This is a genomic window from Streptomyces sp. NBC_01275, from assembly GCF_026340655.1.
Classification (GTDB): domain Bacteria; phylum Actinomycetota; class Actinomycetes; order Streptomycetales; family Streptomycetaceae; genus Streptomyces.
This window is the reverse complement of the sequence record NZ_JAPEOZ010000001.1, coordinates 9,616,759-9,673,287: the sequence shown is the minus strand read 5'-3', so window position 1 is coordinate 9,673,287 and position 56,529 is coordinate 9,616,759. Positions and strand designations below refer to the sequence as shown.

Below are 56,529 nucleotides of genomic sequence, written 5' to 3'. Positions count from 1 at the left end.
ACGACGCAGGCGAAGCCGTAGACGTCGCAGCGGCCGTCGACGGGACGGCCGGAGATCTGCTCGGGGGCGACGTAGTCGAGCGTGCCGACGAACTGGCCGACGGTGGTGAAGCCGGTCAGCGACAGGGACTTCTTCGTCAGGCCGAAGTCGGTGAGATAGACGTGCTCGGGGTGTTCGCTGTCGGTGCCCCGGGCGACCAGGATGTTGCCGGGCTTCACGTCCCGGTGGACCAGCCCGGCCTCGTGGGCCGCGTCCAGCGCGGAGGCGATCTGGGCCCCGATGCGGACGGCCGTCAGCAGGGGCAGCGGGCCCTGTCGGTCCAGGAGGTGGCGCAGGTCGCTGCCCTCGACGTAGCGCATGGCGATGTACAGCACCCCGTCGGTCTCGCCGGCCTCGAAGACGGGCACGATGTGCGGATGGTCGATCGCGGCGGCCACCCGGGACTCATGGGTGAAGCGTCGGCGGAAGGTGTCGTTGCGGGCCAGCTCCGGGGCGAGCAGCTTGAGAGCGACCGTGCGGTCCAGACGCAGGTCACGGGCGCGGTAGACGACGGCCATGCCGCCGCGCCCGATCTCGCGCTCGATGCGGTACCCGGCGACCTCCCGGCCGATCAGCTCGGAGGGCCGGCCGGAGAACAGACTCGCCTCGCCCGCCATCAGGGCCCTCCGTCGGGGATCACGACCTGGGTCGGCGCATGCCCCGGGTCCTCGGTCGCCTCGGCTCCCCGGTCCGTCGCGTAGGTGCTCAGGCGCGTGCCGTCGCCGTACACCCAGCGCCCCTGCGCGGGGTCGTACAGCCACACGGACTCGCCGTCGACGACGACCCCGATCCGCAGTCCCTGGGTGCGGCGGCGGAAGGACTCGCCGTCGAGGTCGGCGCCGGCCAGCTCCTCCACGGCCGCCCGGTACTGCGTGAGCGCCTGCTCGACGCGGACGAGGAGGGGGCGCGGGTCGACGACGGTCGTCAGGGGGCCGTCGGAGGCGGGCGGGTCCTGGGGTACGGCGACGAGGTAGCGGCCGTCCACCCAGGCCGACCAGCCGTTGGCGCAGAGCACATGCCCCCAGTCGCCGCGCCGCTCCATGAGCTGGACGGGCAGCAGCGCGTCGAGGGGCACGGTGGGCCGGGCGGGGTCGGGGGCCTCCCAGGCGGGCATGCCGTCCCCGGGGACGACGTGCGTGGGCCGGAATCCGGGGGTCGTCATCGGCCGCCCCTACTTCCGCATCACGGCGGGCTCGTGCCGGCGCAGCAGCCAGGAGACTGCGTAGCCACAGGCCAGCGAGAGCACGACGAGCATGCCGATGTTCAGCAGCCACACCCCCGCCGAGTGCTCGAACAGCGGATCGCTCGTCTTGTCCCCGGGCACGATCCGGGCCAGGCCGAGGGTGCCGGCCATCGCGCCGAACGCCCACCGCGAGGGCACGAGCCAGGACAACTGGTCCAGTCCGGGCACGTCGTGCAGCTTCAGCAGCGCACCGCAGAACACCACTTGGACGATGGCGAGCAACACCAACAGCGGCATCGTCACCTCTTCCTTGCGCACGAGCGCGGAGACCAGCAGCCCGAGCATCATCGCCGTGAAGGCCAACAGGGCCACGGCGACGGTGATCTCGATCAGTGGCGGCATCAACACGCCCTTCCCGTCGGGTGCGTTGAGGTCGACGCCGAGCAGGGCGACCAGGGTCAGCACCACCGCCTGTACGACGGTGATCGCGCCCAGGACCACGACCTTGGACAACAGGTACGAGGACCGGGACAGGCCGACGGCCCGCTCCCGCTGGTAGATCACGCGTTCCTTGACGAGTTCGCGTACGGCGTTCGCCGCGCCGGTCAGAACGCCGCCCACACACAGGATCAGCAGCGCGTCCATCACATGCTCCTGGTCGAGCTTGCCCCCGGCCAGGGCGCGGGCCATGACGCCCATCACGAACGGCAGGGCGATCATGATCGCCAGGAAGGTGCGGTCGGCGCTCAGCGCGGCGGCGTACCGGCGGACCAGTGTGCCCAGCTGCGCGCCCCTGCTGCGCGGCCGGGCCGGGGGCAGCATGATCACCGGGCCCTCGCGGGGCAGCCGGGGCTGTGCGCTGGAGTTGACGACGTACTGCCGCCGGAACGGCGACTGGTGGTATTCGCCCGCCCAGTCGCGGTCCTGGTCGCGTTCGAAGGCCTCGAAGGCCTCGGGCCACTGTGCGAAGCCGAAGTAGGCGAGGGCGTCCTCGGGCGGCCCGTAGTAGGCGACCCGGCCGCCGGGCGCGAGCACGAGGAGCCGGTCGCACACGTCGAGGCTGAGGACGCTGTGGGTGACGACGATGACGGTACGGCCGTCGTCGGCGAGGCCGCGCAGCATGTGCATCACCGAGCGGTCCATGCCGGGGTCGAGGCCGGACGTCGGCTCGTCGAGGAAGAGCAGCGACGGTTTGGTCAGCAGTTCCAGGGCCACGCTGACCCGTTTGCGCTGGCCGCCGGAGAGGCGGTGCACGGGCAGGTCGGCGCGCTGTTCGAGGCCGAGCTCACGGATGACCTCCTCGACCCGCTCGCGCCGCTCGGTACGGGCGGTGTCCTGCGGGAAGCGCAGTTCGGCTGCGTAGGTGAGGGCGCTGCGCACGGTCAGCTGGGCGTGCAGGATGTCGTCCTGCGGGACCAGTCCGATGCGCTGGCGCAGTTCGGCGTAGTCGCGGTACAGGTCGCGGCCGTCGTAGACGACCGTGCCGTGGTCGGCGGGGCGCTGTCCGGTGAGGGCGTTCAGCAGGGTGGACTTCCCGGCGCCGCTGGGTCCGACGACCGCGAGCAGGCACTTCTCCCCCACCGGGAACGACACTCCGTCCAGGAGGAGCCTGCGGCCGTGGTCGACGGTGACGGTCAGGTCCTGGACGTCGAGGGAGACCTCGCCGGTGTCGACGTACTCCTGAAGTTCGTCGCCGACCAGGCAGAACGCGGAGTGGCCGATGCCGACGATGTCGCCGGGGCCGAGCGGGGCGCGGTCGACGGGCAGGCCGTTGAGGAAGGTGCCGTTGTGGCTGCCGAGGTCGGCGATCTCGTAGGAGCCGTCGGGCAGGGCGCGCAGTTCCGCGTGCCGGCGCGAGACGATCAGGTCGTCGATGACCAGGTCGTTGTCGGCGGCGCGGCCGATGCGGACGGTGCGGGAGGGCAGCGGCCGGACCGTGGTGGGTCGCCGGAAGGTGCCGGTCATCGCGGGCATGGAGACGGACGACGGGCGTTCCACGGGCGGCGGCGGGCGGCCGCTGAGGATGGCGCAGGGGCCGTCGGACGGGCTGCCGAAGTGGATCACGCTGCCGGGGCCGACGCTCCATTCCTGTACGCGGCGGCCGTCGGCGTAGGTGCCGTTGGTGCTGTCGCTGTCCTGGAGGGTCCAGTGGTCGCCGTCCGGGTGCAGCACCGCGTGGTGCCAGGAGACGCGGGCGTCCTCGATGACGATCTCGCTGAGCGGGTCCCGGCCGACGTGGTAGTCGTGGCCCGGGATCATGACCGTGACGCCCGTCTCGGTCTCCAGCACGAGTTCGGGTGCGCTCGAGGCGATCGGCCGCTCCGCCATGACCGGATTCTATCGATTCGCACCCCTGTGCGCCCGGCGGGCGACGGGGCGGCTGTCAGCCGACGGGGAGGACGAGCGCAGGAACGGTTCGCTGCATGCGCAGCGCGTCGATGGACTCGGCGAGCAGTTCGTACTCGGTGGTCTCGTCGCTGATCGCGATCCGCACCAGCCGTCCGCCCGCCAACTCGTCGGCGACCAGTTCCTGCCGGTCCATGTCGGCGCACCAGGCCCGCAGCAGCCCGGGCACGTCCGCGACGGTGTCGGCGACCGGCACGAGGGCGCCCGGCGGGATGTGCTCGCTCTCGGGCTGCGGGTCGAGCCGTTCGGCGATCCAGGAGGCCCGGTCCCGCAGCCACCACAGGGCGAGCGCCAGCGTCGGCGCACGGTAGGTGCCGAGCGGTACACCGATGCGCCGGCCGTCGCAGACGCCGTACGCGGTGACGTGGCACAGGAATTCGTCGTGCACGAGCCTCTCCCCCGAAGATCGCTTGCCGGCCGTTCCTCGCTTTCCGTGCGGCTCCTGTGTGGTGAACTGTCCCTGCGCTTTGAGTATGTTCACTACTGAAACACTGTCACCATGTCTTTCCGGCCACTCTCCCGGCATATTCAGGGTGGGTCATGGCCGAAATTGCATAGGGGCTTTGTCCTGTCGTCATGAACTGACGACATGGACCGCCGCATGAACTGTCTGCGCCGATGAATTCCGCCGCCCACGGCGGTCTGCCCCCTGGAAGGTCGGTCCATCCCCTGGCAGGCCCGAGAAGGCCCGAGAAGGCCCACAAGATCACCGCAAGCGGAGGACGTGAGGACGTCATGAGCGACATCGTGAACACGGGCGCTTTGAACGCGGGCGCGAAAGTGGAAGCGGAATTCACCGCGGTCCTGCGCAAGAGTCCGGCGAAAGGGGGCTGGACCTATGTCGTCTGGCCGGAGTCCGCCGCGTTCTTCGGTACCCGCGGACTGGTCAAGATCCGCGGGACGGTCGACGGACATCCGTTCCGGAGTTCGTTCATGGCGCTCGGCGACGGCACCCACAAGCTCCCCGTCAAGGCCGACGTGCGCGAGGCCATCGGGAAGCAGGAGGGCGACGAGGTCACCGTACGGCTGACGGAGCGCCTCAGCCGCTGAGGACGGCGGCTGAGGCGCTCCGTGAAGGTCAGCCGTTGACGATCGCGTCGATCCGGGTCAGCTCCTCCGCGTCGAAGTCGAGGTTCGCGAGGGCGCCCACGCTGTCCTCGATCTGCCGGGCGCTGCTCGCGCCGACCAGGGCGGAGGTCACCCGGCCGCCGCGCAGCACCCAGGCCAGGGCGAGCTGGGCCAGGGACTGGCCGCGGGACTTGGCGAGGTCGTCCAGGGCGCGCAGCTTGCCGACGAGCTCCTCGGTCAGCGCGTCGGAGTTCAGGAAGGGGCTGTCGCTCGCCGCGCGCGAGTCCTCCGGGATGCCGTCGAGGTAGCGGCCGGTGAGCACGCCCTGCTCCAGCGGGGAGAAGACGATCGAGCCGACCTGGAGCTCGTCGAGGGCGTCCAGCAGGCCCTCGCTCTCCGGGCGGCGGTCGAGCATCGAGTAGCGCGGCTGGTGGATGAGGAGCGGGGTGCCCAGCTCGCCGAGGATGCGGGCGGCCTCCCAGGTCTGCTCGGCCGAGTAGTTGGAGACGCCGACGTAGAGCGCCTTGCCCTGCTGGACCGCGGTGTGCAGGGCGCCCATCGTCTCCTCCAGGGGAGTCTCCGGGTCGGGGCGGTGCGAGTAGAAGACGTCGACGTAGTCCAGGCCCATGCGGGTCAGGCTCTGGTCCAGCGAGGACAGCAGGTACTTGCGCGAGCCCCACTCGCCGTACGGGCCGGGCCACATCAGGTAGCCGGCCTTGGTGGAGATGATCAGCTCGTCGCGGTAGGGCGCGAAGTCGGCCTTCAGCGCCTCGCCCAGCGCGGACTCGGCGGCGCCGGGCGGCGGGCCGTAGTTGTTGGCCAGGTCGAAGTGGGTGACGCCGAGGTCGAAGGCGCGGCGCAGGATGGCCCGCTGCGTCTCGACCGGGCGGTCCGGGCCGAAGTTGTGCCACAGTCCGAGCGACAGCGCGGGGAGCTTCAGGCCGCTGCGTCCGGTGCGCCGGTAGGGCATGTCGGCGTAACGGTCGGGGTGTGCGGTGTACAACGCGACTCCATCAGGGTTGGCACACGATCTTCCAGGTCCACTGTTCCTGAGCGCCGTACAGCGGTCCAACAGAAGAATCCGATGGAATTGTGCGGCTAGGCTTCTCAATCATGGAACTGCGCCACCTCCAGCACTTCGTCGCGGTCGCCGAGGACCAGCACTTCACCCGGGCCGCCGAACGCCTGATGGTCTCCCAGTCGGGCCTGTCGGCGTCGATCCGGGCGCTGGAGCGGGAGCTGCGGGCTCCGCTGTTCGTGCGCACGACCCGAAGGGTGACGCTGACCGAGGCGGGCCGGGCGCTGCTGTCCGAGGCGGAGCGGATCCTCGCGCAGGTGCGGGCGGCCCACGAGGCCGTGGCCGCCGTGCAGGGCGTGGTCCGCGGCACCCTCTCCGTGGGCACCGAGCAGTGCATCGCCGGGGTGCATGTGGCGGGACTGCTGGCGGCGTTCCGTCGGCGGCACCCGGACGTGGAGATCCGGCTGCGGCAGACCGGCTCGGGCGCGCTCGGCGAGGAGGTGGCGGCCGGCCGGCTCGACCTGGCCTTCGCCTACCGCACCCAGACGGACACCGACCAGTTGCGCTGCGCTCCGTTGGCCACCGAGCCGATGTACGTGCTGTGCCATCCCGACCACCGCCTCGCCGAGGCGGCGGCGCTGCTGCCCCAGGACGTCGCCGGCGAGGTGTTCGTCGACTTCCACCCGGACTGGGGTCCGCGGCGCGCCACCGACGCCGCGTTCGCCGAAGCGGGAGTGCGGCGCACGGTCGCCCTGGAGGTCAACGACGTGCACAGCCTCCTGGACCTGGTGGACGAGAACCTCGGCGTCGCCGTCGTGCCGCGCCACTTCCGGCACAAGCGCGAGGCGCTCACCGCGCTGCCCCTCAAGGGCACCGGCGAGGCGGTGTACGAGACGGTCGCCCTGCTGCCGCCCCCGCAGGCGACCAGTCCGGCGGCCCGGGCGCTCATGGCGCTGCTGGAAACCGGGGGCGCGTGAGCGCGGGCTGCGCGATGGTGGACGTATGCATGCCAAGGACATCCTCATCGACGGGTTCAGCCGCATCCAGGAAGAGGTCCATGCCGCCGTCGGGGGCCTGGACCCCGACGACCTGAACGCCCGGCCCGCCGCCGACGCCAACTCGATCGCCTGGCTGGTCTGGCACCTCACCCGTGTCCAGGACGACCATCTCGCCGATGCCTTCGGTCTCGACCAGGTGTGGCTGTCACAGGACTGGGAGAAACGGTTCGGCCTCGATCTGCCCGGCCGTGACATCGGGTACGGGCACAGCTCGGCGCAGGTCGCGAAGGTGCGGGTCGCCGAGGGCGGCCTGCTGACCGGGTACTACGACGCCGTGCGCGCGCAGAGCCTGACGGCGCTGCGCGCGCTGACCGCGGCGGACCTGGAGCGCGTCGTGGACGAGCGCTGGGATCCGCCGGTCACGCTGGGCGTACGGCTGGTCAGCGTCCTGTCCGACGATCTGCAGCACGTCGGACAGGCCGCCTATGTGCGCGGGCTGCTTCAGAGCGCGGCCGCGTAGCCCGGCAGGACGACGTCCTCGATGAGGGCCGTGCGCTCGTCGAACGGGATGAACGCGCTCTTGAGGGCGTTCACCGTGACCGTGCGCAGGTCCTCGACGCCCCAGCCGGCCTCCTCGACGAGCAGCGCCATCTCACGGGTCATCGTGGTGCCCGAGACCAGACGGTTGTCGGTGTTGAGGGTGACGCGGAAGCCGAGGTCCTTCAGGGCCGTGATGGGGTGCTCGGCGATCGAGGCGGCGGCGCCGGTCTGGAGGTTGGACGTCGGGCACATCTCCAGCGCGACACGACGGTCGCGCACCCAGCCGGCCAGCCGGCCGAGCTTGCCGTCGACGATGTCGTCGGTGATGCGCACGCCGTGGCCGATGCGCTGGGCGCCGCACACCTGGAGGGCCTGGTGGATGCTGGGCAGGCCGTGGGCCTCCCCGGCGTGGATGGTGAAGGGGACGTTCTCGCGGCGCAGGTGCTCGAAGGCGTCGAGGTGGTCGGCGGGCGGGAAGCCGTCCTCGGCGCCGGCGATGTCGAAGCCGACGACGCCCGCGTCCCGGAAGGCGACCGCGAGGTCGGCGGTCGCCCGGGTGCGGTCGAACATCCGCATGCCGCACAGCAGGGTGCCGACGCGGACCGGCGTCCCGGCGGCGGCCGCCTTCGCCATGCCGGCCGCGAGGCCCTCCTGGACGGTCTCGACGACCTCGGGGAGCGTCAGCTCGCCGTTCAGCATCAGCTCGGGGGCGTAGCGCACCTCGGCGTAGACGACGCCGTCGGCGGCGAGGTCGAGGACGTACTCCTCGGCGGTGCGCAGCAGGCCCTCGCGGCTCTGCATCACGGCGAGGGTGTGCTCGAAGGTGGCTATGTAGCGCACCAGGTCGCCCGAGTTGGCGGCCTCGAAGTACCAGGCGGCGAGCTCGTCGGGGTCGGTGGTGGGCAGGGTGTGGCCGACCGCGTCCGCGAGCTCGACGACGGTGGCGGGGCGCAGACCGCCGTCGAGGTGGTCGTGCAGGACGGCCTTGGGGAGCCGGCGGAGGGTGTCGGTGTCGATGCGGGGCGCGGTCATGAGCGGTCTTTCTGTGCCGGGGTGGGTCTGGTGGGTCGGGTACCTGATCACTGCGGTGCGGGCTGGAGCAGGTCCCAGCGGTTTCCGTACAGGTCCTGGAAGACGGCGACGGAGCCGTAGGCCTCGTGGCGCGGCTCCTCCAGGAAGGTCACGCCGGCGGCGAGCATCCGGGCGTGGTCGCGGGCGAAGTCGTCGGTGTGCAGGAAGAACCCGACGCGGCCGCCGGTCTGGTCGCCGATCCGGGCGCGCTGGGCGTCGCCCTTGGCGCGGGCGAGCAGCAGCCCGGTGCCGTCCTGGTGCTCCCCCGGCCGCACGACGACCCAGCGGGCGCCGTCGGGGCGGGGCTCGTCCTCGACGAGCTGGAATCCGAGCGCCTCGGTGTAGAAGCGGATCGCCTCGTCGTAGTCGTCGACGACGAGGGCAACCAGGGCGACGCGTCTCATCGGAGCCTTTCGGGAGCCGTGGGGAGGGCGATTGACGGGAGAGGTTATACGTAAAACTTGCGGTGCGCCAGTCGCCTCCGTGGCGGGTGCGACCTAGGTCCCGGGGCCGAGGCCCCGATGGGACCCCGGCCCGAGGCGGACGGGGTGCGCGCACCGCTAACGTCCGGGTCATGAAGATCACCGAGCCGCCTCGCGGCCCCGATCAGCGCAAGCGGGACGTCCTGGAGCGGCTGGAACGGGAACGGGACGTCTGGGTCGCCACGGCGGACCGGGAGGGGCTGCCGTGTCTCGTCGCCCTGTGGTTCGTCTGGGACGGCGACTGCCTGTGGCTGGCCACCCGCCTCACCAATCCGACCGGCCGCAATCTGCGCGACGGCCGGCGGGCCCGGCTGGCCTTCGGGGACACCCAGGACGTGGTCCTCGTCGACGGCGCGGTCGAGACGTACCCGCGCGAAACGGTGCCCGAGGCGGCCGCCTCGGCGTTCCTGGCGAAGACGGGCTGGGATCCGGGCCGCGACAGCGCGTCGTACGCGTACTTCCGGGTGCGGCCCACGGCGGTGCAGGCGTGGCGCGAGGAGCAGGAGCTGCCTGGTCGGCGGGTGATGCGCGACGGGGTGTGGGTCGTCTGAGGGGCTGTGCGCCGAGAAGGGTCAGCCGGCGTTCCGGTGGGCCGTGTTCAGGCGGTGGAGTTCCTCGGGCGTGAGGCGGAGCGCTCCGGCGGCGACGTTCTCGGCGAGGTGGTCGGGGTTGCCGGTGCCGGGGATGGCGAGGACGTGGGGGCCCTGGTTCAGGGTCCAGGCGAGCCGGACCTGGGCCGGGGTGGCCTCGTGGGCGCGGGCCACGGACAGGACCTCCTCGTCGTGGGCGGTCGTCGCTCCCTCGGCGCCGACGTCGCCGGCGATGGCGTAGAAGGGGACGAAGGCGATGCCCTGCTCGCGGCAGAGGGTGAGGAGTTCCTCGTTGGCGGGGTCGTGGTCGCCGTAGCCGTAGCGGTTCTGGACGCTGACGACCGGGGCGAGGGCCTGCGCCTCGGCGAGGTGGCGGGGCTCGACGGCGGAGAGGCCGAGATGGCGGATCAGGCCGGCCTCGCGCAACTCGGCGAGCACGCCGAAGTGTTCGGCGATCGACTCCTGTCGCATCCGGCGCAGGTACACGAGGTCGAGGTGGTCGCGGCCGAGCTGGCGCAGGTTCTCCTCGACGTGACCGCGCAGGTCCTCGGGTCGGGCCGAGGTGCCCCACTTCCCCGCGTAGTCGCGGAAGGGGCCGACCTTGGCGGCGATGAGCAGGTCGTCCGGGTACGGGGCGAGCGCGCTGTTGACGAGCTCGTTGGCGGAGCGCAGGGCGGAGAAGTAGAAGGCGGCCGTGTCGATGTGGTTCACGCCGAGCTCGAGCGCGCTGCGCAGGACCGCGATCGAGCGGTCGCGGTCCCTCGGTGTGCCGTGATGGAAGGCCGCACTGCCGGTCAACCGCATCGCGCCGAAGCCGATGCGGTTGACGGTCAGGTCGCCGATGGTCCAGGTGCCCGCGGCGTCCGCGGTGATCGTCTGTGTGGTCATCGGCGGAGTTTCGCACACCGCCCCGCACCCCGGTCGGGCCTTTGGTCCGGGCGCGGTTGAGCCGAGTCGTCCGGGCGCGGTTCAGCCGAGCGGCTTCTCCAGCACCGCCTTGCGGTGGCTGAAGGTCTCGATGGAGTAGCGGCCGTGGTAGTTGCCCATGCCGCTCTCGCCGACTCCGCCGAACGGCAGGTCGGAGACGGTGAGATGGGCCAGCGGCAGACCGTATCCGACGGCGCCGGAGGAGGTTTCGGCGGCGATGCGGGCGCGGGTGTCGTCGGAGGCGGTGAACACGTACAGCGCGAGGGGCTTGTCGCGGTCGGCGATGAAGGCGATCGCCTCGTCCAGGCCGTCGACGGTGACGATCGGCAGGATCGGGCCGAAGATCTCCTCCCGCATGACGGGCGAGTCGGGGTCGACGTCGGCCAGGACGGTCGGCGCGAGGTACTTGTCCGTGCGGTCGTTGCCGCCGCCGACCACGACGCGGCCGGAGTCGAGCAGGCCGGTGAGCCGGTCGAAGTGGCGTTCGTTGACGATGCGGCCGTATTCGGCGGAGGACTGCGGGTCGGCGCCGTAGACCGCCTCGACCGCCTTCGCCAGCAGGGGCTCCAGGGCGGCGGCGGTCGCCGGGTCGGTCAGGACGTAGTCGGGGGCGACGCAGGTCTGGCCGGCGTTGAGGAACTTGCCGCGGGCCAACCGGTCGGCGACGACGGCGAGGTCGGCGTCGCGGTCGACGAACGCCGGTGACTTGCCGCCGAGTTCGAGGGTGACCGGGGTGAGGTGCTCGGCGGCGGCGCGCAGGACGATCCGACCGACCGTGCCGTTGCCGGTGTAGAAGATGTGGTCGAAGCGCTCGGCCAGCAGGGCCGTGGTCTCCGGGACGCCGCCCTCCACGACGGCGACCGCGTCGGTGTCGAGGTACGCGGGCAGCAGCCGGGCCAGGGCCGCGGAGGTGGCGGGCGCGAGCTCGCTGGGCTTGACGACCACCGCGTTGCCGGCGGCCAGGGCGCCGACCAGCGGGGCGAGCAGCAGCTGGGCGGGGTAGTTCCAGGGGGCGATGACGAGGACGACGCCGAGCGGGTCGTACTGCGTCCAGGCGCTGGCGTCGGCGCCCAGGTGCGCCGGGACCGGGGCGGACTCGGGGCGCAGCCACGCCTCGAGGTGCTCCAGGGTGTGGTCGATCTCGCGGATCGTGAAGTCGATCTCGGTGCGGTAGGCCTCGGTGGCGCTCTTGCCGAGGTCGGCGTGGAGCGCGGCGGCCAGGTCGGCGCCCTGCTCCGTGAGCAGCTCGCGCAGGCGGCCCAGCTGGCCGGTGCGCCAGGCCAGGGGCTTGGTGCGCCCCGTGCGGAAGGTGGCGCGCAGGCGCGCGACGACGTCGGCGGGCTGCTCGGTGATGGCTGCGGTGGTCACGGTGCCTCGCTGGTGGTGCGCGGGCCTCGCGGCCCTGGTTCGGCGGGAGAGGGACGAGCGGTCAGCTCGATGTATATGCCAACCATTCTTGGCCAACATACATTCCCGAGCTCCTGGGGCTGCTTTCCGCACCCGTCGTGTCACCGGCCGCGACACGACGTCATACGCGCGTGGACTCGTCCAGCGTCTCCGCGAACCGTCCCAGCAGGGCGCCCAGCAGCTCCTCGTCGTCGCCCTCCGCGGGCCACGCGGCGCGTACGGCGCGGTCGACGCGCCGCCAGTGGTCCTGGCCGCGGGGGGTGAGGTGGGCGAGGATGCGGCGCCGGTCGAGGGGGTCGACGCGGCGGTGGACGAGGTTCTGGTCGACGAGGTGGTCGACCAGCTTGGTCAGGGTGGGCGGCGGCAGGAAGGCGGCCTCGGCGATCGCCGTCATATGGTGGCCCGCTCCGTCGGAGAGCAGCGCGAGCACCCGCCAGGCGTCCAGCGAGCAGCCCTCGTCCTCCAGGGCGGACTGCAGCCGGCGCGCGGCCAGCCGCTCGGCGCGGGTGAGGAGCTGCATGAGGTCGTGGGGCCGGCGCGGAGACGAAGGGGGCATCCGGACATCCACTCCTCTGGGTCGTGTCCTTGGGTCGTGCCCTCGGGTCGGGCCCTTGGATCGGGCCCTTGGACCATGTCCTCGGGTCGTGTCCTCGGGTCGTGTCCTGTCGATCGTATGAGACGGACTGGAGTTCGTCGGGCGGACCCGGAAGCATGACGTCATGTTCCGGCCCGACTCCCCCGCCTCCGACTGGTTCACCGCCGACGACTCCGTGCTCGGCGTGGCCCTGGTCCTTCCGTTGCAGGGGCCGGCGGGGATGTTCGGTCCCGCCTGCGAGCTGTGCGCACGGCTGGCGGTGGAGGAGGTCAACCGGGCGGGCGGGGTGCTCGGCCGGGAGCTGCGGCTGATGCCGGTCGACGGCGGCGCTCCCCCGCGCGAGGTGGCGGACCAGGTCGAGGCGCTGGTGGACCTGGGGGTCGTACAGGGCGTCACGGGCTGGCACATCTCCTCGGTGCGGCAGGCGCTGGCGCCGAGGATCGCCCACCGCGTGCCCTACGTCTACACCGCGCTCTACGAGGGCGGCGAGCACACCGCCGGGGTGTTCCTGACCAGCGAGACGCCCCGCGACCAACTGCGGCCCGCCATGACGCTGTTGGCGCACGAGCGGCGGGTGCGCCGATGGTTCGTGGTCGGCAACGACTATGTGTGGCCCCGACGCACCGCCCGGGCGGCGCACGGGTACGCCCGTGAGGCGGGCGGTCGGATCGGCGGCGAGGTGTATCTGCCGCTGGGCACGCACGACTTCGAGCCCGTGCTGCGGCGCATCGAGCGCTCGGACGCGGACGCGGTGCTCCTGCTGCTGGTCGGCAGCGACGCGGTGCGCTTCAACCGGGCGTTCGCGGCCTACGGGCTGGACGCGCGCTGTCTGCGGCTGAGCACGCTCATGGACGAGAACATGCTGATGGCGAGCGGCCCTTCGGCCGCCGTGGACCTCTACAGCACGGCCGGCTTCTTCGCCTCGCTGGCCAACGCGGACACGCTCGACTTCCACGGCCAGTACGCGGACCGCTTCGGGATCGAGGCGCCGGCGCCGGGCAGTCTCGGCGAATCCTGTTACGAGGGCGTCCTGCTGCTCGCCGCGCTGCTGCGGCAGGCGGGCACGCTGGATGTGGCGGCGATCGGCGCGGCGGCCGACACCGTCTCCTACGAGGGTCCACGCGGGCTGCTGCACCTGAGGGGCGGTCATGTCCGGCAGCGCATCTACCTGGCCCGCGCGGACGGGCTGGACTTCGACGTGCTCACGGAGCTGGACCTTCACAACTCCCGCCCCTGACCTCCCCCTTGACAGGCTCCGAGGCCGTCAAGATACTTCCCACAGAAAGTAATTAGAATGCCTCGGGCGAATTGTGAATTCAGGCCGTATACGTGGTTTGAATGCACGTCACAACGCCTCGGGGCGTTTTTTGTTGCGTCGGGGAAAGTCCTGTGAAACACCCAGGAAACAGGGCGACTTGAGGCTGTGGACCGCACTTCAGGAGGTTGTCTCCTCCACACCCGAGGGGGTTGTCTTGTCCAGCGGTTCACCCATTCTCCGTCGTCTTCCCGGTCGTCTTCCCGGTCGCCTTCCCAGGCGTCGCTTCCTGGCCGGCGGCGCGGCGCTCGTGGCCGTCGTCGCGCTGTCCGCGTGCGGCGCCAAGACCGACGCGGCCGGCACGTCGTCCGACAAGGCCGCGAAGATCGACGTCAGCGGCGACACGGTCAAGGTCGGTCTGCTCAACTCGCTGTCCGGCACCATGGCGATCAGCGAGGTGACCGTACGCAACTCGCTGCTGCTGGCCGTCGACGAGATCAACGCCTCCGGCGGGGTGCTCGGCAAGAAGATCAAGCCGATCAGCGAGGACGGCGCCTCCGACTGGCCGACGTTCGCCGAGAAGGCGACCAAGCTCATCAAGGAGGACCAGGTCGCGGCCACCTTCGGCTGCTGGACCTCCGCCAGCCGCAAGGCCGTCAAGCCGGTGTTCGAGAAGAACAAGTCGCTGCTGTTCTACCCCGTGCAGTACGAGGGCCTGGAGGAGTCCCCGTACATCTTCTACACGGGCGCCACCACCAACCAGCAGATCATCCCGGCGCTCGACTACCTCAAGAGCCAGGGCAAGAAGAAGCTGTACCTGGTGGGCAGCGACTACGTCTTCCCGCGGACCGCCAACAAGGAGATCAAGGCGTACGCGAAGGCCAACGGCATGACGATCCTCGGCGAGGACTACGCGCCGCTGGGCTCCACGGAGTTCAGCACGATCGCCAACAAGGTGAAGGCGTCCAAGGCGGACGCCGTGTTCAACACCCTCAACGGCGACTCCAACGTGGCCTTCTTCAAGGAGTACAAGTCCGCCGGTCTGACCGCGAAGACCATGCCGGTCGTGTCGGTGTCGATCGCCGAGGAGGAGGTCAAGTCGATCGGATCGCAGTACCTGGCGGGCCAGTTGACGGCCTGGAACTACTACCAGACCACCCCGGGCGCGGCGAACGCCGAGTTCGTGAAGGCGTACAAGGCGAAGTACGGCGCGGACAAGCCGACCAGTGACCCGATGGAGGCCGCGTACACCTCGGTCTACCTGTGGAAGGCGATGGTCGAGAAGGCGAAGTCCTTCGACCCGGAGAAGGTGAAGGCGGCCTCCGACGGCATCACGTTCGACGCGCCCGAGGGCAAGGTCACCGTGGACGGCGCCTCGCAGCACATCTACAAGACCGCGCGCATCGGGAAGATCGGCTCCGACGGTCTGATCACCGAGGTGTGGAACTCCGGCGAGCCCGTCAAGCCGGACCCGTTCCTCAAGGGCTACTCCTGGGCCTCCGGCCTCTCCTGACCGCCCGTCGTACGGGGACCCGGCCAGGGTCCCCCGTCTCCCCATCGGAGCCGCCGTATGACCGTGATCCTCGGTCAGACCTTCACCGGCATCTCGATCGGTGCCGTCCTGCTGCTCATCGCGCTCGGCCTGTCGCTCACCTTCGGCCAGATGAACGTCATCAACATGGCTCACGGCGAGTTCATCATGGCGGGCGCCTACACGACGTACGTCCTGCAGAAGTCCATTTCCAGCGCGGGAATTTCGCTCATCGTCGCGCTGCCCGTCGCTTTTCTCGTGTCGGGCGCTCTCGGCGCGCTGCTGGAATGGCTGCTCATTCGCCGTCTGTATCTCCGCCCCCTCGACACGCTTCTCGTCACGTGGGGCGTCTCCTTGATGCTCCAGCAACTCGCCCGGGACATCTTCGGCGCGCCCAATGTGCAGACCCGTGCGCCGGACGTCCTCACCGGGAACATCACCGTCATGGGCGGCGACGATCCGCTCACCTTCGCCAACAGCCGGCTGTTCATCCTCGGCCTGGCGGTCGCGGCCGTTCTCGCGCTGTCGCTGACGCTGCGGCTGACGCCGCTGGGCCGTCGGATCCGGGCCGTGGTGCAGAACCGGGACCTGGCCGAGGTGTCCGGGATCTCCACCTCCCGGGTCGACCGCACCGCCTTCTTCCTGGGCTCCGGGCTCGCGGGCGTCGCCGGGGTGGCGCTCACCCTGGTCGGTCCCATCGGGCCGACGATGGGCACCAACGTCATCATCGACGCCTTCCTGGTGATCGTCGTCGGCGGGATCGGCCAGCTCAAGGGCACGGTCATCGTCGCCTTCGTGCTGGGCGTGCTGCAGTCCGTGCTGGAGTACTCCACCACGGTCTCCGTCGCGAAGGTGCTGGTCCTGGTGGCCATCGTCGCGTTCCTCCAGTGGCGGCCCCAGGGGCTGTACACGCTGCGCACGAGGAGTCTCGTATGAACGTGCTGAAGGGCCGGTCCGCGCGGGTCTGGACGGGGTTCGCGGGGGCGGCCGTACTGCTGTTCGCCGTCGCGCCGGTCGCCCTGTCCGACTTCCGGCTGGGGCTGCTGGCCAAGTACCTGTGCATGGCCATGGTCGCCGTCGGCATCTGCCTGGCCTGGGGCCGCGGCGGCCTGCTGACACTCGGTCAGGGTGTGTTCTTCGGGCTCGGCGGCTACGCCATGGCGATGCACCTGAAGATCGCCGACGCGGGTCCCGGCAACCTGCCCGACTTCATGCAGCTCTACGGCACCGCCACCGAACTGCCCTGGTGGTGGCGGCCGTTCGCGAACCCCCTGTTCGCGATCGCGGCGACGGTACTGCTGCCGATGGTCGTCGCCGCGCTGCTCGGCCTGTTCGTCTTCCGGCGGCGGGTCAAGGGCGCGTACTTCGCGATCCTCAGCCAGGCGCTCGCCTCGGCCTTCGCCATCTGGCTGGTGGGCCAGCAGGCCACCACCGGCGGCACCAACGGACTCACCGACATCCAGGGCTTCTTCGGCTACGCCCTCGACGACCCCGTCAACCAGCGGATGGTCTACTTCGTCATCGCCGCCGCCCTGCTGCTCCTCATCGCCCTCGCCCGGCAGCTCGTCAACAGCCGGTACGGCGAACTCCTGGTCGCCGTGCGGGACTCGGAGGAGCGGGTGCGCTTCCTCGGGTACGACCCGGCGAACGTCAAGCTCGTCGCGTACGTCGTCGCGGCCGGCATGGCGGGCCTGGCGGGCGCGCTGTTCGTGCCGGCCGTCGGCATCATCTCGCCCGCGCTGATCGGGATCGTCCCGTCGATCGAGTTCGTGATCGGCGCGGCGGTCGGCGGACGGGCCAGTCTGGTCGGGGCCGTGCTCGGGGCGGTCGCGGTCGCCTGGGCGAAGACGGCGCTGTCGGAGGAGTTCCCGGCGGCCTGGACGTACTTCCAGGGTCTGCTGTTCATCGTGGCGCTGGCGTTCCTGCCGGGCGGACTCGCCTCGCTCACGAAGTTCGTGCGCCGGCGCAGGACCGCGCCGGCGAAGGCGTCCGTCGTTCCCGTGGGAGAGGCAGCATGAGCGGGCTGGAGATACGTCGGCTGCGGGTCTCCTTCGACGGTTTCACCGCCGTCGACGGGGTCGACCTCGAAGTCCGCCCCGGCGACCTGCGGTTCCTCATCGGACCCAACGGCGCGGGCAAGACGACCCTCGTCGACGCCGTCACCGGTCTGGTGAAGGCGCAGGGCTCGGTGCGCTTCGGCGACGAGGAGCTGCTGGGGCGCAGCGTGCACCGGATCGCCCGGTCGGGCATCGGGCGCACGTTCCAGACGGCCACCGTCTTCGAGGAGTTGACGGTTCTGCAGAACCTGGACATCGCGGCGGGCGCGGGCCGCGGCGCGTGGACCATGCTGCGCCGCCGCCGGGGCGTCCCCGAGCCGGTGGCCAGAGCGCTGGACACGGTCGGGCTCACCGAGCTGGCGGAGTCCCCCGCGGGGACGCTCGCACACGGCCAGAAGCAGTGGCTGGAGATCGGCATGCTGCTGGTGCAGGACGTACGGCTGCTGCTGCTCGACGAGCCGGTGGCCGGGATGAGCCACGACGAGCGGCAGGCCACGGGCGAGCTGCTCCAGCGCATCAGCGAGGAGCGGACGGTCGTCGTCATCGAGCACGACATGGACTTCATGCGGTCCTTCGCGCGCAGCGTCAGCGTGCTGCACGCCGGGCGGGTGCTCAGCGAGGGGACGGTGGCCCAGGTGCAGGCGGATCCGAAGGTGCAGGAGGTGTATCTCGGGCACACGGCCGCCGAGGACGCCGTCTCGTCCGACGCGGCTGTGCAGGAGGCGTGATGCTGCAGATCGAGGACGTCCGGGTCGGCTACCACCGCAGCTCCGTCCTGCACGGCGTCTCCGTGGAGGTGCCGGCGGACGGGGTCGCCGCGGTGCTGGGCCACAACGGCGCGGGCAAGAGCACGCTCCTGCGGGCCGCCGTCGGCCTGCTCACCCCCTCCGCCGGCACGATCCGGCTCGACGGCGAGGACATCACCCGCCGCAAGCCGCACGAGCGCGTGGCACGCGGCATGGCGTACGTCCCGCAGGGCCAGCAGGCGTTCCCGCACCTCACCACCGCGGAGAACCTCCAGCTCGTCGCGGACGGCCGTCGGCGGGGCAGGGAGGCGATCTCCGAGGCGCTGGACCTGTTCCCTGCGCTCAGGGCCCTCTCCGGGCGGCGCGCGGGTCTGCTGTCGGGCGGCCAGAGGCAGCAACTGGCCATCGCTCGGGCGTTGGTGACAGAGCCTCGGATCCTGTTGCTGGACGAGCCGACCGAGGGCATCCAGCCGTCGGTGGTCGCCGAGATCGAGGAGACGATCCTGGCCCTGGCCGCCCGCGGCGGGCTGTCGGTGCTGCTGGTGGAGCAGCATGTGGGCTTCGCGATGCGAGCGGCCCAGCGGTACTACGTCCTGGAGGCCGGCCGGGTCACGTCGTCCGGGGCGGGCGGGCAGGACGCGGAGCGGTCGGTGCGGGAGGCGCTGAGCGTGTAGAGCTTTCACTGTGCGAGTTCGCGCAGCCGACGGTCGAGGTGGGCCCGCTCGGCCGGATTCTCGGCGAGGGCGAGGGCGGCTTCGTAGGCTCGTACGGCCTCGGCGGTGCGGCTCAGGCGGCGCAGCAGGTCGGCGCGGACCGCGTGGAGGACGTGGTAGCCGTCGAGGTCGAGACCGTCCAGGAGTTCCAGCGCCGGCTCCGGGCCCTCGACCTCGGCGACCGCGACGGCCCGGTTCAGGGCGACGACGGGGCTCGGGGACACGGCCATGAGCTGGTCGTACAGGCGCAGGATCTGGTTCCAGTCGGTGGCCTCGGCGGTCGGGGCGTCGCTGTGGACGGCCTGGACGGCGGCCTGGATCTGGTACGGGCCCGGCCGGTCGCGGCGCAGACAGGACCGGACGAGCGCCTGCCCCTCGGCGATCAGGTCGCGGTCCCAGCGGGTGCGGTCCTGCTCGGGCAGCGGTACGAGGGCGCCGTCGGCGTCGGCTCGTGCGGGCCGACGGGACTCGACGAGCAGCATCAGCGCCAGCAGGCCGGCGGCCTCGGGCTCGTCCGGCATCAGCTCGGCGAGGAGCCGACCGAGACGCAGGGCCTCCGTGCACAGGCCGGCCTCACCCTCGTACCCCTGGTTGAAGATCAGGTAGACGACGGCGAGGACGCCCTTCAGGCGGTCGGGGAGGTCGGCGTCGCGGGGGACGCGGTAGGGGATGCGGGCGTCGCGGATCTTGGCCTTGGCGCGGACCAGGCGCTGGGCCATCGTCGGCTCGGGGACGAGGAAGGCGCGGGCGATCTGCGCGGTGGTGAGGCCGCCGAGGAGGCGCAGGGTGAGGGCGACCTGCGCCTGGAGGGCGAGCGCGGGATGGCAGCAGGTGAAGATCAGGCGGAGCCGGTCGTCGTGCACGGGGCCCTCCTGCGCGGGCGGGTCGGGGGCGTGCAGCCGGGCGGCCTCGGCGTGACGGTCGTCCCGGGAGGACTCGCGGCGCAGCCGGTCGATCGCCCGGTTGCGGGCGGTGGTGATGATCCACCCGGCCGGGCTCGGCGGCACGCCGGTCTCCGGCCAGCGCCGGACGGCCGTGGTGAAGGCGTCCTGGACCGCCTCCTCGGCGAGGTCGATGTCGCCGAGGAAGCGGACCAGGACGGCGACGGCCCGGCCGTACTCCGCGCGGAACACGGCCTCGACGTCGACGGCGTCCGTCATCAGTGCGTGCCCATGAAGGGGCGCACCTCGATGGGGAGGGTGGTGGCCAGGGCGGCCTTGCGGCCCCATTCCAGGGCCTCGTCGAGGTCGGCGGACCGGATCAGACACAGTCCGCCGAGGTACTCCTTGCCCTCGGCGTACGGCCCGTCGGTGATGAGCACGTCGCCGTCCTTCGGGCGCAGCACGGTGGCCGTCTCCGGGCCGTGCAGCCCGCCGGAGAAGACCCAGACGCCGGCCTCGCGCAGTTCGTCGTTGAAGGCCTGGACACGGTGCATGATCTCGGCCAGCTCGTCGGGGGCGGGCGGCTGTCCGCCGACCGGCTGGACCACGCTGAGCAGGTAGTGCTGCATGACGTCCTCCTGGGTGTCGTTCCGGATGTCGTTCCGGATGTCGATTCCTTCTCTCACCTCCTACACGAACGGCACTTCCCCGGATCGACACCCCGCCCCGGGAAACCGGGGGAATCCGGAAGAATCCTGTCCATGACCGCACCGCACCCCCTCGTCACCCGCGCCCGCCGACTCGCGGACGACCTGCTCGCCCCGCACGCCGAACAGGTCGAGCAGACCGAGGTGCCCGTCGGCCATCTCACCGAGATCAGACGCTCGGGCCTGCTCGGCCTGAACGCGCCCGAGGAGTACGGCGGTGCCGCGGCGCCCGGCGCGGTGGTGCGGGAGACGGCGGAGATCCTGGCCGGGGCGTGCTGCTCGACCTGGTTCGTGCAGACGCAGCACCACACGCCGGTGCTGACGCTGGCGAAGAGCGAGGGGCCGGTGCGGGAGCGTCTGCTGGGGAAGCTGGCGAGCGGGGAACTGCTGTCGGGGGTGGCGTACGCCCACCTTCGGGCGTATCCGCACGCGCCCGTCCGGGTCACCCGGGAGCGGGGCGGCCGGCGGTTCGACGGGAAGGTGCCCTGGTACACGGGGTGGGGCCTGAACGACGTGATGCTGCTCGCCGGGGTGACCGACGCGGGCGAGGCCCTGTTCGCGTTCACGCAGGCGCGGGAGCAGCCGGGCCTGCGGGCGTCGGCCCCGATGCGGCTGGCGGCTCTGACCGCGGCCCGCACGGTGTCGCTGGAGCTGGACGGCCTGTGGCTCCCGGAGGAGGCGGTGGCGCTGCGCACCCCGCACGAGCGGTGGACGGCGACGGACCGCACCAGGACGGTGAACGCCAACCCGGCGGTCTTCGGCATCGCGGAGGCGGCGCTGGCCCTGCTGGACGAGGAGACGGCGGCCCCGTTGCGTGCCCGTCTCACCTCGGTGCGCCGCGAGGCCTACGCCCTGGCCGACCACCCGGCCCCGCACGAGCACCACGCAAAACGACTGGCCCTCAGGACCCAGGCGTACGGGATCATGCAGGCGGCGACCACGGCGGCGGTGGTGGCGGGCGGCGGCCGCTCGATGCTGCTGACGAACAGGGCCCAACGCCTGGCGAGGGAGGCCCTGTTCCTGATGGTCCAGGGCCAGACGGCGGAGTCACGGACAGCACATCTCGACGCCCTGGCCCCTCAGCCGGCGAACGGCACCTGAGCCAACGGTGCCGTCTCCGTGCGGAACGGGTGCTTCCACAGGCCTTCTCCGGCCAGCCGCGGCAAGACCCCCTCCCCGAACCAGTACGCCTCCTCCAGATGCGGATACCCGGACAGCACGAACTCCTCGATGCCCAGTCCCGCATACTCCCTGATCCGCTCGGCGACCTCCGCGTGGCTGCCCACCAGCGCGGTGCCCGCGCCGCCGCGCACCAGGCCGATGCCGGCCCAGAGGTTGGGGTGGATCTCCAGCGAGTCCCGGCTGCCGCCGTGCAGGGCGAGCATCCGCTGCTGCCCTTCGGACTCGCTGCGCGCCAGCCCGGCCTGGACGGACCGCACCGTCTGCGGGTCGAACCCGTCGAGCAGCCGGTTCGCCTCCGCCCAGGCCTCTTCCGAGGTGTCCCTGGTGATGACGTGCAGCCGGATGCCGAACCGCAGCGTCCGTCCCTGCCGCGCCGCGAGCCCCCTGACCCAGGCGATCTTCTCGGCGACCTGGGCGGGCGGCTCGCCCCAGGTGAGGTAGACGTCGGCGTGCCGGGCGGCGACCTCGCCGGCGATCGGCGAGGACCCCCCGAAGTACACCTCGGGGACCGGATCCGGCACCCGGGCCAGCTTCGCGTCCTCGACCCGGAGGTGCTCGCCGTGCAGGTCGACGGTCTTGCCCTCCCACAACTCACGGACGATCTGCAGGAATTCACCGGTACGGCGGTAGCGGTCGTCCTTGTCGAGGAAGTCGCCGTAGGCCTTCTGTTCATGGCTCTCGCCGCCGGTGACCACGTTGAGGAGGAGCCGTCCGCCGGTCTGGCGCTGGAAGGTGGACGCCATCTGCGCGGCGAGCGTGGGCGAGACGAAGCCGGGCCGGAAGGCGACCAGGAACTTCAGGCGCTCGCTGTGCTGGGCGACCATCGCGGTGGTCAGCCATGCGTCCTCGCACCAGGCCCCGGTGGGGGTGAGCACGCCCACGAAGCCGAGGTCCTCCGCGGCGCGGGCGATCTGGCTCAGATAGGCGACCGTCGGCGGGCGGTCCCGTCCGGAGGCGGTGGCCGGGGTGCCGTGGCCGCCGCCGACGACATGGCGGCTGTCGCCGTTGGTGGGGAGGAACCAGTGGAAGGTGAGGGACACGGCGGCGTTCTCCGATCGTGGGGGGCCTGTGGGCGGGCAAGGGGGTACAGGTACGGAGGGCAGGACGGTTGCGGCAGGACGGTTGCGGCAGGAGGGCTACAGCAGGCCGTGGCGGGGCGGCTTGGCGCCGCTCAGCGCGTGGCGGCCGAGGTGCTGGATCTTCCAGCGGGCCGGGTCGTGCAGGGTGTGGGTGCGGGCGTCCCGCCAATGCCGGTCCAGGTTGAGGGAGTCGAGCGCCGAGCGGGTGCCGGACACCTCGAACAGGGCGCTCGCCACCTCGACCGCGGCCTGGGCCGCCTGCACCTTCGCGGCGGCGACCGCGAGAGACGCCTCGGCGGCGGTGTCGTCGGTGAGGTCGGTCTGCGCGACGTCCACCGCCCGGGACGCCTCCCGCAACAGCGCCTCCGACGCCCGCACCTGGAGGGAGAGTTCACCGAAACGCTGGATCAGCAGCGGGTCCTCGGCCGCCGTCTCGACCCCGCTCTCGAACCACGGCCTGCTCTTCGTCCGCACGAACTCCGCGGCCTGCGCCAGCGCGCCCGCGGCGAGGCCTGCGTCGATGGCGGCGTGCAGCAACTGGGCGACGGCTCCGTGGAGTTGCGGTCCCTCGAAGGTGAGGTGGTGGGGCAGGACGCGGCTCCCCGGCACCGGGACGGCGTCGAGGCGGACGGTGCCGCTGGCCGTCGTACGCTGGCCGAGGCCGTCCCAGTCGTCGGTCACGGTGAGACCGGGGGCGCCGGCGGGGACGTACGCCACATGGAGCTTGTCGTCCGCGGCGCGGGCCAGCACCGGAATCCAGTCGGCGAAGAGAGCGCCGGTGGAGTAGTGCTTGACGCCCTTCAGGACGTACGAGCCGTCCGGCTGCGGCTCCAGGCGGGTGCGGATGTCCTGGACGTGCCGGGTGCCGGCCTCCGACTGGGCGTTGCCGAAGCGGCGGCCGGCGAGCAGTTCGGCGAAGAAGAACTTCCGTTGTTCCTCGGTGCCCTGACGGCGGATCACCTGGACGTAGGCGAAGTGGCTCTGCGGGATCTGGGCGAGGCTGCCGTCGGCCGTGCCGAGCAGCCGGAAGATCTCCGCGAGGGTCTGCGCGCCGACGTCCGCGCCGCCGTGTTCGGCGGGCACGGTGACGGCGAGCAGCCCGGACGCGGAGAGCCGGTCCAACTCTTCACGCGGCAGCCGCCGTTCGGCGTCCCGGGCGGAGGCGCCCGGGCGGAACTCGTCGGCCAGGGCCGCGGCGACGGCGAGGGCCTCGGCGTCGTCGGCGATGACATGAGCGGTGAAGGGGGCTGTCGCGGGGCCGGGCACGGGGGCTGTCATCCGGCTCAGCTCGCCGCCGCCAGGTAGGGCGTGCGTCCGAGCGCTGCCGAGAACTGGTCGAGCACCTGGGTGAGCGCCTCGGTGGCGGCGGGGGCGACCGTGATCGAGCCGTCCTCGTGGGCGGTGATGTCCTTGTCGAGGGTGAACCAGCCCTGCACGATGTGGGCCGCGCCCATCGAGTTCAGGACGGGCCGCAGCGCGTAGTCGATGGCCAGGACGTGCGCGGTGGAGCCGCCGGTGGCGAGCGGCAGGACCGTCTTCCCGGCGAGCGCGTACTGCGGGAGCAGGTCGAGGAGCGCCTTGAGGACACCGGAGTACGACGCCTTGTAGACGGGGGTGCCCACGACGACCCCGTCGGCGCGCGCGACCAGCTCGGTGGCCTCGACGATCGCCGGATGGCGGAAGTCCGCGCCGAGCAGGGCCTCGGCCGGGATCGTGCGCACGTCGAGCGGGATCACCTCGTGGCCCTGGGCGGCGAGCCGCTGGTCGAGGTGGCGCAGCAGACGGCCGGTGCGGGAGGAGGCGGAGGGGCTGCCGGACACGGACAGGACGGTGGCCATGGGTCCTCTTTCGGGGAGAGCGGGAGTACGGGGAAGGAAGCGGCGGTCAGGCGTTGGCCGGAGCGAACTCGGGCTCGGTGTCCGGCAGTCGGGCCTCCAGCTCGCGGACGAGTGGCAGGACGCGCTTGCCGAAGTACTCGACCTCCTCGTGGTAGTGCAGGAAGCCGAGGAGGAAGAGGTCGACGCCGAGCTTCCTGTAGGCGACGATCCGTTCGGCGATCTGCTCCGGGGTGCCGATGAGCCCCGTACGGAAGCCGTCGTTGTACTGGACCAGGTCCTCGAAGGAGGAGTCCTGCCACATGCCCCTGCCGTCCGCCGTGGACTGGCCCGCCTGCCGGACGGCGGCGCCGAAGCCCTCGACGGCCTCGTGGTCGGCCCGGGCGACGATCTCCCGGAGGGTGTCGCGGGCCTCGGCCTCGGTGTCGCGGGCGATGAGGAAGCCGTTGAGGCCGAACTTCGGTGCCCTCCGGCCGACTTGGGCGGCGGAGGCGCGGACGTCGGCGAGCTGCTCGACGACGCCGTCGAAGTCCTTGCCGTTGGAGAAGTACCAGTCGGAGACGCGGCCCGCCATGGCGCGGGCGGCGGTGGAGTTGCCGCCCTGGAAGATCTCCGGGTGCGGGCGCTCGGGGGTGTTGAGGGGCTTGGGTTTGAGGGAGAAGTCGCGCAACCGGTAGAAGTCACCGGCGAGTTCGGTGTGGTCCTCGGTCCAGATCTGGCGCAGGGCGCGGATGAACTCCTCGGAGCGGCGGTAGCGTTCGTCGTGCTCCAGCCAGGGCTCGCCGAGGGCGGTGAACTCGCCCTTGAACCAGCCGCTGACGACGTTGACCGCGAAGCGGCCGTTCGACAAGTGGTCGGCGGTCGCGCCGAGTTTGGCGAGGACGCCCGGGTGCCACAGTCCGGGATGGACCGCTGCGATGACCTTCAGGCGCTGGGTGGCCAGGAGGAGGGCGAGGCTGAAGCTGGTCGACTCGTGCTGGTACTCGGCGCCGTAGCTGGCCATGTAGCGGACCTGGCTGAGCGCGTAGTCGAAGCCGTTGTTCTCGGCGAGGACGGCGAGTTCGCGGTTGTAGTCGTAGCCCCAGTCGGTGCGCTGCTCGATCTTGCTGGTGACCAGTCCCCCGCTGACGTTGGGGACCCAGTAGGCGAATTTCACGGATTCTGCGGGTGCTTCGGGTTCTGCGGGTGCTTCGGGCTCTTCGGTTGCTTCGGGTTCTTCGGTTGCTACGGGTTCTTCGGGTTCTGCGGGCATGCGGAACTCCTGTTGCTCCTGTTGCGGAGAGTCTCACGGAGAGTTTTCAGGCACGCCGAATTCCACGCACACGAAATGCGGTGACGAATTCAGGCGGTGAGAGCGGGGATCGCGGAAAGGGGATCAGGCCGCGGGGCAACAGGAGGCGCTGGAGACGCGCGCGAGGTCGACATGGCGTCGCCGCGTGAGGTCCAGTCGCATCTTCATGCCGTCGATCGTGGCAGCAGCCCGCGACGGGCGTCAAGGAAAACCCGACCGGTCTCGCATCCCGGACCACCGAATTTCACGAACGTGTGACAGGGAAACCCTTGAACCGTCCGGGAAATCCCCCGCATTCTGCTGCGGTGCGGATCGAACAGCTGGAATACATCACGGCGGTGACCCGGCTCGGCTCCCTGCGCCGGGCCGCCGAGGAACTGCGCCTTTCGCAGCCCGCGTTGAGCGAGACCATGCGGAATCTGGAGCGGGAGCTCGGCGTCGATCTGCTGGAGCGCAAGCGGTCCGGCGCCACGATGAGCGCGGAGGGCCGGGAACTGCTGCCGCACATCGTCGAGGTCCTGCACGCGGTGGACCGGTTGCGGGCGGCGGCGGGCGAGCAGCACCGGATCAGCCGCATGGTGCGCGTCGGCACGGTGAACGCGGCTACCGTGCCGCTGCTCCTGCCCGTGGTGCGCGAGTTCCGCGCCGCACATCCGCTCACCCAGGTCGAGGTGGTCGCCGTACAGCAGACGGACATCCACCGGGCGCTGCTGGAGGGCGGGTTCGACCTGGGTCTGGTGAACCAGCTGGAGGGCGACGACGTGCCCGCCGAGTTCGAGTCCACCGAACTCCTGCGCGGCCGGCCGGTGGTGTGCGTCCACCCCGACAGCCCACTGGCCTCGGCCGCGTCGGTGTCGGCGGAGGACCTGCTGGACGTCCCGCTGATCGGGATGCGGTCCGGCTATGTGATGCACCGCTATGTGCACCGGCTCCTCGACGGCCGCGGCCCCTCCTTCGCGTACTCCACGGACGGCGCGGAGATGGGCAAGCTGATGGTCGCCGAGGGGCTGGGAGCGACGGTCCTGCCGGACTTCAGCGTGATCGGGGATCCGCTGGTGCGGCTCGGCGCGCTCGTCCACCGGCCGATCTCCGGGGACACGACCCGGGTGGTGCTGTTGCTCCAGCGACGCAGGGCCGAGTCGGTGCCGCAGGCCGCGCAGGACCTGCACGAGGTGTTCGTGCGCAGGGCGCGGGCGCTGAACGCCGAAGCCTGATCTGCTGAGCGCCGAAGCCTGATCCGGGGGCGGGCGGTGCCGTCAGCGCCGTCAGTCCTCGTCCCCGGCGGGGACCACGACGAGGAAGGCGTCCGAGTGCAGGTCCATGACCACGGTCGCGGGCTGTCCCTCGGCCCGACGCCGGGCCGCGTACTCCTCCGCCGGCCACGATCCACGCGGAGACCCCGCCGGAAACCGCTCCAACACCGTCGTACGCATGGGAGCCGACACCTCCACCTCGGAAATCCTCTTCTACGGTACGTCTGCCCCGGATGGGCGCGGGCACTCCCCGCACATCGCGCACCCCTCGCACCCCCTGCTCGCCCGATCGAGGGCGATGCCCCGATCGGCGCATCCGCGACCGTGCTCCGGGTGGAAGCGATCAACAGGGGGAACCCGGGGGCACCGACGCGAAGGACCGAGGACTCATGACGGCAGACGACCGCGGCGCCGGACCACCGGGACCGCCCGGACCGCTGTGCCTGGTGACCGGCGCCACCGGATACATCGGCGGCCGGCTCGTGCCGGAGCTGCTGGCCGCGGGCCTGCGGGTGCGCTGTCTGGCCCGCTCCCCGGACCGGCTGCGCGACCACCCCTGGGCCGGCGAGGTCGAGGTCGTGCGCGGGGACGTCATGGACGCGGCCTCCGTCGCGGCGGCGCTGCGGGGCGTCGAGGTCGCCTACTACCTGGTGCACGCACTGGGCACCGGCAAGGACTTCGAGGAGACCGACCGGCGGGCCGCGCGGATCTTCGGGGAGCAGGCGCGGGCCGCGGGCGTGCGCCGCCTCGTCTACCTGGGCGGACTCACCCCGGACGGCGTGCCGGAGCGGGAGCTGTCGCCGCATCTGCGCTCGCGGGCCGAGGTCGGGCGCATCCTGCTGGGCTCCGGCGTGCCCACGGCCGTACTGCGGGCGGCGGTCGTCATCGGCTCCGGCTCGGCCTCCTTCGAGATGCTGCGCTATCTCACCGAGCGCCTGCCCGTGATGGTCACCCCGAGCTGGGTGCGCACCCGGATCCAGCCCGTCGCGGTCCGGGACGTGCTGCGCGCCCTCGTCGGCGGGGCCCTGATGCCGGACGACGTCAACCGGGCCTTCGACATCGGCGGCCCGGACGTCCTGACGTACCGCGAGATGATGATCCGTTACGCCGCCGTCGCGGGGCTGCCGCGCCGGCTCATCCTGCCCGTGCCGGTGCTGTCGCCGGGGCTGTCCAGCCGCTGGGTGGGACTGGTGACGCCCGTCCCCGCGTCGATCGCACGGCCGCTCACCGAGTCGCTGCGGCACGAGGTGGTCTGCCACGAGCACGACATCGCGCGGTACGCGCCGGACCCGCCCGGCCATCCGGTCGGCTTCGACGAGGCGGTCCGGCTCGCCCTGCAACGGGTGCGCGACGCCAAGGTCACCACCCGCTGGTCGTCCGCCTCGCTGCCCGGGGCGCCCAGCGACCCGCTGCCCACCGACCCCGACTGGGCCGGCGGCAGCCTCTACACCGACCACCGCGAGCTGTACGTCGACGCCCCGCGCACGTCGCTGTGGCGGGTGATCGAGGGCATCGGCGGGGACAACGGCTGGTACTCCCTCCCGCTCGCCTGGGCCGTACGGGGGTGGCTGGACCGGCTGGCGGGCGGGGTGGGCCTGCGCCGGGGCCGACGGGACCCGGACCGGCTGCGGGTGGGAGACTCGCTGGACTTCTGGCGGGTCGAGGAGATCGAACCGGGGCGTCTGCTGCGGCTGCGGGCGGAGATGCGGCTGCCGGGTCTGGCCTGGCTGGAGATGTACGCGGAGACGGACGACGCCGGGCGCACCCGCTTCCGACAGCGCGCCCTGTTCCATCCGCGCGGGCTGCTCGGCCACGCCTACTGGTGGAGCGTCTCGCCCTTCCACGCCGTCGTGTTCGGCGGTATGGCCCGCAACATCGCCCGGGCGGCGAGGTCGGACGCGGCGGCCCGTACGGGGGAGCGGGCTGAGGCTCCTTGAGGGACGGCCGGGACCGCTCTCCGGGCGGCGCATCCGCAGAAGGCGCATCCCCTGGAGGCGCATCCGCGGGGCGTCGTCGACCGGAAGCAGCACTCGGTCCGACCCCACCCCCTGTCCCGCCCCCTCTGTCCCCGGAGCCCGCCCATGAACGTCTCGGTCGTCCTGTTCACCTCCGACCTGCGGCTGCACGACCATCCGCCGCTGTGCGCGGCCCTCGACGGATCGCGGCAGGTGGTCCCGTTGTTCGTGCGGGACCGGGCCGTGGCCGGCGCCGGGTTCGCCGCGCCCAACCGGCTGGCGTTCCTCGCCGACTGCCTGGGCGATCTCGACGCGGGTCTGCGGGAGCGCGGCGGGCGGCTCGTGGTGCGCTCCGGGGACCTGGTGGAGGAGGTGTGCCGGGCGGCGGCCCAGGCGGACGCCGACGAGGTCCACCTGGCCGCCGACGTGAGCGCGTACGCACAGCGCCGCGAGGAGCGGCTGCGGCGCGCCCTGGAGGCGGAGGGCGTGCGACTGCACGTGCACGACACCGTGACGACCGTCGTGGATCCCGGCGTGCTGACTCCGGCCTCCTCGGACCACTTCGCGGTCTTCACGCCGTACTTCCGGCACTGGTCCCAGCAGCGGGTGCGCGACGCGCTCGGCGCGCCCCGGTCCGTCCGGGTGCCGGACGGCGTCGGCTCGCAGGAGCCGCCCTCGCGCAAGGGCCTGGCCGGTCTGTCGCCGGGCCTGGCCCCGGGCGGCGAGACGGAGGGCCGTGGCCGGCTCGCCTCATGGCTGCGCTCGGGCGTCACCGCGTACGAGGAGGGGCACGACGACCTGGCCGGCGACGCGACCTCCCGGCTCTCGCCGCATCTGCACTTCGGCACCCTCTCCCCCGTCGAGGTCGTGCACCGGGCGCGCGCGACGGGCGGACCGGGCGCCGAGGCGTTCGTGCGGCAGCTCGCCTGGCGCGACTTCCACCGTCAGGTGCTGGCCGCCCGGCCCGCGGCGGCGCACGCCGACTACCGCACCAAGCACGACCGCCCGCGTACGGAGCGCACGGCCGCGGAGGACATCGAGGCGTGGCGACAGGGCCGTACCGGATACCCGGTCGTGGACGCGGCGATGCGGCAGCTGCGCCACGAGGGCTGGATGCACAACCGAGGGCGGCTGCTGACCGCGAGCTTCCTCGCCAAGACGCTGTACGTCGACTGGCGGATCGGCGCCCGGCACTTCCTGGAGCTGCTGGTCGACGGCGACGTGGCCAACAACCAGCTCAACTGGCAGTGGATGGCCGGCACGGGCACCGACTCCCGGCCCAACCGGGTCCTCAACCCCGTGACCCAGGGCAGGCGTTACGACCCGGAGGGGGCGTATGTACGGCGCTGGGTACCCGAGTTGGCGGACGTGACGGGACCGGCGGTGCACGAGCCGTGGAGACTGCGGGGGTTGGAGCGGGCCGCGCTCGACTACCCGGACCCTCTCCTCGAACTCTCCGACGGGCTCGCCCGTTTCAGGCGGGCACGCGGACGCGACTGAGCGTGTCTCACGAGGCGTCGTACACCCCGGACAGGGTTTCCAGGGCGTCGCCCAGGCCCGTCGGGCGGGGCAGGCCCGGTGCGGGGCGGCCGGTCCAGCCGGGGCCGCCGAGGAGCACGGCCGGGGTGCGCCGGGCGCCGCTGACGCCCCAGCGGGCGTCGGCGACGTGCCGGGCGAGGGCGAGGCTCGCGGTGGAGCGCGCCTGGGCCCACAGGACGACGGCGACGGGGCCCAGCCGCTGGACGGCCGCGGTCAGCGCCTCGGCGGGCACGGCCGCGCCGAACATCCGCGTGGGGACGTCGCGTTGGCCGAGTCCCGCGTTCAGCGCCTCCAGCGGCAGGGTGTGCTGCTCGCCCGGCACACAGGCCAGCACCACGGGTCCCGGCCCGCCCGCCGCGTCCCCCGGCACCGCGGCTCGGGTGGCGCGGCGCAGGGTGGTGGAGACGTGCCAGGACAGCAGGTGTTCGACCTCCACGTAACGGTCGCCGGAAGAGGTCCACCTGCGTCCCACCGCATGCAGCGTCGGCGCCATCACCTCCTGCCAGGCGACGGTCAGTCCATGCCGTTCGACGGCCCCGGCCAGCTGCTCCGCGACGGCCGGCGCGTCCAGTCGTACGGCGGCCCGGGCCAGGCCCCGGCACTCCTGACGCACGTCGCCGCCCAGCGGGAGCGCCCCGGCCGCACGGGACCCTTCGCGCACGGCGCCCACCGCTTCCGCCGCGGGGTGAGAGGCGCCCGCCCGCGCCGCGCGGGCCGCTTCGGCGGGCGGCACGCCGGACGAGGTCAGCCGGCACATCGTCTCCAGTACCGCCACGTCGCCCGGCCGCCAGCGCCGGTGCCGCCCGTCCGCGCGGACGGCGGGCCCGATGCCGTAGCGGCGGTCCCAGGACCGCAGGGTGGTGGGCGCGACGCCCAGCCGTCGGGCCAGGGCCCCGGTCGTCAGGCCGGTGTCGTCGGGGCTCGGTGACTCGCTCATGCGCCGACCGTACGGCGCACAACGACGCAGAAACGACGCGTGTTGAGGCGTCGACGGCGCGGCTCGCAGGATGAGTCCGCCGGGGTTCACCTCCCCGGAGGACGTCCCGCACCGGCCTGCGCGCAGGCCGTACGACGTGAGGAGCCGTCGTCATGCGCCCGCAGTCGACCGCCGTGACCCCGCCCGCGGCCGCCCCCGGCCGCGCCCCGGCCCGGGATTCGCACACTCGCGCGGAGGGGTCGCTCACGGACGAGGAGCTCTCCCGGGGGCTGGTCGCCGGGGACGAGGCCTGTCTGTCCGCCGCGTACCGCCGCTGGTCCGCGCTGGTGCACGCGCTGGCCCTGCACTCCCTGGGAGACGCGAAGGAGGCCGAGGACGTCACCCAGCAGGTGTTCCTCGGCGTGTGGCACGGTCGTGCGGGCTACCGGCCCGAACGCGGCGCCCTCGGCGGCTGGATCGTGGGCATCACCCGGCGCAAGGTCGCCGACGCCCTGGCCGCCCGCGCCCGGCGCCGCCACCTCGTCGCGTCGGCCGCAGCCGCGCTCGCCCTCACCGACCCCGACCGCGGCCGTCCCGAGGCCGCCCTCGACCGCGTCCTGCTCCGCGGCGAACTCGCCCGGCTCCCCCGGCCGCAGCAACGGGTGCTGCGGCTGGCCTTCTTCGAGGACCTGACCCAGACGCAGATCGCGGAGCGCACCGGCTGGCCCCTCGGGACGGTGAAGAGTCACGCCCGACGCGGCATGCGGCGACTGCGCGGCCGTCTGAGGCCTGAGGCGGAAGCAGAGGCGGAGGCTGAAGCAGAAGCAGAAGCGGAGGCCGAAGAGGGCGGCTGAAGAGGACGACGTACGCGGAAGGCTGACGCGGCCTGCTGAAGCGCCGGAGCCCTGCCCCTTCTCAAAACGATCCGCCCTCAGACCAATCCGCCGCGCCTCCCGCACCGGATTACGCCCGTAACACGTCACACGCCTCGCCCCACGTCGCACACCTCGAAGGATCCCCTCGTGAAAGAGCTCGCCGCGGATCTCCACACGTTGACGGGCGCGTACGCCCTGCACGCCCTGCCCGACGACGAACGCGCGGCCTTCGAACGGCATCTCGGGGAGTGCGAGGCCTGCGCGCGGGAGATCGCGGAGTTCGCGGCGACCGCCGCCCGGCTGGCGACGGCCGCGGCCGTGCCGCCCCGGCCCGTGCTGCGGGTACGGGTGCTCGGGCACGTCGCGGACGTCCAGCAGGACCCGCCCGCACCGCCGGTCCCTCCGCCGGGGACCCGCCCGCACCGCACGCACCGCGCGGCGCGGCGCGGGCGGCGGCTGTCCCGGTGGGCGCTGGCCGCCTGCCTCGCCGCGGCGGCGCTGGGCGGCACGGCGGTGTGGCAGTACCAGCGCGCCGCGGACGCCCGGACCGAGGCGGGCCGGTCCCAGCGCGAGGCGGACGAGGTGGCCGCGGTCCTCGCCGCGTCGGACGCCCGCTCGCGCACCGTCCGGTTGTCGGACGGGGGCACGGGCACGGTCGTCGTGTCGGCGCGTCTCGACCGGGCCGTGTTCCTGGCCGTCGGGATGGCCGAGCCGCCGGGCGGCAAGGTCTACCAGCTGTGGTTCGACGACCGGGGCGTCCTGCGCGACGCCGGGCTGATGGCCCCTCACCGGGCGCGTCAGGCGGTGCTGCTGCGGGGCGCCGTGGACGGGGCGTCGGGCGTGGGCGTCACCCTGGAACCGGCGGGCGGCTCGAGTGCGCCGACCTCGGAGCCGGTCGCGCTGTTGTCCCTGCCCGCCTGACGGGGCCTGGACGGCCGCGGCCCGATATTCCCTCCGAGCTCTACACATAAAGGGTAAATAAGCGCAGAATGGCACTGCGCGGCGCTTACCGCACACCGCACCAGACGCGGTCAGGCATGCGACTCAAAGGAGACGAGTCATGGCCAACGTCTCGCCCAGCAGAAGTGACATATCGACCCACCCCGATGTATCCGAGATGCGGGCGCGCTACGACCGCATGCTCGGTGGTCGCGACGTGGCGCTCGTCGACGGACCGGTGTTCCTGCTCGGTCTGTACTGCGCCGTGTCCCCGTGGATACTCCACTACACCACCAGCCAGCCCGACCTCGGCACCCACAACCTGGTCGTCGGCATCGCGATCGGTCTGCTGGCTCTCGGGTTCACCGCGGCTCCGGCCCGCATGTACGGCCTCAGCTGGGCCATGTGCGCGCTGGGCATCTGGATGATCGTCGCGCCGTGGGTGGTCGGCAGCAGCCCGGACGCCGGTGTCGCCGTGAACAACATCATCATCGGCGCGCTCGCCCTGATACTGGGGATGATGTGCGCCTTCACGGCGGCGAGGAGCACCCCGAAGCCGTGACGCACTCCGACACCGGGATCCCGGCAGGACCCAGGCCGGAAAGGCGGCCGGGCCGACCCGCGGGCGCGGGTCGGCCGGCGACGACGACGTGCGGCTCGTCCGGGTGCTGCTGACCGCCGCCGACGACACGGTCGAACGGCGGCTCAAAGGGCGCGAGTTGGGGTCGGACCGGTTGGGCCGCCGGGTAGGGCGGCCCAACCGGTGTGCCGTCAGCTGACGTTCAGCGCCGTGTCGTCGATGACGAAGGACGTCTGCAGAGTGGAGCCCTCGGTGCCGGTGAACTTGAGGGTGACGGTCTGGCCGGCGTAGCTCGCGAGGCTGAAGCTGCGCTGGGTGTAGCCGCTGGCCGCGTTGAGGTTGGAGTAGGTCGCCAGGGTGCCCAGGACGGTGCCTGAGCTGTTGAGGACCTGGACCTTGAGCGTGTCGTACGCCGTGCTGGTGCTGGTCTCCGCCGTGTCGATGTGGAGATAGAAGCTCAGGGCGGCGGTGGTGCAGCCGGACGGGATGGTCACGGCCTGGGACAGGGTGTCCGTGGTGGCGCTGCCGTAGCCGTCCAGCCAGGCGTAGTACGAACCTGTACGGGCGGACTGGCTGCTGGAGTTGGTGATGACGCCGCTGCTGGCGCTCCAGGTGGTGCTGCCCGACTCGAAGCCGTTGTTGCCCAGGAGCTGCGAGGCGGTGCAGGTGCCGGAGCCGCCGCCGTCGTCCCCGCCGCCGCTGCTGCCGGCCCCGGCGAGCCACTCGGTGGCGTTGAGGGCGAGGGCCGCGTTGGTGGCGCCGGTGTCGTTCCAGCCGTCGTAGAGCGTGTTGCCGGACTGGCCGGTGCCGTCGTCGACGGGCGAGCTGTCGCCCCAGAAGGCGACGCGGCCGCTGCCGAAGGTGCTGGTGGCGAAGAAGGCGCCGGTGTTCCCGGAGTAACCGCTGCGATACAGCAGGCCCTTGACCGAGGAGTTGTCGGCCGGCTTGAGGGTGGCCGTGGTGCCGGAGGCGATCAGGCTCTTGGTGACGGTGCCGAAGGAGCCATGGAGCACGGGGTCGGTGCTGTCGCTGATCGCGGCCGGATACCCGGAGCTGATCGAGAGGGAGTCGATGGAGAAGCCGAACGGGTCGGTGGAGTCGACGCTGTTGTTGGTCATCAGGTCGTTGAGGATCTCGACCGCGTCCTCGCCGTCACTGTTGCGGTCGGCGCCCGTGTGGTCGGAGATCATGAACAGACCGCCGCCGGCCTGCACGAAGTTCATGATCGCCGTCTTCTCGGCGGTGGTGAACAGCGTGTTGGGCTCCGGCAGGACCAGCGTGTCGAAGTTCGACAGGTCGGTTGTCGACGAACCGCCGTAGGTGAGGGCGCTCGTGGCGGTCTTGAGGCTGTAGTCGCCGGTCTTCTGCAGGGCGACGCCCCACGACGAGAGCGCTCCGGTCCAGTCCGTCTCGGCAGACGGGGAGGAGTCCTGGGACAGCGGGTCGGGCTTGCTGGTGGAGATGATCCAGTCGGCGTTTCCGGCCTCCTCGGCGTGGCCGTCGTCGAACAGGATGCGGTGGGGGGTGGCCGCGTGAGCGGGCGTGGCGCTGGGGCCGACCTGGAGGGCGGCCCCGGTGAGCAGCAGCCCGAGGCCGGCCAGGCAGGTGGTGACCTTGCGACGGGATCTCTTCGATCCGACCGAACCGATCGATCCGGATGATCCTGACGATCCGAGTGATCCCAACGATCCGAGTGATCCGAGCATCCGGCGAACCTCCGTGAGGGGGTGGGGAGGGAGACGAGGCGGGTGCGGGTGCGGAGTGTCGATCTGCGCGCGTAGACCTCGCATTCGAGGGTTCTACACGCGTGGAACGATTGAAAGGTACATGGCATGACTGCGCGCTGAACATCAAGCGCGGGCAATAAGGCGGCAACAACGCGGGCGGCGACAAGCGGAACGGACTGCCCCACCCTTCAGCGGGCACATGCACTCCAACAGCAGAAGAGGGGAGGAGCGGAGATGGAGATCGACGGAATCATCAGTGCCGTGCTGATCGGCGTCATCGTCGGTGTTCTGGGGCGGCTCGTCGTGCCGGGGCGTCAGCGCATCGGCATCCTGTGGACGATCCTCGTCGGCATCGTGGCCGCGTTGATCGGCTCCGCGATCGCCGCGGGCTTCGGCGTCGCCGACACCAAGGGCGTCGACTGGATCGAGTGGCTCATCCAGATCGGTCTGGCGGCGGTGGGCGTCGCGGCGCTCGACCGGTCCAAGGCGCGCCGCTGAGCACAGGTGAGCGCGCGGGAGGGAACTTCGCGCGTCACGGTCCCGAACGGCTTCGGCCGCCGACCGTTCGGGACACGCGGGACGGACGGTCGGCCCAGGCAGCGGAGCCGGCGTCCACCGGCGCGGCTCTACGGCATGTACATGTACGGCGTGGTCGTGCTCAGCGCCGCGAAGCCGAGGCGTTCCAGGATGGGCCGACTCTGGTCGGAGGCGTCGACCTGGAGGTAGCGGTAGCCGCGGTCGGCGGCGATATGGGCGCGGTGGGCGACCAGGGTCCGGTAGATGCCGCGCCCACGCCATTCCTCGACGGTGCCGCCGCCCCACAGTCCGGCGAACCCCGTCCCGGGGATCAGCTCCATGCGCGCCGAGCTCACCGGCACGTCCCCGGCGAGGGCGAGCAGGGCGACGATCCCGTCCGGGTCGGCGGCGAGGCGCGGGACCAGCATGTCCCGCAGCCAGGAGCCGTCGCGTCCGAACGCCTTCTCGTTCGCCTCGACCATCAGCTCCACGCCGGCCCGGTCGGTGACGGGGACGATGCGGACGCCCTCCGGCGGCGTGGCGTCGACGAGCTGGGCGCTCGTCTCGCTGATCATCAGGGTCTCCTGCGGCTCGGCCGTGAACCCGGCCGCCGTCAGCCGTCGCCCGAGGTCGGCCGGCCGGTCGTGCCCATGGAGCTTCCACTCGAAGTCGCGGCCGCGCCCGCCGAAGTAGGCGATCTGCGCGGCGATCACGGCGTCGGCGTCGACCGCGTCCAGGTCCGACCAGAGAACGCCGTTCCAGCCGCCCTCCGCGCCGACGTGGCGGACCACGCCCCCGGTCCGTTCGACACGGGCGTCGGAGCTCTCGGGGCGCGCGCCTTCGCGCATCTCCTGGTCGTACAGGGCGAGTACCGCGGCATGATCCATACGCCCACTTCAGCACCCTGAAGCGGTCCCGACAACGCAATTACGGCCGTCCAGGCGAGCACGGCCGCAGGCCCCCCTTCCGGCGAGAACCGGCGGGGGCCTGCGGAGACCTTCGGGGACCGGCGGGACACTGCGGGGGCCTTCCCGGCTCCCGCCCCCACGGGTCACAAAGGGAGGCTCAGCGCTCCGTGCGCGGGCGGAACCGGCGGTAGAGGGCCGCTCCGCCGAGCACCATGGCCGTACTGCCCGCGAGGGCCGACAGCGTGCCGTCGGCTCCGGTACGGGCGAGGGAGGGCACGGTCTCGGGGGCGGCGCCCTCGGGTTCGGGGGCGGCCGGGACGGTCTTCGGGCCCGGGTGGGTCTCGGTCTTTGCGGGCGGCGTGTGGCGCGTCGGCGACTGCGGCTGCGGCGCGGACTCGGCGGGGTGGGCGGGTGCGACGGGGTGGGCGGGGTGTGCGGGGTGGGCGGGCTCCTTCTCTGAGGTGTTCACGGACTCGTTGCCGATCGCCGGGTTCAGGATGCCGACGACGTTCACGCTGTTGCCGCTGGCGTTCACCGGGAGGTGGACCGGCAACTGGACGCCGTTGCCGGAGACGACGCCGGGCGAGTCGGTCGCGCCGCCCTCAGCCGCCGCCCCTGTCCCTGCTCCGGCCGCCGTCCCGGCGCCGGCCCCGGCGCCCTTGTTGGCACAGGCCGTGCCCGCGGCGGGGTTCAGCACGCCCACGACGTTCACGGTGTTGCCGCACAGGTTCACCGGGAGGTTCACCGGCAGCTGGACGCCGTTGCCGGAGATCAGCCCGGGCGAGCGGGCCTCGGCGCCGACGGCCGCGGAGTCGGCGTGCGCGGGCAGCACCACCGCCATCGCGCCGGAGGCGGCTGCGACAGCGATCACACTGTTTCGGGTAACCCGTTTCATGGGGTCCTTGCCTTCCAGACATGGTCGCGGGCACTCGCCCGCACCCGATCAACGCGGACCAACCCTCCGAGTTATGGCCAAACGCCCTTTCACCCCATTGGGCGTCACCCACGTCGAACCTGTGGCAAACCCGTCGAATACGCTCCTCGGGCGTGCGCCGCAAGGACGCGGGCCCTCCCACACCGCCCTCCTGCCCTCCCGCACCGCCCTCCTGCCCGCCTGTCCGGTGCCCCCGCCCGTCCGGAGGCGGGCCGTCCGGAGGCCGCTTATCGTGATCGAGGACGTCATGTCCCGGTCCGCTGCGGGGCGTCCCTGGAGGCACTGATGCTGGCCATGCTGTCGACGGGGCCCGGGCTGCGCCGCTGTGCGCTCGCCGCGGCCGCCGCACTGACCCTGCTGGGCGCGGGCCCGCCGACGACGGCCGCGCCCGGGAACGCGAACGGAAACCGAAACGGAAGCGCGAGCGGAGACGCTGGCGGAGACGACGGCCCGGACCTCTCGCGGTTCTACGACCAGAAGATCTCCTGGTCGGCGTGCCGGGGCGACGGCATGCCCCACGATCTGCAGTGCGGCAAGGTGACCGTGCCCCTCGACTACGCCCGCCCCAAGGCCGGCTCCCTCGACCTGGCGCTCGCCCGTTATCGGGCCACCGGCACGAAACGGGGCTCGGTGCTGCTGAACTTCGGCGGCCCCGGCGGCGCGGGCGTCCCCGAGCTCGCCTACGGCGGCAAGGAGTTCATGGACCTGACCGACGGCTACGACGTGGTCGCCTTCGACCCCCGGGGCGTCGGCCGGTCCTCGCCCGTGAGCTGCGGGGACGGGGACGACGACGCGTTCGCCGCCGTCGACGACGACCCGGCGCTCAGCGATCCCCCGGTGCTCCTGGCCCGGTTGAAGAAGGCGGCCGCCGCCTGCGCCGAGCACTCCGGGCCGGTCCTGCCGCACATCGGCACGGTCGACGCCGCCCGGGACCTGGACGTGATGCGGCAGGCGCTCGGCGACAGGAAGCTCAACTACCTCGGCTTCTCCTACGGCACCCGGCTCGGCGCGGTCTACGCCGCCCAGTTCCCGCACAAGGTGGGCCGGATGGTCCTCGACGGCGTCGACACGCTGACCGAGCCGCTCGCGGAGCAGGGCATCGCGGGCGCCCGGGGCCAGCAGGTGGCGCTGGACGACTTCGTCGGCTGGTGCGTGAAGGACATCGCCTGCCCGTTCGGGCAGGATCCGCGGGTGGCCCGGCAGGAGGTCGTCCGGCTGGTGCGCTCGCTGGACGAGGACCCGGTGCCGACGGACTTCGGCGACGCGTTCTCCGGCCAGGACCTGGTGGGCGCCCTCGGGCAGGGGCTGTACAGCAAGGAGCTGTGGCCGTCGCTGGAGCGGGCGCTCGCCCAGCTCGTCGAGAGCGGCGACACCAGCGGGGTCATGGCCTTCGCGACCGGCGGCATGACCCTCCCGCCGCGGGACCCGGGCGGCGGCACGCCCTCCCCCGGGGCGCTCGTCGACGAGGAGGACGTCCCCCTCGACAACCTGCCGGCGGCCCTGATGGCGATCAACTGCGCGGACGACCCGGACCGCCCCAGCGCCGGGCAGATCGCCGCGGACCTGCAACGGCTGCGCGCCGCCTACGACGAGGCGTCGCCGGTGTTCGGCCAGTACCGGCTCACCGAGGTCCTGACCTGCTACGGCCGCCCGAAGGGCACCGACTTCATCCGCGACGAGGTGAAGAACCTCGGTACGCCGAAGATGCTGCTGGTCGGCACCCGCGGCGACCCGGCGACGCCGTACCGCTGGACCGTGGAGACGGCGAGGCGGCTCGGTTCCTCGGCCGTGGTGCTCGACAACAAGGGCGAGGGCCACACCGGCTACGGGTCGTCCAAGTGCGTGCACCGCAAGGTCGACGACTTCCTGCTGTACGGCTCCCTGCCGCCCAGCGGCAGTTCCTGCGGGCCGGACGAGGACGAGGGCTGAGTGCGCGGCTACGCGTCCCTGCTGCTGGTCGCCCTGAGTGCGGCGGGGGCGGTGGTCGTGTCGTGCGCCGTGTCCGCCGGGTGGTGGGGCGCGGCGGCCCCGCTGCTCGCGCTGACCGCCGTGGGCCTGTGGGACCTGTGCCAGCGTCGGCGTTCGGTCCTGCGCACCCATCCCCTGGTCGGCCGGCTGCTGTATCCGACGCCGCCCGCGCCCGGCGCCCGGCAGGACGACGACGAGTACCTGGTGCCGTCGATGGCCCCGGTCGAGCCGCCCGAGGAGGAGCCGAGGGTGCGGGTGGGCGGGCCGGACTGCGCCCTGCCGTACGACATGGCGCTGCTGAACGTGTCCGCGCTGAGCTTCGGGGCGCTGTCCCCGAATGCGGTCCTCGCCCTCAACCGGGGTGCGGCGCTGGGCCGTTTCGCGCACGACACCGGGGAGGGCGGGCTGTCGGACCACCATCTGCGCGGGGGCGGCGATCTCATCTGGGAGATCGGGACGGGGTACTTCGGCTGTCGGACCTCCGACGGGGGCTTCGACGCACGGGAGTTCGCGGACCGGGCGGCGCTGCCCGAGGTGAAGTGCGTGTCGCTGAAGATCTCGCAGGGGGCGGCGCCGGGGTTCGGCGGAGTGCTGCCGGGGGCGAAGGTGAGCGCCGAGATCGCGCGGGCGCGGGGCGTCCCGGAGGGCGAGACGGTGATCTCGCCGCCGCTGCACCGGGTGTTCGCGACGCCGCGGGAGCTGGTGCTGTTCCTGGCGCGGATGCGGGAGCTGGCGGGCGGCAAGCCGACCGGGTTCAAGCTGTGCGTGGGGTCGCGGCGGCAGTTCCTCGCGGTGTGCCGGGCGATGGCGGCGGAGGGGGTGACGCCGGACTTCGTGGTGGTGGACGGGGCGGAGGGCGGTACGGGCGCGGGGCCGACGGAGTTCGCCGGCCTCCTGGGCATGCCCTTGACCGAGGGGCTGATCACCGTGCACAACGCGCTCGTCGGCGTCGGCCTCAGGGATCGGGTGCGGATCGGGGTGAGCGGGCGGATCGCCACGGGCGCGGACATCGTCGGACGGCTCGCCCTGGGCGCCGACTACGCCAACGCGGGCCGCGCGATGATGCGTGCCCTGGGCTGCGTCGGGGTCGGCCGCTGCCACGCCAACACCTGTCCGGCCGGAATCGCCACCCAGGACCCGCTGCGGGCGCGGGCCCTGGACGTGGCCGACAAGTCCCGGCGCGTGCACCGCTACCAGCGGGCCACGGTCCGCAGCGCCGTCCGGATCATGGCGGCGCTGGGCGTGACGGAACCAGGGGCGCTCGGCCCCGGGCATCTGGTGCGCCGTACGGACCCTGCGACGCTCCGCTCCTACACCGAGCTGTACGAGTGGCTGGAGCGGGGCGCGCTGCTCGCCGGGCCGCCGCCCTCGTGGGAGGCGGACTGGAAGGCGGCGGACCCGGACAGCTTCGACTGAAGTGGGCCGGGGGGCGGCCGGACAGGTCCTCTAGGAAGGCTTGGCGCTCACGAAGGCGTCGATCGCGGCCGTCAGCTCGGCCGGCTTCTCCACGGGGAGTTCGTGGCCGGCGTCCAGGATGCGGACGGTGGCGTCCGGGTAGGCCTTCGCCATCCGCAGCATCTGCTTCACCGGCAGCTGGATGTCGTAGTAGCCGTGGATCATCAGGGTGGGGGTCCGGATCTCCCCGACGCGGTCCAGGACGTCGAAGGCCCGCATGGCGCCGTACAGCGTCATCACGACCTCGCGCGGGGTGTCGGCGGAGGACTTGATGTACGCGCGGATCTCGTCCTTCGGGTAGCCGGGGGCGAAGGCGCGCTGGATGTTGGTCGCGACGAACAGCTTGAAGGGGACGAGCGTGGAGGCCGCCATCAGCAGCCCGCGGCCGCGGCTGTACGTCATGCGGGCGATGGAGTTCACCAGCACCAGCCGCTCGACGCGGTCGGGGTGGGAGAGCGCGACGGTCTGCGAGATCATCCCGCCCATCGAGTGGCCGACCAGCACGAACCGCTCGATCTCGAGGTGGTCGAGGAGGGCGAGAAGGTCTCCGGCCAGCTCCTGGACCGTCTTCACGCCCGCCCCGCCGCTCTCGCCGTGCCCGCGCAGGTCGAACCGGATCACCCGACGGCTCGCGGCGAAGTGGGCGACCTGGTGGTCCCAGCGGCGCCGGTTCGCCGTCCAGCCGTGCACGAACACCACGGGCACGCCGTCGCCGTCGCGCGGGCCCTCGTCGTCGTACGTCAGTGTCGCGCCGTCGACTTCGAGCTGCGGCATGGGTGCCTCCTGCGGTGCGGTGCCGTCTGTTACTGCCGCGTACGGTAACCGGCCGTCGGGCTCGCCGTCACCGTCGTTCGTCGAGGAAATCGAGGATGTGTCCGAACACGTCGAGCGCGGCGCCCCGGCCGAGGAACGTGTCGAGGTGACCGTAGCCCGGTATCTCCGTGTAGCGGACGTCCAGTTGGGGCTGCCGTCGGGCGAGGACGTCGTGGCAGAGCTGCTGGGAGTCCAGCCACAGTCCGTTCTCGCTGCCGGCCAGCAGCAGGACGGGGGTGTCGATGCGGGCGGCCGCGTCGAGCGCGTTGGACGGCAGGGCACGGTAGCGCTGGTCGGTGTCGTGCCAGCGCACCACGCTGCGGGCGAGCTCGATGCGGCGCAGGTGGGGCAGGATCCACAGCGGCGCGGGGCCGAGCAGTTCGGCGAGCCGGTCATGGGCGGCCTCGGCGAGGTTCTCGTGGACGAAGAGCGAAGCTCCGGTCCCCCAGGCCGAGTTGTGCAGGATCTGGCAGGTGGGGTCCGGGCAGTCGGCCTTGCGGGAGGCGAGGGCGAAGAGAGGGGTGTACTTGGATCGGAAGCCGACCTTTCGGAAGTCGACCGGGATGTGGTCGATCCGCGTCTTGAGCAGCTCCCCCGCCACCGACATGCGCAGAGAGGTGCGGCCGGCCAGCTTCGGGGTGAGGAAGACTCCCTGGGACACCACTCCGGCCAGGCCGGGCACGAGTCCGGCCGTCATGCTCAGGGAGAGGGCGAGGGAGCCGATGCAGTGGGCGATCACGAACAGGGGGCGGTCGCCGATGCGTTCGCGGATGCGGGAGACGGCGGCCGGGATGTCGTAGAGGGCGACGTCGTCGTAGGTGTACCGCTGCCCGGTCTCGTTGTAGGGCAGGCGGCGGCTGCCGCGCCAGTCGAGGAGCCAGGGCTCGTAGCCGTCGTCGAGGAGGGAGTCGACGAGGTTGCGGGTCTCGGGGAGCAGGAACATGTCGGCGGACGCGGTGTGGCCGTGCAGGAGCAGCACGGCGGGGCGGCCGGTGTCTGCGGTGTCGATACGGGTGAGGCCGAGGCGGACGCCGTCGGGTGCGTGGAAGGGGATCTCCTCGACGCGGGCCGGGTCCAGACGGTGGCGCAGGGGGCGCAGGGCGGTGGTGGTCCTGACCTTGCGCAGCGCCGGCCGGGTCGGGGTGGTCCTGGTCCTGAAGATCATCGGTGGTGCTCCGTGAGGTTCGGGGTGCGGCGCAGGTCGAGCAGGTCGGCGGCGGCCCGGGCGAAGGGGCCGGCCAGTCCGCGGCCCATCTCCAGGCCGAACCAGGCGAGCCAGGTCAGTTTGGCGGCGCGCTTCTCCCGGTCGGTGAGGTGCGGGGCGACCTTGATGCCGTCGATCTGGTCGCGGACGTAGGAGTCGGCGGGGACGACGACCTCGCCGTTCAGGGTCGCGGGTTCGCCCTCGCGGCCGAGTTCGACGGTGAGCGTGCGGGTCTGACGCCACAGGTCGCGACGGGCGCGGGCGTGCTTGTGGCCCTCCAGCCACCAGAGTTCGCCGTCCGCGTCCCGCAACCGGAGGCGGTAGCGCAGGAGTTGGTGCTTGAGGCCGTGCCGCTGCGGAATGCCCTCGTCGGGGCGGACCCAGACGTCGCCGCGTACGACGGTGAGCGGTTCGGCGTGGATCGCCGGGCAGAGGACCTCGCCGGTGACGTCGATGCGGCGCTCCTTCACCAGTTGGTGCATGCTCGCGAGGGAGAGGGTGAGGGACATCGAGCAGGGGGTGTCGCCCAGGGCGCCTCGTGGGGTGCCGTCCGGGTCGCCGCCGACCGGGCGCACGCCGCCCTCGGTGGTCTCCGAGAACCACAGGTACGGCTGGTCGTCCTTGTGCGGCAGCCGGGCGAGTCCGTCGCCGGCGAGCTTCTCGAAGGTCTTCAGCTGGGCCTGGGCGTCGTAGCGGGCGGCGGGCGGCAGGCCGAGGGCCTCGACGAGGGCGGCGGTGCGTTCGCCTTCGGCTGCCGGGCCCGTGAGGGTGGCCTCGCACAGTTTCAGGGCGGTGGGGCTCTGCAACACCCGGGAGAGGAAGCCCAGTTCGGGGACCGGTTCGGCCTCCAGGCGGGCCAGGGTGTCGGCGCGCCACTCGTCCCAGTCCTGGACGCGGACGTGCATGCCGCCGAACGCCATGTCCCGGACGACGTCGTCGAGGGTGTTGGGGACGCCGGTGAGGTGGTAGTCGAAGCCCCAGGCGTCCGGTTCGCAGACGACGGCGACTGCGACGCGGCTGACCCAGTCGACCGGGGCCGAGTTGAGGTAGCGGAACGCCGGTACGGTGCGGAAGCGGCCGAAGGCCGAGATCAGGCCGCTGCTGAGGTCCTGCGGGTTGTAGGCGCCGGTCTTCGTGTGACCGCCGATGCCGCCGGGGCGCAGGGCGGAGACGACCAGCCCGTGGTCGCGGGCGCGGCGCAGGGCGGCCTCGGCGGCCCACTTGGACTGGTCGTAGCCCGCGACGAGCCCGTCGACGTGGGCGAAGGGGTCGTCCTCGCCCATGGAGGGGATGCCGACCTCGTTGAAGACGGCGATCGAGGAGATGTGGTGCAGCGGCTTGGGGCGGCCGGCGGCGGCGAGTTCGGCGAGGGTGAGCGTGCCGAGCACGTTGCTGCCGCGCAGTGACCGGTAGCCGCGCAGGAAGTCCACGGCCGCCGCGACGCCGACGATGCTGTCCAGCTCGTGGGCGAGGGTGTGCCACAGCTCGTCGGACAGGCCCAGGCGCGGCCTGCGGATGTCGCCGGGGAGGACGGTCACCCGGCGGCGCACCTCGGCGTTCCACGGCAGCCGGTAGCCGCGCAGCTGTTCGGCGAGCCGCGCGGTGGCCGCCTCCTCGTCGGCCGCGCGGACCAGGCAGTAGACGTGGGCGTCGCTGTGCCGGAGCAGGTCGAGCAGCATATGGCCGCCGAGGAAGCCGGTCGCGCCGGTGAGCAGGATCCGCCGGGGCGCGGCGGGCTCGGGCGAGCGGATGAAGGGCAGCCGGTCGGCGAGGGCGAGGTCGGCCAGGATCTGGTCGAGGTCCTCACGGCGGGCGGCGGTGCGGGGGGCGTCCTCCGGGAGCGCGAGGGTGGTGACGGGCGGCTGTGGGAGGCGGGGGGACGGGAAGGGGCCGGGGGACGGGGTGGGGCGGGTGCCGGGAGCTGGGGTCGGGAGAGTGCTCGGGGCGGAGGGCGGAAGGGTGCCCGGGGCGGAGGACGAGCGGGTGCCCGGGGCGGCGGGCTGGGGCGTGCCCGGGGCGGCGGGGAGCTGGGACGGTGGAGTGAGTGTGAGTTCCGCCGAGGCGCCGGCCGTCGCCAGCCAGCGTCGGGCGAGGTTGATCGGGCGCGCGTCGGCGAACACGTCGTCGAGGTCCAGCTCCACTCCCAGGTCGCGCTCCAGTTCCGCCGTGAGTTCCACGGCCTGCACGGAGCTGCCTCCGGCGTCGAAGAAGTCGGCGTCCGGGGCGAGTCGGCCCTGGGGCAGGTGGCGGCCCGCCGCCGCGGCGATGGCGGCGGCCAGGCCGTCGACGTCGGGCACGGCCGTCGGGTCCTCGGCCGGGGCCGGCTCACCGCCGCCTGCGACCATCGCCAGCAGTTCGGTGACGCCGAGGCCGCCCTCGCCCCCGCCCCGCTCTATCCACTCGGCGGTCGCCCGCCGCCCGGCGTTCGCGGCCGCGTCCTCGTTCATGTCACGCATGAGTGCCCTTCACGGTCCTTCATGTTCTTTCTCAGGGGTGGTTCTGCTGCTCGGGGTGGTTCTGCTGCTCGGGGTGGTTCTGCTGCTCAAGGTCGTTACCGCCGCCAGGACCGGAACGCCCGCAGGTGCTCCGGTGTGGCCACGGTCTCCAACCGCTCGTCCTCCGGGTCTCCCCCGCCGAGCGCGGCCACGATCCGGCGGGCCGGCGCGTTGCGCGGGGTGCGTTCCGCCGTCAACCGGACCTTTGTGCAGCCCAGTTCGTCGGCGCGGTCGGCCAGCCAGCCCAACAGGCGTTCCTCGACGCCTCGCCCCAGCGCGCGGCAGCTCATCAGCCAGGCCATGACGTCGAGTCGGTCGCCCTCGGCACGGACGGCGAGCAGGCCGATCTGGCCGTAGTCGCCGAACCGGTCACGGGCCGCCGCGGTCCACACCTCGCCCTGCTGTCGCCACCGGACGAGATCACCGCCGTCGGCCGACCGGGACCGGAGAGTGAACTGGTTCGTACGACGTACCAATTGCTCGGCCCGCCGCACACCACTCCCGTCCTGCCCCGGCCCCTCGTCCAGGGCCCGGATGTCCACGTCGAGTTCCAGCTGGGCCAGGAAGTCCTCGAAACCGGCCTCCTCGCGGACGGCGTCCCGCTCCCGCTCCTGGTCGTAGAAGCGGACCCGCAGCGCGTCCTCGGCCGTCGCCGCGGCGGGGACGAGGGGCCACAACCGGTCCAGGAACTCGGCGAGTTCGGCCTCCGGCGGGCAGGTCACCGCCAGTACCTCGGGCAGTGCGGCCCGCACCTTGGCGATCTCCGCAGGGTTGTCGTCCAGGAAGAGGAAGCTGTCCACGCCGAGATCGAGCGTGCGGGCCGCGTCGGCCAGCCGGACGGGCTTGGGCCCCCAGGCGGCGGACAGGACGCTGAAGTGCTCGGCCTTCAGCAGGCTGTCGGGCCGGTCGAGCACGGCCCGGACGGTCGCCTCGTCGTTGTTGCTGACGAGCGCCAGCAGCACCCCGGCCTCGCGCCACCGCAGCAGCCGGCGCGCGAGCAGTCTCCGGGGCCCGGACAGGTCCACGGCGTCGGGGCCGGTCTCTCCGGCCACCCCGCTCCACAGCGTCTCGTCGCCGTCGACGGCGATCACCTTGGGCGCGGGCCGCAGCACCGCCCGTACGACGTCGGCGAGGCTCAGCGCCACCGCCGCCTGGAAGGGCGGGGTGAAGGGGAGATGCGCGAGCCGCTCGGTGCGCTCGTCGAAGCGTTCGTCGACCGGGTGACGCCGGGTCCAGTCGTCGGCGAGCACCGCGATGCCGGGCAGACCGGTGAGGTCGGCGGCGATCTCGCGTTCCCAGCGGGCGAGGCGTTCGCCGTCGGGAGAGGACGAGCCGGGAGAGGACGGGTCGGGAGAGGACGGGTCGGGGGAGGACGGGTCGGGGGAGGACGGGTCGGGGGAGGACGGCAGGAAGGCGACGACCAGGGGCTTGCGGGTGCGCTCGGCGAGGGCCCGCAGGGCCGCCGGGTACTCCGTGCGCAGCTCGGCGAGGAGCGTGTCGTCGACGGGACCGAACCGTTCCAGGTCCTGGGCCCGCAGAAGCACCACGCCCACCGCCGCGGCGGGGTCGGCGAAGACGCCGGAGGGATCGCGCAGGGCGGCGAGCACCTGGTGGTACGGGGCTTCGGCGACCCCGAGACCGCCGTACGACCCGCGGTCCCGCAGAGTCCCGTCCCGCTCTGTCCCGTCCCGCAGAGCCGCCTCGCACATCAGCGGGAGGTTGCCGAGCGCGAAGGTGGCGGCGAGGGCGAGGGAGGCAGGGGGTGCGGGCTCCTCCTGAGGTGCAGCCGCCGCCCGGACCGGCACGGAAGCGTCTTCCGCCGCAGCCTCCAGCACCCGCAGGAACTCCTCGCCCAGCCCGGCCGTGTCCGTCGGGTCCAGGATGTCGAGGTTGTGGTCGAGCCGGATACGGCCCGCGTCCGGGGTCATCGTGATCATCAGGTCGAGGTCGGAGTACCCCGTGCCGGCCGGGAGCACCTCGAGCCGGTCGAGGCGGCCGCCGTAGCGGACGTAGTTGAAGTACACCTCGACCAGGGGTGCGGCGGGCCGGTGCAGGCCCTGTCGGGCGAGGGTCGCGAGGACGTCGGAGAACATCGCGCCCTTCGTCAGGAGCCGTTGCAGCCGGCCGTCGGTGCGGCGCAGCACCTCCGCCACCGGCTCGCTCGGCCGGGCCTGCGCCGGGAACGGCACCGGCACGCCGAAGAAGCCCACCGCGTCGAAGGCGTCGACGTGGATACGGGTGTCCACCGGTACGGCGAGCACGAACCGTTCCTTCTCCCGCTTGCGGGCCAGCAGGACGGTGAGCGCGCCGAGGCAGAAGGCGGCGGGCGTGACGGCGAGCTTGGCGGCGGCCGTCGTCACCCGGTCCATGAGCCCCTCGGGGAGGGACACGGTGACGCTGCCGGCCCGGTACGACCGCTCGGCGGGGCGTGGGCGGGAGAGGGTGAGGTCGAGACGCTCGCTGCCGTCGAAGGCCTCGCGCCACTCGGCGGTGGCGCCGGTGCTCTCCCCCGTCTGCTGGGCCTCGATGAGCAGGCGCACATCCCGGTTGGTGACGTCGGCGCCGAGTTCCGCGCCCGACAGTTCGGCGTCGATCTCGCCCGCGACGAGCAGCAGGGACTGCAGGTCGCTCACGGCATGGTGCGCGCCGAAGACCAGGATCTGTCCCCGCGGTCCGCCGTCCAGCAGCTCGAACCGCCACAGGGGCGCGGCCGCCAGGTCGAACTCCGGCTCCAGCAGCGCACGCAGCCGCTGAGGAGCGTCCAACTCCCCTGACACGGAGGTCCATCGGAGCAGCGGCTCCGCCGACTCCCTTTCCACCCGCAGCTGTCGCCCGTCCGCTCCGAGCACCACCGCTGTCCGCAGGGCCGCGTGGCGTGCGGCGAGGCGGGCGACGACGGCCGTGAGCGTCTCGTGGGCGGTCGGCTCGGTCAGGCGTACGGCGAGGCCCACGGCGTGGGCCGCCTGAGGCATGCCCGGCTGGGCGCTGCGCAGCAGGCGTACGACGTCCCGGGTCACCGGATGGAGCTCGGTCTCCGGGACGTCCTCCGCCGTGACCTCCCCCCTGAAGGCAGTGGCCGCCCGCTCTGGCAGGGCCGCGGCCAGGGTCCTCGCCAGGCCGCGGATGTCGGCGGCGGCGAACATCTCGGCGGTGGGCAGCTCGACGCCCAGTTCGCGGGCGAAGGCGTTGCGCAGCCGGACCAACATGAGGGAGTCCAGGCCGAGTTCCTTCAGGGCGGTGCTCGCGGAGGCGTCCACGATGCCGCCGGAGACCTCGCCGACACGGGCGCGGACGTAGGCCTCGAGCCAGGTGGCGCGGTCGTCGTCGGACTGCGCCGCGAACACCTTCTTCACCAGGCCGTCCGCGTCGCCCGTGCCCGTGGGAGCGGTGACGAGGTCGGCCAGGATCGGGCGGGCGCGCGCCGCGTCGGGGGCGAGGGCGAGCATCTCCCGGTCGAGGGCGAGAGGGGCGAGCTGGCGGCGGGAGGTGGCCAGCACCCGGTCGAACAGTTCGCCGCCCTCCTGCGGGGAGAACGCGACCAGTCCGGAGCGCCCGGTCTCCGCCGCCCGGGCGCCGGACTCGGCGACCATCCCGACGCCGGACCAGGCGCCCCAGTCGAGGCTGAGCGCCCGTCGGCCGGTGCGGGAGAGGTGGTGCGCCCAGGCGTCGAGGAAGGCGTTCGCCGCCGAGTAGGGACTCTGTCCGGCCGAGCCGAGCAGCCCGGCCGCCGACGCGAACAGCACCAACGTGCCTGCTTCCGGAGCCAGTTCGGTGAGCAGGGCGGTGCCCAGCACCTTGGGGGCGAGGACGCGCAGGACGCGCTCGTCGGTCAGGTTCGCCACGGTGGCGTCGTCGAGGACACCGGCCGCGTGCACGATCCCGGCGATCGGCCCGGCCTCCTGTCGTACGGCGTCCAGGGCCGCCGTGAGTCCGGCGCGGTCGGCGACGTCCGCGCGGGCGAGGTGCACGGTGACCCCGCGCTCCTCCAGGCCCCGGATCCAGTGCGCGGCCTCCGGTGCGGGCGTGCCCCGGCTCAGCAGGGCCAGGCGGCGGGCGCCGCGCCGGACCAGTCGCTCGGCGACGACCCGGCCAAGGCCGCCCAGACCGCCGGTGATCAGCTGGACGCCGACCGCGGTGATCCCGTCGCCGCCCTCCTCGTCGGGGCGGGTGCGGGTCAGCCGCGGGACGAGGCGGCCCGACTCCCTCAAGGCGACGAGCCGTTCGTCGTCGGCGTGCCGCAGCTGGGTCCACAGGGCGTCGGCCCCGCCGGTCGGCGGCAGGTCGACGAGGGTGACCGCCAACTCGGGGTGCTCCTGCGCCACAGCGAGGCCGAAGCCCCAGGCGAGCGCCTGCTGCGGATGCGCGACCTGCTCGCTGTCGCCGGCGGCCTGGGTGCCGCGGACGACGGTGAACAGGCGCGGTGCGCTGCCGCGCGGCCGGTCGGCGAGCGCGCGCACCAGGTGCAGCGTGCTCAGGCAGCCCAGCCGGGCCGCCTCCTGGGCCGTGCGGTCGTCCACGACGGACGGTGCGTCGAGGGCGGTCAGCTGCGCGATCAGGGCGGGCAGCGTGTCCGGGTAGGCCTCGTCGAGGAGGCGGCCCAGGTGTTGCGGGTCGGCGGGGTCGAGGACGTACCGGCCGGGGCCCTCGACGGCGAACTCCGCTCCCCGGCGGGCGACGACGTGGGGCGTGGCGGACGCGTCGAGGCGGGCGAGAAGGTCGGCGGCGGTTCCCGTGCCGTCGGCGAGGATCAGCCAGCCGCCCTCGGCCGGCTGCTGTCGAGCGGCCGGGCGGGGCTGCCAGCGGGTCTCGAACAGGGCGCCGTCCAGCGGGGAGAGCGCAGCGAGCCGGAACTCCTCGACGTCCAGAAGGAGTTGCCCGTCGGCGTCCCACAGGCGCAGGTCGAGGGTGGCGGTGTCCCCGCTCACGGAGCGCAGTGCGCAGCTCGCCCAGGCGGGTGTGGTGCGCCGCCCGGTGAAGCGGACCCGGCCGAACCCGGCGGGCACGAACGCCCGCCCCTCGGGCGCGTCGGCGGGCAGCGCGGCGGTGTGGAAGGCGGCGTCGAGGACGGCGGGGTGGAACAGATGTCCGGCGGCGGGCCGCTCCGCGAGCCGCCCGACCGCGAGAGTGTCCGAACGGCGGGCCGACTCCAGGGTGCGGAAGGCGGGGCCGTAGTCGATGCCGAGGGCGCCCAGTTGGGCGTAGACCGGTGCCAGTTCGACGCTCTCCGTGCAGCGCTCGCGCACAGCGTCCAAGCCCACGTCCAAGCCCAAGCCCACGTCCAAGTCCGCGTCCAAGTCCGCGTCCAAGTCCGCGTCCAAGTCCGCGTCCGCGACCACGTCCGCGACCACGTCCGCGTCCACGGTGTCCGGGCTCTCGGCGTCGGCGGGCCGTGGCCTCTCCGTCGCAACCACCCGCCCGCTGACATGACGCTCCCAGCGCCCGACACCGCCACCGCCACGGCTGCCCCCGCCGCCGACGGCCGCCGAGGAGACGACGAACTCCCGGGAGCCGCCTTCGGTGCTCCCCTCGTTCTCGGCCGGCCGCAGAACGAGTTGCAGCCGTACCGGCCGGTCCTCGGCGAGGCGCAGGGGCTGGACGAACTGCACGTCCGCCAGCCGCACTTCACCGCCGCCGCCGAGCGCTGCGGCGGCCTCCAGGGCCATGTCGAGGAAGGCGGCGCCGGGCAGCCAGACCTCGCCGGTGACCCGGTGGTCGGCGAGATAGGCGAAGCGGCGGTCGCGCAGGTCGAGGTCGCTCTGGAAGAGGTGCCGGTCGGGCTCGTCGCTGGCCTCGACATGGGTCCCGAGCAGCGGGGAGGAGCCGGCCGCGGTGGCCGGTGCGGGCGCCAGCCAGTGACGCTCGCGGTCGAAGGCGTACGTGGGCAGGTCGAGGCGGCGGCCCCGCGGGAACAGCGTCGCCCAGTCCGGTGCGTGCCCGGCCGCGTACAGTTCGCCGACCCGGCGCAGCAGGACGCCGTGTCCGTCCTGCCGACGGCGCAGCGAGCCGACGCCGACGGCGTCCACACCGGCCTCGGCGGCCACCGCCTCGACGGCGGCGGTGAGCGAGGGATGCGGGCTCAGCTCGACGAAGTAGCGGTACCCGTCGTCCAGCATGCGGGCGATCGTGTCCGCGAAGCGGACCGGCCGACGGAGGTTGGCGAACCAGTGGTCGGCGTCCAGGCGGTCGCCGGGCACGGGCTCGGCCAGGACGGTCGAGTACAGCGGGGTGGGCGTCCGCGTGCCGCTGACGGCGGAGAACCGGTCGAGCAGTTCCTCGCGCAGGGGCTCCATGAGCGGGCTGTGCGAGGCGAACGGCGTCGACAGCGGCCGTACGGTGACGCCCCGCTCCTCCAGCGCGCGGCGCAGCTCGGCCAGCGCCTCGGCCTCGCCCGAAACGGCCGTGGAGCCGGCGCTGTTGACCGCTCCGACGAACAGCCGACCCGCGTGGGGCAGGAGCAGTTCCTCGACCTCCGCGTGCGGGAGCTCCACGGCGATCATGCCGCCGTGTCCGACCAGCGGCACGACCGCGTGGGCCCGTCCGGTCACCACGGTCACGGCCTCGTCGAGGGTGAGGGCGCCCGCGCTGTACGCGGCGGCGATCTCGCCCAGGCTGTGTCCAACGACGGCGTCCGGGGTGACGCCGAGGGCGCGCCAGGCGGCGGCCAGCGACGCGTTGACGGCGAACAGCGCCGGCTGGAGGTACTCGGTGCGCTCCAGCGGGGAGAACTCCTCCGGTGCCCGCAGCACGTTGAGCACGGACCAGCCGACGTGCCGCTGGATCGCCTCGTCGATGCGGGTCAGCTCGGCGCGGAAGGCGGCCGAGTCGGGCGTCGAGTCCGCCGTCGACTCCAGCCCCATGCCGGGCCATTGGCCGCCGTGCCCGGCGAAGACGAAGGCCACCTTGCCGCTCTGCTCTTCGCGGGCCGCGGCCACGGGCGCCCGGCCCGACGCCAACGCGTCGAGGGCGGTGCGCAGTTCGTCCCGGCCGTCGGCCACGATCGCCGCGCGCCGCTCGAAGTGACTGCGGTGCCGGGCGAGGGTGTGAGCGAGGTCCGACAGGTCGGTGTCCCGGGTCAGGTGTGCGGCGAGCCGCGCCGCCTGTCCGCGCACGGCGGCCTCGCCGCGTCCCGAGAGCACGAACAGCCGCTCGCCCGACTGGACTTCGGGTTCCACAAGGGTTTCCGGGGCCTGACTTTCAAGGGCCGGGGTTTCGAGGGCCGGGGTCGCGAGGGCCGGGGCCTCCTCGACGATGACGTGCGCGTTGGTCCCGCTGATCCCGAAGGCGCTCACGCCGGCCCGCCGGATCCGCTCCCCGGTCGTCCGCCAAGGCCGCGCCTCCTGAAGCAGCGACAGCCCGCTGTCCGCCCAGTCGACGTGCCGGCTGGGCGTGTCGGCGTGCAGGGTGGCCGGGAGGGTCCCGTGCCGCAGGGACTGCACGACCTTGATGAGCCCGGCGACGCCCGAAGCGGCCTGGGCGTGGCCGATGTTGGACTTCAGCGAGCCCAGCCGGAGCGGCCGGTCCCGCGGTCGGTCGGCGCCGTACACCGCGGCCAGGGCGTTCGCCTCGATCGGGTCGCCGAGGGCGGTGCCGGTGCCGTGCGCCTCCACATAGTCGACGTCGTCGGGTGCGAGTCCGGACAGGTCGAGGGCCCGGCGCAGCACCTGCTCCTGCGCGGGGCCGTTGGGCGCGGACAGGCCCTGGCTGCGCCCGTCCTGGTTGACGGCGGTGCCGCGCAGCACGGCGAGCACCTCGTCGCCGTCGCGCCGCGCGTCGCTCAGCCGCTTCAGTACGAGCATCCCGGCGCCCTCGGCCCAGATCGCGCCGTCGGCGTCGTCGGAGAAGGAGCGGCAGCGGCCGCTGGCGGACAGGCCGCGCAGCCGGCTGAACTCCACGAAGGTCTGCGGGGTCACCATCAGCGTGACCCCGCCGGCGAGCGCGAGGTCGCACTCGCCCGACCTGAGGGCCTGGGCCGCGAGGTGGGTGGCGACCAGGGACGACGAGCAGGCCGTGTCGACCGTGAGGGCGGGCCCGTGCAGGCCGAGGGCGTAGGCGAGCCGTCCCGAGGCCACGCTGAGCGCGGAGCCGGTGCCGACGTATCCGTCGAGCTGGTCGAGGCGGGATCCGGCCAGGTAGTCGCTGCCGAACATGCCGACGTAGACGCCGGTCGTGCTGCCGGCGAGCGTGGCGGGCACGATGCCGGCGCGCTCCAGCGCCTCCCAGGCCGTCTCCAGCAGCAGCCGCTGCTGCGGGTCCATGGCGGCGGCCTCCTTCGGGGTGATGCCGAAGAAGCCGGCGTCGAAGGACTCGATGTCGTCGAGGAAGCCGCCGTCGCGGGCGTACGTCTTGCCCGGCGCGTCCGGGTCGGGGTCGTAGAGGGACGCCACGTCCCAGCGTCCGGCCGGGAAGGGGCCGACGGCGTCCCGGCCCTCCGCGACCAGCCGCCACAGGTCGTCGGGGTCGTCGACGCCGCCGGGCAGCCGGCAGGCCATCGCCACGATCGCGATCGGCTCGTCGGTCGCCGTGCCGATCCCGGCGGTGGTCGCCGTGGAGGTCGCGGCGCGGGCCGGTCGGGCACCGGCCGCCTGCCGTGCCGTGCGCCCGCCGAGCGCCGTGTCGAGCAGATGCCGGGCGAGCCGGGCGGGGGTGGGATGGTCGAAGAGGAGGGTGGCCGGGAGCTTGGCGTCGAGGCGGGCGGCGATGCGGTTGCGCAGTTCGACGGCCGTCACGGAGTCCATGCCGAGCTCGCGCAGCGGCCGGTCGGGGCGGACGGCGTCGGCCGAGCGCAGGCCGAGGGCGCGGGAGGCCTCCTCGCGGACCAGGGCGAGGATGCGGTCGGCGCGGTCGGCCTCGGGCAGCGCGGCCAGCCGGTCGGCGAGGCCGCCGCCCGGTCCGGCGGTGCGGGGTGCGGGCAGGAGCGAGCGCCACAGCGCCGCCCCTCCCACGGTCTCCCGGACGCGCGGCAGGTCGAGGGCCCAGGCGACCAGGTGGGGCGTACCGCGTCGCAGGGAGAGTTCGACCAGGTCGCGGCCCTGTTCGGGGGTGAGGGCGCGGTGGCCTTGTCGGGCCATGCGCGCCAGGTCGGCGTGCTCGGCGGCAAGGCCCTCGCCGGCCCAGGCGCCGAAGGAGACCGAGACGCCGGGCAGGCCCTGGGCACGCCGGTGGTGGGCGAGTTGGTCGAGGAAGGCGTTGGCGGCCGCGTAGTTGCCCTGGCCCGCGGCGCCGAGGACGCCGGCGGCCGAGGAGACCAGCAGGAACGTCTCCAACGGCAGCCCGGCGGTGAGCCGGTGCAGATGCACGGCCCCGTCGACCTTGGGCCGCAGCACTCGGGCGAGCCGTTCGGGGGTCAGCTCGGCGATCACCCCGTCGTCGAGGAGACCGGCGCAGTGCACGACCCCGCGCAGCGGCGCCGCGTCGCCCACGCGGGCGATGACATCGGCGACGGCGACCGGGTCCGTGACGTCACAGGCCGCCGCCTCCGCTTCGGCCCCGAGTGCGGCGAGTTCGGCGACGACCGCGGAGGCACGGGGATCGGCGGCCCCCTGACGGGAGGTCAACAACAGTCGGCGGACGCCTCGTTCGGCGAGCAGCCGCGCGATGTGCCGGCCCACGGCGCCCAGCCCGCCGGTGATCAGGACGGTGCCGTCGACGTACAGACCCCCGCTCTCCGCCGTACGGGCCCTGATCAGTCGCGGGGCGAGCAACTCGCCTGACCGGTAGGCGAGTTCGGGCTCGTCCGCGTGCGTGAGGGCGGCGGACACGACATCGGCGCAGTCGGGACTGGCGGAGTCGTCCGAACCCTCGACGTCCAGCAGGGTGAGTCCGAGGTCCGGGTGCTCGGCGCGGGCGCTGCGGGCCAGCCCCCACAGCACGGACTGGGCGAGGCCGGGCACGGCGTCCCCCTCGCCCGCCGCGATCGCGCCTCGGGTCACCCAGACGGTCCGGGCGGGCGCCTCGCCGGGCGCGAGGGCGACCAGCGTCCGCAGCTCGTCCAGGGCGACCGAGGCCAACTCCAGGGCCGTGGCCGCGGGTTCGGCGTCCGGTTCGGGCTGCGGCCAGAAGCGTACGACCGCTTCGGACCGCTCCCGCTCCCCCGACCCGACCGCTTCGGACCGCTCCCGCTCCCCCGACCCGACCGCTTCGGCCGCCGGGTCCACGGCCGTCCACGCGAGCTCGTACAGGTGCCGGGCGTTCGCCGATCCGCTGCTCAGGTCGGCCGGGGTCACGGCGCGCAGTCGTACGTCCTCCAGGCGGCCCGCCGGGAAGCCGTCGGCGGCCCACAGGGCGACGTCCAGGGTGAGGTCGGTCGCGGAGCCGCCGGTGCGGCGGACGGACGCGGTGAGGTCCGTGCCGCCGCCCTCCAGGGTGCAGCGGCCCACCGCCACGGGCAGCAGCACCCGGCCGTCGGACGGATCGAGCGCGGCGGCCACATGCAGCGCGGCGTCCAGCAGGGCCGGATGCACCGGGTAGGGGTCGGCGACGTCCCGGGCGGCGACCGGCAGCGACAGCCGGGCGAGCAGCTCGCCGTCCCCGGTGCGCACCGCCTCCCGTACGCCCCGGAAGGCGGGCCCGTAGCCGATGCCGACGTCGGTCAGGCGGTCGTACGACTCGGGCGTCCAGGCCGGGGTGGCGTCCTCGGGCCAGGCCGGGGGCCGGTCCGCCGGCGTCGGGGCGGAGGCGGCCGAGGAGGCGGTGGCGTGCAGGGTCCAGCCCGGGGCCTCCTGGCCGCGCGGGCGGCTGTGCACGGTGACCTCGGGGACGGGACCGTCGGCGACGACCTCGACGGAGACCTCGACCGTGCCCGTGGCGGGCAGCGTCAGGGGGGCGAGGAGGAGCAGGCCGGTGACGTCGGCG

General features: G+C 72.9%; 46 protein-coding genes (2 of these 46 cut by a window edge). 20 read left to right on the top strand and 26 right to left on the bottom strand.

Annotated features, from left to right (window positions below):
• The 4 genes in view from OG562_RS42500 to OG562_RS42485 are tightly spaced (at most 55 nt apart) and all read right to left on the bottom strand, a layout consistent with a single transcriptional unit that may run on beyond the window.
• A protein-coding gene (locus OG562_RS42500) for a serine/threonine-protein kinase (RefSeq protein ID WP_266407693.1) crosses the window boundary here: on the bottom strand, window positions 1–656 show its 5' portion. Its footprint begins 316 nt before the window's first position; 656 of the gene's 972 nt are visible here — the first part of the coding sequence; its start codon is at window positions 654–656; its stop codon lies off the left edge, out of view.
• Window positions 656–1,201, bottom strand: a complete 546-nt coding sequence (locus tag OG562_RS42495) for a hypothetical protein (RefSeq protein ID WP_266407691.1) — start codon at window positions 1,199–1,201, stop codon at window positions 656–658. Before OG562_RS42495 ends, OG562_RS42500 begins: the two co-directional genes overlap by 1 nt.
• Before the next feature lie 9 nt (window positions 1,202–1,210).
• Window positions 1,211–3,550: an FHA domain-containing protein gene (locus tag OG562_RS42490; RefSeq protein ID WP_266407688.1), complete on the bottom strand. Its 2,340-nt coding sequence runs from the start codon at window positions 3,548–3,550 to the stop codon at window positions 1,211–1,213.
• 55 nt (window positions 3,551–3,605) lie between these two features.
• Window positions 3,606–4,016, bottom strand: a complete 411-nt coding sequence (locus tag OG562_RS42485; RefSeq protein ID WP_266407686.1) for a hypothetical protein — start codon at window positions 4,014–4,016, stop codon at window positions 3,606–3,608.
• 347 nt (window positions 4,017–4,363) lie between these two features.
• Here OG562_RS42485 and OG562_RS42480 point away from each other — a divergent pair, with 347 nt between their 5' ends.
• A complete protein-coding gene (locus OG562_RS42480) occupies window positions 4,364–4,678 on the top strand; it encodes a DUF1905 domain-containing protein (protein ID WP_266407683.1) in 315 nt (104 codons plus the stop codon).
• A gap of 28 nt (window positions 4,679–4,706) precedes the next feature.
• Here OG562_RS42480 and mgrA read toward each other — a convergent pair whose 3' ends face one another.
• Window positions 4,707–5,699, bottom strand: a complete 993-nt coding sequence (gene mgrA / locus OG562_RS42475) for an L-glyceraldehyde 3-phosphate reductase (protein WP_266407681.1) — start codon at window positions 5,697–5,699, stop codon at window positions 4,707–4,709.
• 110 nt (window positions 5,700–5,809) lie between these two features.
• Here mgrA and OG562_RS42470 point away from each other — a divergent pair, with 110 nt between their 5' ends.
• Window positions 5,810–6,691 (top strand): LysR substrate-binding domain-containing protein, encoded by an 882-nt coding sequence (locus tag OG562_RS42470; RefSeq protein WP_266407678.1) that lies wholly within the window; start codon window positions 5,810–5,812, stop codon window positions 6,689–6,691.
• A gap of 25 nt (window positions 6,692–6,716) precedes the next feature.
• On the top strand, window positions 6,717–7,232 hold the full coding sequence (locus OG562_RS42465) for a DUF664 domain-containing protein (RefSeq protein ID WP_266407676.1): 516 nt from the start codon (window positions 6,717–6,719) through the stop codon (window positions 7,230–7,232).
• Here OG562_RS42465 and OG562_RS42460 read toward each other — a convergent pair.
• Window positions 7,214–8,284, bottom strand: a complete 1,071-nt coding sequence (locus OG562_RS42460) for an adenosine deaminase (protein WP_266407675.1) — start codon at window positions 8,282–8,284, stop codon at window positions 7,214–7,216. The two genes, OG562_RS42465 and OG562_RS42460, sit on opposite strands and share 19 nt — an antisense overlap.
• Before the next feature lie 47 nt (window positions 8,285–8,331).
• Window positions 8,332–8,727, bottom strand: coding sequence for a VOC family protein (locus OG562_RS42455; protein ID WP_266407673.1), 396 nt, complete (start codon window positions 8,725–8,727; stop codon window positions 8,332–8,334).
• Window positions 8,728–8,897: 170 nt separating this feature from the next.
• Between OG562_RS42455 and OG562_RS42450 the strand changes: the two genes are divergently transcribed.
• Window positions 8,898–9,356, top strand: coding sequence for a pyridoxamine 5'-phosphate oxidase family protein (locus OG562_RS42450; RefSeq protein ID WP_266407671.1), 459 nt, complete (start codon window positions 8,898–8,900; stop codon window positions 9,354–9,356).
• A gap of 21 nt (window positions 9,357–9,377) precedes the next feature.
• Here OG562_RS42450 and OG562_RS42445 read toward each other — a convergent pair whose 3' ends face one another.
• The 3 genes from OG562_RS42445 to OG562_RS42435 form a co-directional block, all read right to left on the bottom strand.
• Window positions 9,378–10,283, bottom strand: a complete 906-nt coding sequence (locus OG562_RS42445; RefSeq protein ID WP_266407670.1) for an aldo/keto reductase — start codon at window positions 10,281–10,283, stop codon at window positions 9,378–9,380.
• 81 nt (window positions 10,284–10,364) lie between these two features.
• Window positions 10,365–11,789: an aldehyde dehydrogenase family protein gene (locus OG562_RS42440; RefSeq protein ID WP_266407667.1), complete on the bottom strand. Its 1,425-nt coding sequence runs from the start codon at window positions 11,787–11,789 to the stop codon at window positions 10,365–10,367.
• A gap of 61 nt (window positions 11,790–11,850) precedes the next feature.
• Complete coding sequence (locus tag OG562_RS42435; protein ID WP_266407664.1) at window positions 11,851–12,285, bottom strand: MarR family winged helix-turn-helix transcriptional regulator; 435 nt, start codon at window positions 12,283–12,285, stop codon at window positions 11,851–11,853.
• A gap of 163 nt (window positions 12,286–12,448) precedes the next feature.
• On the opposite strand from OG562_RS42435, the gene OG562_RS42430 reads away from it, so the two are divergent.
• From OG562_RS42430 to urtE, 6 genes are all read left to right on the top strand, one after another.
• Window positions 12,449–13,561: a substrate-binding domain-containing protein gene (locus OG562_RS42430; protein WP_266407661.1), complete on the top strand. Its 1,113-nt coding sequence runs from the start codon at window positions 12,449–12,451 to the stop codon at window positions 13,559–13,561.
• Between the two features lie 328 nt (window positions 13,562–13,889).
• The gene (gene urtA, locus OG562_RS42425; RefSeq protein ID WP_266407658.1) at window positions 13,890–15,092 is read left to right on the top strand and encodes an urea ABC transporter substrate-binding protein; all 1,203 of its coding nucleotides are present in this window, start codon (window positions 13,890–13,892) and stop codon (window positions 15,090–15,092) included.
• Window positions 15,093–15,149: 57 nt separating this feature from the next.
• Window positions 15,150–16,046, top strand: a complete 897-nt coding sequence (urtB, locus tag OG562_RS42420; RefSeq protein WP_266407656.1) for an urea ABC transporter permease subunit UrtB — start codon at window positions 15,150–15,152, stop codon at window positions 16,044–16,046.
• Complete coding sequence (urtC, locus tag OG562_RS42415) at window positions 16,043–17,128, top strand: urea ABC transporter permease subunit UrtC (protein WP_266407653.1); 1,086 nt, start codon at window positions 16,043–16,045, stop codon at window positions 17,126–17,128. The genes urtB and urtC overlap by 4 nt, the downstream gene beginning before the upstream one ends.
• The gene (gene urtD / locus OG562_RS42410; RefSeq protein ID WP_266407651.1) at window positions 17,125–17,895 is read left to right on the top strand and encodes an urea ABC transporter ATP-binding protein UrtD; all 771 of its coding nucleotides are present in this window, start codon (window positions 17,125–17,127) and stop codon (window positions 17,893–17,895) included. The genes urtC and urtD overlap by 4 nt, the downstream gene beginning before the upstream one ends.
• Window positions 17,895–18,587 carry an urea ABC transporter ATP-binding subunit UrtE gene (gene urtE / locus OG562_RS42405; protein WP_266407648.1) on the top strand — a complete coding sequence of 231 codons (693 nt, stop codon included), beginning with the start codon at window positions 17,895–17,897 and terminating at the stop codon, window positions 18,585–18,587. Before urtD ends, urtE begins: the two co-directional genes overlap by 1 nt.
• 5 nt (window positions 18,588–18,592) lie before the next feature.
• On the opposite strand, the gene OG562_RS42400 is transcribed toward urtE, so the two are convergent.
• Entirely contained in the window at window positions 18,593–19,786 is a 1,194-nt protein-coding gene (locus OG562_RS42400) for an RNA polymerase sigma factor (RefSeq protein WP_266407646.1), read from the bottom strand.
• Window positions 19,786–20,136 carry a YciI family protein gene (locus OG562_RS42395; RefSeq protein WP_266409823.1) on the bottom strand — a complete coding sequence of 117 codons (351 nt, stop codon included), beginning with the start codon at window positions 20,134–20,136 and terminating at the stop codon, window positions 19,786–19,788. The genes OG562_RS42400 and OG562_RS42395 overlap by 1 nt, the downstream gene beginning before the upstream one ends.
• Before the next feature lie 132 nt (window positions 20,137–20,268).
• On the opposite strand from OG562_RS42395, the gene OG562_RS42390 reads away from it, so the two are divergent.
• Complete coding sequence (locus OG562_RS42390) at window positions 20,269–21,315, top strand: acyl-CoA dehydrogenase family protein (RefSeq protein ID WP_266407644.1); 1,047 nt, start codon at window positions 20,269–20,271, stop codon at window positions 21,313–21,315.
• Here the strand turns inward: OG562_RS42390 and OG562_RS42385 are convergent.
• From OG562_RS42385 to OG562_RS46305, 5 genes are all read right to left on the bottom strand, one after another.
• Window positions 21,294–22,436 (bottom strand): LLM class flavin-dependent oxidoreductase, encoded by a 1,143-nt coding sequence (locus OG562_RS42385; RefSeq protein ID WP_266407642.1) that lies wholly within the window; start codon window positions 22,434–22,436, stop codon window positions 21,294–21,296. The two genes, OG562_RS42390 and OG562_RS42385, sit on opposite strands and share 22 nt — an antisense overlap.
• A 96-nt stretch (window positions 22,437–22,532) precedes the next feature.
• On the bottom strand, window positions 22,533–23,753 hold the full coding sequence (locus tag OG562_RS42380; protein WP_266407640.1) for an SfnB family sulfur acquisition oxidoreductase: 1,221 nt from the start codon (window positions 23,751–23,753) through the stop codon (window positions 22,533–22,535).
• A 5-nt stretch (window positions 23,754–23,758) separates the two neighbouring features.
• Window positions 23,759–24,313: an NADPH-dependent FMN reductase gene (gene ssuE, locus OG562_RS42375; protein WP_266407638.1), complete on the bottom strand. Its 555-nt coding sequence runs from the start codon at window positions 24,311–24,313 to the stop codon at window positions 23,759–23,761.
• A gap of 46 nt (window positions 24,314–24,359) precedes the next feature.
• Window positions 24,360–25,466: a dimethylsulfone monooxygenase SfnG gene (gene sfnG / locus OG562_RS42370; protein WP_266407635.1), complete on the bottom strand. Its 1,107-nt coding sequence runs from the start codon at window positions 25,464–25,466 to the stop codon at window positions 24,360–24,362.
• Between the two features lie 219 nt (window positions 25,467–25,685).
• Window positions 25,686–25,763, bottom strand: coding sequence for a putative leader peptide (locus OG562_RS46305; protein WP_353962852.1), 78 nt, complete (start codon window positions 25,761–25,763; stop codon window positions 25,686–25,688).
• Between the two features lie 143 nt (window positions 25,764–25,906).
• Between OG562_RS46305 and OG562_RS42365 the strand changes: the two genes are divergently transcribed.
• Window positions 25,907–26,815, top strand: a complete 909-nt coding sequence (locus OG562_RS42365; RefSeq protein WP_266407633.1) for a LysR family transcriptional regulator — start codon at window positions 25,907–25,909, stop codon at window positions 26,813–26,815.
• Window positions 26,816–26,866: 51 nt separating this feature from the next.
• On the opposite strand, the gene OG562_RS42360 is transcribed toward OG562_RS42365, so the two are convergent.
• Window positions 26,867–27,034: a hypothetical protein gene (locus OG562_RS42360; protein WP_266407630.1), complete on the bottom strand. Its 168-nt coding sequence runs from the start codon at window positions 27,032–27,034 to the stop codon at window positions 26,867–26,869.
• A gap of 209 nt (window positions 27,035–27,243) precedes the next feature.
• Between OG562_RS42360 and OG562_RS42355 the strand changes: the two genes are divergently transcribed.
• Together OG562_RS42355 and OG562_RS42350 are read left to right on the top strand one after the other, a co-directional pair.
• Window positions 27,244–28,791: an SDR family oxidoreductase gene (locus OG562_RS42355; RefSeq protein ID WP_266407629.1), complete on the top strand. Its 1,548-nt coding sequence runs from the start codon at window positions 27,244–27,246 to the stop codon at window positions 28,789–28,791.
• A gap of 144 nt (window positions 28,792–28,935) precedes the next feature.
• Entirely contained in the window at window positions 28,936–30,309 is a 1,374-nt protein-coding gene (locus OG562_RS42350; protein WP_266407626.1) for a deoxyribodipyrimidine photo-lyase, read from the top strand.
• Between the two features lie 7 nt (window positions 30,310–30,316).
• Here the strand turns inward: OG562_RS42350 and OG562_RS42345 are convergent, their stop codons facing one another.
• Window positions 30,317–31,285 carry a MerR family transcriptional regulator gene (locus OG562_RS42345; protein ID WP_266407624.1) on the bottom strand — a complete coding sequence of 323 codons (969 nt, stop codon included), beginning with the start codon at window positions 31,283–31,285 and terminating at the stop codon, window positions 30,317–30,319.
• Between the two features lie 152 nt (window positions 31,286–31,437).
• Here OG562_RS42345 and OG562_RS42340 point away from each other — a divergent pair, with 152 nt between their 5' ends.
• From OG562_RS42340 to OG562_RS42330, 3 genes are all read left to right on the top strand, one after another.
• Window positions 31,438–32,118 carry a sigma-70 family RNA polymerase sigma factor gene (locus OG562_RS42340; RefSeq protein ID WP_266407622.1) on the top strand — a complete coding sequence of 227 codons (681 nt, stop codon included), beginning with the start codon at window positions 31,438–31,440 and terminating at the stop codon, window positions 32,116–32,118.
• Between the two features lie 168 nt (window positions 32,119–32,286).
• Window positions 32,287–33,060, top strand: coding sequence for an anti-sigma factor (locus OG562_RS42335; protein WP_266407619.1), 774 nt, complete (start codon window positions 32,287–32,289; stop codon window positions 33,058–33,060).
• Window positions 33,061–33,199: 139 nt separating this feature from the next.
• Window positions 33,200–33,640, top strand: a complete 441-nt coding sequence (locus tag OG562_RS42330) for an SPW repeat protein (RefSeq protein ID WP_266407616.1) — start codon at window positions 33,200–33,202, stop codon at window positions 33,638–33,640.
• Window positions 33,641–33,849: 209 nt separating this feature from the next.
• On the opposite strand, the gene OG562_RS42325 is transcribed toward OG562_RS42330, so the two are convergent.
• A complete protein-coding gene (locus tag OG562_RS42325) occupies window positions 33,850–35,307 on the bottom strand; it encodes a hydrolase (protein ID WP_266409821.1) in 1,458 nt (485 codons plus the stop codon).
• Between the two features lie 312 nt (window positions 35,308–35,619).
• Between OG562_RS42325 and OG562_RS42320 the strand changes: the two genes are divergently transcribed.
• On the top strand, window positions 35,620–35,883 hold the full coding sequence (locus OG562_RS42320; RefSeq protein WP_266407613.1) for a GlsB/YeaQ/YmgE family stress response membrane protein: 264 nt from the start codon (window positions 35,620–35,622) through the stop codon (window positions 35,881–35,883).
• Between the two features lie 128 nt (window positions 35,884–36,011).
• On the opposite strand, the gene OG562_RS42315 is transcribed toward OG562_RS42320, so the two are convergent.
• Entirely contained in the window at window positions 36,012–36,788 is a 777-nt protein-coding gene (locus OG562_RS42315) for a GNAT family N-acetyltransferase (protein WP_266407612.1), read from the bottom strand.
• A 178-nt stretch (window positions 36,789–36,966) separates the two neighbouring features.
• Window positions 36,967–37,704 carry a chaplin gene (locus tag OG562_RS42310; protein ID WP_266407610.1) on the bottom strand — a complete coding sequence of 246 codons (738 nt, stop codon included), beginning with the start codon at window positions 37,702–37,704 and terminating at the stop codon, window positions 36,967–36,969.
• A 324-nt stretch (window positions 37,705–38,028) separates the two neighbouring features.
• Here OG562_RS42310 and OG562_RS42305 point away from each other — a divergent pair, with 324 nt between their 5' ends.
• Both OG562_RS42305 and OG562_RS42300 read left to right on the top strand, forming a co-directional pair.
• Window positions 38,029–39,672: an alpha/beta hydrolase gene (locus OG562_RS42305; RefSeq protein ID WP_266407607.1), complete on the top strand. Its 1,644-nt coding sequence runs from the start codon at window positions 38,029–38,031 to the stop codon at window positions 39,670–39,672.
• A complete protein-coding gene (locus OG562_RS42300) occupies window positions 39,673–41,127 on the top strand; it encodes an FMN-binding glutamate synthase family protein (protein ID WP_266407605.1) in 1,455 nt (484 codons plus the stop codon). It abuts the gene before it with no gap.
• A gap of 30 nt (window positions 41,128–41,157) precedes the next feature.
• On the opposite strand, the gene OG562_RS42295 is transcribed toward OG562_RS42300, so the two are convergent.
• The 4 genes from OG562_RS42295 to OG562_RS42280 all read right to left on the bottom strand — a co-directional run.
• Window positions 41,158–41,940 (bottom strand): alpha/beta fold hydrolase, encoded by a 783-nt coding sequence (locus OG562_RS42295; RefSeq protein ID WP_266407602.1) that lies wholly within the window; start codon window positions 41,938–41,940, stop codon window positions 41,158–41,160.
• Between the two features lie 67 nt (window positions 41,941–42,007).
• Window positions 42,008–43,144, bottom strand: coding sequence for an alpha/beta fold hydrolase (locus OG562_RS42290; RefSeq protein WP_266407600.1), 1,137 nt, complete (start codon window positions 43,142–43,144; stop codon window positions 42,008–42,010).
• Window positions 43,141–45,639, bottom strand: a complete 2,499-nt coding sequence (locus OG562_RS42285) for a thioester reductase domain-containing protein (protein ID WP_266407598.1) — start codon at window positions 45,637–45,639, stop codon at window positions 43,141–43,143. Before OG562_RS42285 ends, OG562_RS42290 begins: the two co-directional genes overlap by 4 nt.
• A 95-nt stretch (window positions 45,640–45,734) precedes the next feature.
• A protein-coding gene (locus OG562_RS42280) for a type I polyketide synthase (RefSeq protein WP_266407595.1) crosses the window boundary here: on the bottom strand, window positions 45,735–56,529 show its 3' portion. The gene runs 3,239 nt beyond the window's last position; 10,795 of the gene's 14,034 nt are visible here — the last part of the coding sequence; its start codon lies beyond the right edge, outside the window; its stop codon occupies window positions 45,735–45,737.

What these genes read in the sequence shown, in the direction of transcription:
- OG562_RS42495 (WP_266407691.1), bottom strand. Translation starts at nt 1,201, where the DNA reads ATGACGACCCCCGGATTCCGGCCCACGCACGTCGTCCCCGGGGACGGC.
- OG562_RS42490 (WP_266407688.1), bottom strand. Translation starts at nt 3,550, where the DNA reads ATGGCGGAGCGGCCGATCGCCTCGAGCGCACCCGAACTCGTGCTGGAG.
- OG562_RS42480 (WP_266407683.1), top strand. Translation starts at nt 4,364, where the DNA reads ATGAGCGACATCGTGAACACGGGCGCTTTGAACGCGGGCGCGAAAGTG.
- OG562_RS42470 (WP_266407678.1), top strand. Translation starts at nt 5,810, where the DNA reads ATGGAACTGCGCCACCTCCAGCACTTCGTCGCGGTCGCCGAGGACCAG.
- OG562_RS42465 (WP_266407676.1), top strand. Translation starts at nt 6,717, where the DNA reads ATGCATGCCAAGGACATCCTCATCGACGGGTTCAGCCGCATCCAGGAA.
- OG562_RS42460 (WP_266407675.1), bottom strand. Translation starts at nt 8,284, where the DNA reads ATGACCGCGCCCCGCATCGACACCGACACCCTCCGCCGGCTCCCCAAG.
- OG562_RS42455 (WP_266407673.1), bottom strand. Translation starts at nt 8,727, where the DNA reads ATGAGACGCGTCGCCCTGGTTGCCCTCGTCGTCGACGACTACGACGAG.
- OG562_RS42450 (WP_266407671.1), top strand. Translation starts at nt 8,898, where the DNA reads ATGAAGATCACCGAGCCGCCTCGCGGCCCCGATCAGCGCAAGCGGGAC.
- OG562_RS42445 (WP_266407670.1), bottom strand. Translation starts at nt 10,283, where the DNA reads ATGACCACACAGACGATCACCGCGGACGCCGCGGGCACCTGGACCATC.
- OG562_RS42440 (WP_266407667.1), bottom strand. Translation starts at nt 11,789, where the DNA reads ATGTTGGCCAAGAATGGTTGGCATATACATCGAGCTGACCGCTCGTCC.
- OG562_RS42435 (WP_266407664.1), bottom strand. Translation starts at nt 12,285, where the DNA reads ATGCCCCCTTCGTCTCCGCGCCGGCCCCACGACCTCATGCAGCTCCTC.
- OG562_RS42430 (WP_266407661.1), top strand. Translation starts at nt 12,449, where the DNA reads ATGTTCCGGCCCGACTCCCCCGCCTCCGACTGGTTCACCGCCGACGAC.
- urtB (WP_266407656.1), top strand. Translation starts at nt 15,150, where the DNA reads ATGACCGTGATCCTCGGTCAGACCTTCACCGGCATCTCGATCGGTGCC.
- urtC (WP_266407653.1), top strand. Translation starts at nt 16,043, where the DNA reads ATGAACGTGCTGAAGGGCCGGTCCGCGCGGGTCTGGACGGGGTTCGCG.
- urtD (WP_266407651.1), top strand. Translation starts at nt 17,125, where the DNA reads ATGAGCGGGCTGGAGATACGTCGGCTGCGGGTCTCCTTCGACGGTTTC.
- urtE (WP_266407648.1), top strand. Translation starts at nt 17,895, where the DNA reads ATGCTGCAGATCGAGGACGTCCGGGTCGGCTACCACCGCAGCTCCGTC.
- OG562_RS42400 (WP_266407646.1), bottom strand. Translation starts at nt 19,786, where the DNA reads ATGACGGACGCCGTCGACGTCGAGGCCGTGTTCCGCGCGGAGTACGGC.
- OG562_RS42395 (WP_266409823.1), bottom strand. Translation starts at nt 20,136, where the DNA reads ATGCAGCACTACCTGCTCAGCGTGGTCCAGCCGGTCGGCGGACAGCCG.
- OG562_RS42390 (WP_266407644.1), top strand. Translation starts at nt 20,269, where the DNA reads ATGACCGCACCGCACCCCCTCGTCACCCGCGCCCGCCGACTCGCGGAC.
- OG562_RS42380 (WP_266407640.1), bottom strand. Translation starts at nt 23,753, where the DNA reads ATGACAGCCCCCGTGCCCGGCCCCGCGACAGCCCCCTTCACCGCTCAT.
- ssuE (WP_266407638.1), bottom strand. Translation starts at nt 24,313, where the DNA reads ATGGCCACCGTCCTGTCCGTGTCCGGCAGCCCCTCCGCCTCCTCCCGC.
- OG562_RS46305 (WP_353962852.1), bottom strand. Translation starts at nt 25,763, where the DNA reads ATGCGACTGGACCTCACGCGGCGACGCCATGTCGACCTCGCGCGCGTC.
- OG562_RS42360 (WP_266407630.1), bottom strand. Translation starts at nt 27,034, where the DNA reads ATGCGTACGACGGTGTTGGAGCGGTTTCCGGCGGGGTCTCCGCGTGGA.
- OG562_RS42355 (WP_266407629.1), top strand. Translation starts at nt 27,244, where the DNA reads ATGACGGCAGACGACCGCGGCGCCGGACCACCGGGACCGCCCGGACCG.
- OG562_RS42350 (WP_266407626.1), top strand. Translation starts at nt 28,936, where the DNA reads ATGAACGTCTCGGTCGTCCTGTTCACCTCCGACCTGCGGCTGCACGAC.
- OG562_RS42345 (WP_266407624.1), bottom strand. Translation starts at nt 31,285, where the DNA reads ATGAGCGAGTCACCGAGCCCCGACGACACCGGCCTGACGACCGGGGCC.
- OG562_RS42340 (WP_266407622.1), top strand. Translation starts at nt 31,438, where the DNA reads ATGCGCCCGCAGTCGACCGCCGTGACCCCGCCCGCGGCCGCCCCCGGC.
- OG562_RS42330 (WP_266407616.1), top strand. Translation starts at nt 33,200, where the DNA reads ATGGCCAACGTCTCGCCCAGCAGAAGTGACATATCGACCCACCCCGAT.
- OG562_RS42320 (WP_266407613.1), top strand. Translation starts at nt 35,620, where the DNA reads ATGGAGATCGACGGAATCATCAGTGCCGTGCTGATCGGCGTCATCGTC.
- OG562_RS42315 (WP_266407612.1), bottom strand. Translation starts at nt 36,788, where the DNA reads ATGGATCATGCCGCGGTACTCGCCCTGTACGACCAGGAGATGCGCGAA.
- OG562_RS42310 (WP_266407610.1), bottom strand. Translation starts at nt 37,704, where the DNA reads ATGAAACGGGTTACCCGAAACAGTGTGATCGCTGTCGCAGCCGCCTCC.
- OG562_RS42305 (WP_266407607.1), top strand. Translation starts at nt 38,029, where the DNA reads ATGCTGGCCATGCTGTCGACGGGGCCCGGGCTGCGCCGCTGTGCGCTC.
- OG562_RS42295 (WP_266407602.1), bottom strand. Translation starts at nt 41,940, where the DNA reads ATGCCGCAGCTCGAAGTCGACGGCGCGACACTGACGTACGACGACGAG.
- OG562_RS42290 (WP_266407600.1), bottom strand. Translation starts at nt 43,144, where the DNA reads ATGATCTTCAGGACCAGGACCACCCCGACCCGGCCGGCGCTGCGCAAG.
- OG562_RS42285 (WP_266407598.1), bottom strand. Translation starts at nt 45,639, where the DNA reads ATGCGTGACATGAACGAGGACGCGGCCGCGAACGCCGGGCGGCGGGCG.